Source organism: Vibrio sp. KUL78 (assembly GCF_059725505.1).
In genome coordinates this window covers 1613461-1668554 of sequence record NZ_AP045837.1, presented here as the reverse complement: position 1 = coordinate 1668554, position 55094 = coordinate 1613461, and the positions used below count along the sequence as shown (strand labels likewise).

Below are 55094 nucleotides of genomic sequence, written 5' to 3'. Positions count from 1 at the left end.
ATCTCGATTTACCAGTGGATACGAGCAAACACGCGAAATACTGAACATTAATTTTCGTGCTTTGACCCGATTGATGGATAAATCCAGCAACCGAATCTATAAGCTTCAAGAGGGACAAGTAGTGAAAGAATCACTCGAAAAACGACACCTCTTGAATCTAATTGTAAAAGAAAACAATCAGGGAGAAGAGCCAACATACTATCGATGGAAGATAGTCCTCAGCCGTTCCAAGATCGTCGATATTGAAAGAATACCAGTCTAGCGCTATCTAGCTTTTAGTGATAACACGAGCGAGAACTCAGCCATGGGTTCATCGCCGTGTAAACTTGGACACGTAGCAATAATGCGGACTGGTTGGTTGACTCGCTCACCAGAACGCAGCGTTTCATCCAACATATCATCAATTAATTGGCCATCCTTACAGATGAAATGGACGTCCGCTTCAGGGCGTTTGAGAAACTTCCCTTCAACCTCTTTGAAAGCAAGAGAAACACGCTTCCCACGTTGCTGTGCTTTACTCATGGCCATAAATCCACCCGCTACATCAGCACCCACCGCTAAAACGCCAAAGTACATGCTGTTAAGGTGGTTCTTAGTTCGGCGTTTCAATGGAATTCTGAGCTCTACTTCATTTTCATCCAGCTTGAGTAGTTTTGGACGGCAGAGCCAAATCAAAGGCACCTTAAAAAAACCAAATGTTCCTAGATAAAAATTCGCCTTTTGTAATGCGCTAAACATGTCAGATTCCTATAAAAACTCCTCTGACCAGTAAGCCAAAAACCATTCCACTTGTCAAAATAATGTTACTAAAACGTATCTTTATTTGATCAAAACCACAAACTATACGGTGAGGTCTCTATTATTAGAACGCTTTAAATAGAAATGAAAAGGCCTGCTCATTAAAAGTGAGCAGGCCTTAGTTACAGCGTCACATTAAATTCTATTTTAACTAACAGGAAAAACCGTCACGCCACTTTCCTCTTGAAGTAGCTCAGCAAGTAGAGGCAATTCTGCCAAGTTATCCAGTAGTACCGCAGCTGGCTTGTTTACATCTTTACATGCGTTTACGGCTTGCTTTACTAGCGCTAACACAGCTTCATTTTGTGGGTCATACAAATGCGCCAGTTCTTCGTGCATGAGATCTACGCCCAATGTTAGCTGAGTTAAGCTCTCAAGCTTGATCACAAGTCCATCAAAGTAATGAAGTAAGCGCTCTGAAAGCAGCACTGCTGAAGGTGTATCACATGCAAATATCACTTTGAGCCCATTCAGACCACGTGGTAGTCCGCGTTCGGCTAAACGATCAATGATTTTAGCAGCATCACTCAGTGCTCGAACACATGGGACTACAATCTCAACGTTGTAGCCTTCGCTACGCAGTGCCTTAATTACTTCACACTCCAAAGCAAAGCTCGCTTGATAAGCTTCAGAAGTAAGACGCGAGACACCTCTTAGTCCCAGTTGAGGATTAATTTCATCACTCTCAACCTTGCCACCAAGTAATGCACTCATTTCGTAACTGGTCGCGTCATTTAACTCAACAGAAATAACCTTGTGTTCTGGAGTAACTGCTGCTTTGATTTCATTGACTAAGGTAGAGACAAAGAATTCGTCGCTCGATTGTTCACCTAGCAGTGCTTGAATCGCGTCTTTTTCAACAGCGTCAAGCTCTTGCTCAGACGCTGGAAACCCTGGGTGAAAAAACACCTTTTCCATGATGAGTTCAGAAATACACACATAAAGTGACGACGACGATGCTTGTTCTGAAAAACTAGGCAACACATTTCCGACATTCAGGCCCGATACGGCTTTCGTTTGATCTGATTGTTGTTGATGACTCATTGCTGCTCCGTGCTCTAATAATTGCTTCTTCAGGCAAAATACCGACTCCCTACATGGAATACAAGAGCATCAGAGCATTTTCTGATTATTCCGCTTGCTTCAGTAGTTTACCATCGACAAATGATGCAATTTTAGTCAGTAATCTGGTGTTCAAATAAGTGAAATGGCAAATGATTGCGTTGCGGCTATATTAGTGGTTTATTCTACTGGCTATTTCCGTTATCTTAACCGCTTCGAAATTATTTGCAGGCTGCACCATCATGCCATTAAAGACCGATGAACTAAGAACACAGGCATTAGGTCCAATGCCGACTCCATCAGAACTGAGTGCTAATCACCCTATTACTGATGACGTAGCAGAGCGCATTGCTCATTCTCGCCGACAAATCGAAAGCATTCTTACGGGAGACGATGACCGTCTACTGTGTATCGTAGGACCATGCTCGGTACACGACACCGACGCAGCGCTGGACTACGCTAAACGTCTCGCAGACATTCAAGAGCAGTATAAAGATCAGCTGTTTATCGTAATGCGCACCTACTTTGAAAAGCCACGTACGGTCGTAGGTTGGAAAGGCCTAATTACCGACCCTAACCTAGACGGTTCGTACGCGTTGGAGGCTGGACTAAACAAAGCACGTGGTCTACTGCTTGATATCAACAAGCTTGGTCTTGCGACAGCAACTGAGTTTCTCGACATGATCACTGGTCAATATATTGCTGACCTGATCACTTGGGGCGCGATTGGTGCGCGTACTACTGAGTCTCAGATTCACCGTGAAATGGCTTCAGCGCTGTCATGCCCTGTCGGCTTTAAGAACGGTACCAACGGTAGCGTGAAAATTGCTATTGATGCAGTTCGCGCGTCGCAAGCTTCTCACTACTTTTACTCGCCGGATAAGCACGGCCGCATGACAGTTTATCGCACTAGCGGTAACCCTTATGGTCACGTAATCCTTCGAGGTGGTGATACTGGGCCAAACTTCGATGAAGCTTCTATTGATGCAGCATGCGAACAACTAGCATCATTCGACCTACCAACAAGATTGGTTGTCGATTTTAGCCACGCTAACTGTCAAAAACAGCATCGTAAGCAGATTGATGTAGCAAAAGAGATCGCTCGTCAAATTATCGCTGGTTCACACAAAGTGTCAGGCATCATGGCAGAGAGCTTTATCGAAGAAGGTAATCAGAGCATGGAGGATATCCATAACCTGACCTACGGTAAATCGATCACGGACCCTTGTTTGAGCTGGAACGATACGGTTCACATGCTCGACATTCTTGCTGACGCAGTTAAACAACGCAACGAAAAGGAAAGCTAACATGCCATCATTTGATATCGTTTCTGAAATCGATACGGTTGAACTTCGCAATGCCGTAGACAACGCTAACCGTGAAATCTCAACACGTTTCGATTTCCGTAATGTTGAGGCTACTTTCACACTCAACGATGAGACTGTGAAGCTATCGTGCGAAGGTGACTTCCAGCTTAAGCAAATGCGTGACATTCTGCGTGGCAACTTGACTAAACGCGGCGTTGATGTGAATGCGATGGAATCTCAAACTCCGGAGCAATCTGGCAAGCTTTGGAACCAAACGGTTTTGTTTAAACAAGGCATTGAAACACCCATTGCCAAGAAAATCGTTAAGCTCGTCAAAGACTCTAAGATCAAAGTTCAAGTTTCTATCCAGGGTGACAAAGTTCGCGTAACTGGCAAGAAGCGCGACGACCTACAAGCGACAATGCAACTGGTTAAGAATGGCGAACTTGGTCAGCCATTCCAGTTCAACAACTTCAGAGATTAATCTCTCAAGTTTGGAGCAAAATAAAAGGGCGATTCGCCCTTTTATTTTATCTTAGCTAACTCAATCACTTCGTCGCCTTCTTTCAAAAGCTTGTAGGAAGAAGATTTCGGCCCAACAAATACAACGATTCGTTGTCGATCTGCTTTGCGAGCCATGATATCGGATGAAACATCTGCTACATCATCATACGCTATTCGCTCTGCATCTCTTCGCACAAGATCAACAAACCCAAATGGACAGTTCTTGTCATAAAAAACAATCTCTGCTTCCTGCATAATCCGCATTGCTTTAATCGGCAGTAATTCTGGATCCGTTCCATACTCTATCCATGTACACGAATCTGTAAACTCTGAATCATCATTAATAAGTGTTTGATACACTCTTTCAAGCTCTTGATTATCTTTACAATTAATCACCATAGGCTGTTTAAAAAAGAGCTCCCAAAACTTTCTTCTTTCATCAACGGAAGAAAAGTGACGCTTAATGTCAGAGCGCTTACTTGCCGCAAAATCTGCAAGTTGGGCGGTATTCATCGGAAGCACTGATTCGAGCTTTTCACGAATTCCGCGAATAAGAACCGGTGAAGAACCACCACTTGAAATCGCTATCTGAACGCGACCTCTATTAATTATCGATGGGGTAATGAAGTCACAATATGGCGTATCGTCAACAACATTGACTAAAATACCCTTATTTTTTGCATCTTTATGCACCTGATGATTCAGATCCGGGTTGTCTGTTGTCGCCCAAACTTGGACAAAGTCCTTGGTCATTAACTCTTTTTCATAGAAACGTGGCACCCAAGTACATTTTCCGCTCTCGCTTAACTCGCCAAGATAAGGCTCTACTTTAGGTGACACCACTGTTACGCGAGCACCCGCTCGTACCAGTGTCTCTACTTTACGACAAGCAACTTCTCCGCCGCCAACAACTAAAACAGGTCTTTCTAGCAGGTCCATAAACAGTGGAAAGTAACGCATAATTTTCCTTATTTAAACGATATAACTATTCATTCATAATCACCATATTGGTGCAAAATTGTCACCGAGACATTGATCACAAAACTATTTATTACCAAATTTTTACATTTATTAAGAGAAATATACTGCCTAAATTTCCATCAACAACGATTTGTTTCGAGTTAACGAATATTTAACATACCACTCTCTAATTCCCTTTTTTAGTGCTTAGTTGCACTATTTACAAAGTCATCACACTTGGCCATTCTAACAATTGTTTAGCGTCGCGTGGCAACTCAAAAAACCATTTAAATTAATAATTTGAGAAATCACGGTTCATTATCTACGCTTTAAACGGCTGTGACAACTTGCACCAAATCGGTTCAAAAACAACAGCTCAGAATGCAACACAACAACAATTAGCACATTGTATTCAGGCAGGACCTGACTTACACGGATCTAACAGGAAGGATACACAATGGCAAAGAAACTCACTCTTATCGCTTCTTTAGTGGCGGCATCTGCTGCGATGATGAGCACATCAGCGTCTGCTGCTGACTCTACACTAGACAAGGTCACTAAAGCAGGTGTTTTATCATGTGGCGTTAGTACTGGTCTACCAGGTTTCTCTAACCCTAACTCAAAAGGTGAGTGGGAAGGTATTGACGTAGAATACTGTCAAGCTCTTGCTGCTGCGGTACTTGGCGATAAATCTAAAGTCAAATACGTTCCATTAACGGCGAAAGAACGTTTTACTGCGCTTCAATCTGGTGAGATTGACGTACTTTCTCGAAACACAACTTGGACTCTACACCGAGATTCAGCTCTTGGTCTTAACTTCGTAGGTGTTAACTACTACGACGGTCAAGGCTTCATGGTTAAGAAAGAGCTTGGTCTAACAAGCGCGAAAGAGCTTGATGGCGCGTCTGTCTGCGTTCAGTCAGGTACTACAACTGAGCTTAACCTTGCAGACTACTTCCGTAACAACGGCATGGAATACAAGCCAGTTGTATTCGATACAGCAGCACAAACCTCAAAAGGTTTCGATTCTGGTCGCTGTGACGTACTAACTACTGACCAATCTGGTCTATACGCACTGAGACTAAACCTAGCAGATCCTAAATCAGCTGAAGTACTACCAGAGATCATCTCTAAAGAGCCTCTAGGCCCTGTAGTTCGTCAAGGTGATGACCAGTGGTTTAATATCGCTAAATGGACTCTAGCTGCAATGGTGAATGCTGAAGAATACGGTATCACATCGAAAAATGCAGACGAAATGCTTAAGTCTACCGATCCAAACATCAAGCGTATCCTAGGTGTTGATGGTCCTAAAGGCAAAGGTCTAGGCATTGCTGATGACTGGGGTTACCAAGTGATCAAACAGGTAGGTAACTACGGCGAAAGCTTCGAGCGTACTGTAGGTGAAGGTTCGCCTCTACAAATCTCTCGTGGTGTTAACGCACTTTGGAATGCAGGTGGCTTCATGTACGCGCCACCAATTCGCTAATCGCGATTTCATGCTCCAACAAGGGCGGTTTTACCGCCCTTTTTCAAAGGATTTGAGGTTATAGCTGTATGAAACCTACTACGACTCAAGTCGCGTCGCAGGAAAAACCTGCGAAAAGCGCAAATCTACTATACAACCCCACCTTCCGCTCCGTTGTATTTCAGGCACTTGCCCTACTCGCTCTCGGACTATTCTTCTATACCATAGTCGACAACGCACTTAATAACCTAGCTGCGCGCGGTATCGCCACAGGTTTTGACTTCCTGAATCAAGAGGCAGGATTCGGCATCGGTCTCACATTGATCGAGTATGATGAAACCTTCTCTTATGGACGCACCTTTTATGTGGGGCTTTTAAACACTGCTCTAGTATCAGTACTAGGCATTGTGTTTGCTACCATTCTTGGTTTCGCTATTGGTATCGCAAGACTGTCATCAAACTGGTTGGTTAGCCGCTTTGCGGCGGTCTACATTGAGATATTCCGAAACGTTCCCCTTTTGCTGCAAATTTTCTTCTGGTACTTTGCCGTCCTTCAAGCGCTCCCATCCGCTCGTCAGAGTATAAGTTTGGGTGAAGCGATTTTCTTGAACGTTCGAGGCCTCTACTTTCCTGCTCCTGTATTTGGGGAAGGCAGTAGCGTCGTCATTGGCGCACTCATTGTTGGTGTCATTGCGACCATTGTTGTTAATATTTGGGCAAACAATCGTCAGAAGTTAACTGGTCAACAGACTCCGATGTTCCGCATCGCCGCAGGTCTTATTGTCGGTTTGCCTCTCGTTGCCTACTTCATCATGGGCATGCCTATCTCTGCAGAATACCCAGTACTGAAAGGGTTTAACTTCCGTGGCGGTATCAGCATTATTCCAGAGCTAGCAGCGCTTACACTTGCGCTGAGTATCTACACGGCGTCGTTCATTGCTGAAATCGTTCGCTCGGGTATTAACGCGGTGAACCATGGTCAGACAGAAGCAGCAATGTCATTAGGGCTGCCTAGGTCAAGAACGCTCAAATTGGTTGTCATTCCGCAGGCACTGCGAATCATCATCCCGCCATTGACAAGTCAATACTTAAACTTGACTAAGAACTCCTCTCTCGCAATGGCGATTGGTTATCCAGACTTGGTATCAGTGTTCGCCGGAACCACTCTAAACCAGGTGGGGCAAGCGATCGAGATCATTGCGATGACGATGGGTGTTTACCTGACACTGAGCCTGCTCACGTCAGCGTTGATGAACATATACAACAAGAAAGTAGCTTTGGTGGAGAGGTAATATGGAACAGCATCAATTTCAACCAGACCTTCCACCTCCAGCAAATACCGTTGGTGTTGTTGGCTGGCTGCGAAAAAACTTGTTTAACGGCCCTGTTAACTCTGTCGTTACTCTTGTACTGGGTTATTTCGCAATTTCATTAATCTGGTACGTGTTTGATTGGGCGATTTTAAAGGCCGACTGGGTTGGTACGACTCGCGAAGCATGTACACGCGAAGGCGCTTGTTGGGTCTTCATCAGTGTTCGCTGGGAACAGTTCATGTACGGGTTCTACCCACAAGCTGAACTATGGCGTCCTCGCCTGTTCTATGCAACGCTAGCGATTTTCGTGGCATTACTTGCATACGAGCGCACACCGAAACGTCTGTGGATCTGGCTATTCTTCGTGAATATCTATCCTTTCATTGCAGCCGCGCTACTTTACGGTGGTGTGTTTGGTCTTGAAGTCGTCGAGACTCACCGCTGGGGTGGACTACTGGTTACCCTGATTATCGCATTAGTGGGCATCATCGTATCACTCCCAATAGGCGTGGCACTGGCTCTAGGTCGCCGCTCTGAGATGCCAATCATCAGAAGCATCTGTACGGTTTACATCGAAGTATGGCGTGGTGTTCCACTGATTACCGTCCTATTTATGGCTTCTGTTATGCTTCCTCTCTTCTTCTCAGAGGGTGTGGAGACTGATAAGCTGATTCGTGCGCTTATTGGTGTTGTCATGTTTAGTGCAGCCTATATGGCAGAGGTAATTCGTGGTGGTTTACAAGCGATCCCCAAGGGTCAATATGAAGCCGCCGACGCACTTGGACTGAGTTACTGGAAAAAGATGGGACTAATCGTGCTTCCACAGGCGCTAAAAATCACTATCCCATCGATTGTGAACACCTTTATCGGTCTATTTAAAGATACCAGTCTGGTACTCATCATCGGTATGTTCGATGTACTGGGTATTGGTCAAGCTGCGAATACCGACCCCGAGTGGTTAGGTTTTGCTACGGAAAGTTATGTATTTGTCGCGTTAGTGTTCTGGGTGTTCTGTTTTGGCATGTCGAGATACTCGATCTGGCTAGAGAACAAACTGCATACCGGTCACAAACGATAAACGGAAATTCGAGGACGTATTATGACGCAACAAGAAGATTACATGATCCAACTTAAGGACATGAATAAATGGTACGGCGAGTTTCACGTACTAAAAAATATCAACCTAGACGTTAAGAAAGGCGAAAAAATCGTAATCTGTGGTCCATCTGGCTCAGGTAAATCAACAATGATTCGCTGTATTAACCGTCTTGAAGAACACCAAGCGGGACATATCTTTGTCTCTGGTACAGAGCTTACTGAAGATCTAAAGAATATCGAGGCTGTACGTCGTGAGGTCGGCATGTGCTTCCAGCACTTTAACCTCTTCCCTCACCTAACGGTTCTAGAGAACTGTACGCTTGCTCCTATCTGGGTAAAGAAAATGCCTAAAGAGGAAGCGGAAGCCATTGCTATGAAGTATCTAGAGCGTGTTAAGATTCCAGATCAAGCCGACAAATTCCCAGGTCAGCTATCTGGCGGTCAGCAACAACGTGTAGCGATTGCTCGTTCACTGTGTATGAACCCACAAGTCATGCTGTTTGACGAACCTACATCCGCGCTCGATCCAGAAATGGTTCGCGAAGTACTGGACGTAATGGTAGAGCTTGCAGAAGAAGGTATGACCATGCTGTGTGTAACGCACGAGATGGGCTTCGCTAAGGAAGTTGCAGACAGAGTTATCTTTATGGATGCTGGTGAAATTATTGAAGAAAACAATCCTGTCGATTTCTTCGAAAATCCGCAATCAGACCGTACTCAAAACTTCCTGAGTCAGATTTTGCATCACTAATGACATCAAATGTAACAAAGGCGACGATTATGTCGCCTTTTTCTTTGTAGGTATCTGATGTACACTGGAAATATTGTGTTACATCTTGATATACCCTTAACCAGTTATTTTTATTATGATTTTGTTCAATGACTTTTATAACGGGACTTGATCTTTTGAACATTCAACCCCATAAATAGTCATATAAATAAGTAAATCATCTATGAGGAAGATTATGAACGATCCTATGGTATCTCGCAGTTCTGCTCAAGCGAGTGTACTGCAAACAAACAAGGTATTGCGAAATACTTACGCGCTGCTATCTATGACGCTACTTTGGTCTGCGGTCGTTGCAGCATTCTCAATGGCAATGAATCTACCTCGTCCAGGTCTTATCCTGATGCTGGTTGGTTTCTACGGCCTATTGTTCCTTACAGAGAAAAACCGTAACAACAGCATGGGTCTAGTATTCACGTTCTTGTTCACTGGTTTCCTTGGTTACACAACAGGTCCAATCCTAAACGCCTACGTTGGCGCAGGTATGGGCGATGTTATCGTTACTGCTCTTGGTGGTACTGCCCTAGCCTTCTTAGGCGCATCGGCTTACGCTCTAACAACTAAGCGTGACCTATCATTCCTAGGTGGCGTACTAATGGCTGGTTTCGTTGTCCTGCTTATCGGTATGGTAGCGAACATCTTCCTGCAGATGCCAATGATTCACCTAGCGATGAGCGGCATGTTTGTTCTGTTCTCTACTGGTGTGATCCTGTTGACGACTCAACAAATCGTACGCGGTGGTGAAACAAACTACATCTCAGCAACAGTTAGCCTATATGTGTCTATCTACAACCTGTTCATCAGCCTACTTTCTATCCTAGGTATCATGAACAACGACTAATAGGTCGAGTTGTTATACGAATAGGTAAAGCCCGAGACATTGTCTCGGGCTTTTTGCATTTAAATCAGCAAGAGAGCCTTGAAAGTTAGGACGGACCTGAGCTAACCTTCTGACGATTATCCGCCATAAGAATGACTATGATGTTTGAATACAACGGAAAAACCATCGAAACCGATGCTGAAGGATACCTTCTCAATCACCAAGATTGGGAACAAGGAATGATCGAAGTACTCGCCGCCGAAGAAGGTATAGAGCTGACGGACGCTCATATTGAAGTCGTGATGTTTGTGAGAGACTTCTACGAAGAATTTAACACTTCCCCTGCCGTACGCATGCTTGTGAAAGCGATGGAAAAGGCGCACGGCCCAGAGAAAGGCAACAGCAAATATTTATTTAAGCTGTTTAAGAAAGGCCCTGCTAAGCAGGCAACTAAGCTCGCGGGTCTTCCAAAACCAGCTAAGTGCTTGTAGGCCTCTAAAGGATCTTGAAACCTGAATAAACGTTTGTTTGTTCGCAAGGCTCCCTGACTACCGACTCTACCGATGCAGTTCTGGGACCTTGCAAAAGCCAATCACACAGCGCTTCGACTCTCGCCTCATCACCACATGCGACGACCTCTACCGACCCATCATACAAATTTTTTGCATAACCGGTTAGACCCAGTTTTAGTCCTTCATGACATGTGTGGTAACGAAAACCCACGCCTTGTACGTGTCCAGTTACGATCACTTTCTGGCAATATTGGCTCATCATTCAACTCCTAACCAACAAAGTCTGCATAGCTGATTCTAGCTTAGTTCGTGTTGATTTCGCTCCAATGCTCATGCTCAATTTGCATTTGTTTGAAACTTCACACAAAATACCCCACCTTTTCTTTCCAAAACTTCGTAAGGCATACCATGGCAGCAGCTATTCACCTTGTTAAAGGCCGCGACAAATCACTTAGACGTAAACACCCTTGGGTTTTTTCAAGAGGTATCTCTCGTGTCGATGGGACACCTGAGCTTGGTGAAACCGTCGATGTATATGCTCACAACGGCGAATGGTTGGCGAAAGCGGCTTACTCACCTAACTCTCAAATTCGCGCTCGTGTTTGGAGCTTTAAAAAGCAAGACATTAGTGTTGAGTTTTTCATCCAACAAATCCAGCAAGCACAACTTCTTCGCGAAGACATTATCGAACGAGACGGCTTAACTGGCTATCGTTTAATCGCGGCTGAGTCAGATGGACTACCAGGGGTGACCATTGACCGCTACGGCAATTTCTTGGTGTGTCAGCTCTTAAGTGCTGGTGCAGAATACCAAAAAGAAACGCTGGTACAGGCTCTTATCCACTGCTTCCCTGAGTGCTCTATCTACGAGCGCTCAGATGTATCGGTACGAAAGAAAGAGGGCTTAGAGGAGCGCACAGGCGTACTTCACGGAGAATCTCCTGACAAGCCAGTCGTAATCGAAGAAAATGGCGTCAAAATCAGCGTCGATATTATCAATGGTCATAAAACTGGGTTTTATCTCGACCAACGCGATAGCCGCTTCCAAGCGCAGAAATATGTGAAAGATAAAGAAGTGCTTAACTGCTTTAGCTACACAGGTGGCTTTGGACTTTACGCGCTTAAAGGCGGCGCTAAGCGCGTTATCAACGCGGACGTCTCGCAACTTGCTCTGGATACCGCGAAACACAATGCCGAGCTCAACGGCTTCACAGAGAAGAAAAAAGCCGTATTCCTGAACGCTGACGTGTTCAAACTGTTACGTGAGTATCGCGATCAAGGGACGAAGTTTGACGTCGTCATTATGGATCCGCCAAAATTTGCTGAATCAAAAGCACAGCTAAATGGCGCTTGCCGTGGCTATAAAGACATCAACATGCTTGCGATGCAGATTCTAAAACCAGGCGGCACACTGCTGACCTACTCTTGTTCAGGATTAATGGACGGCAATCTGTTCCAGAAAATCATCGCAGACGCTGCGGTCGATGCGAACCGCTCGGTTAAGTTTGTTGAGCGTTTTGAACAAGCAGCAGACCACCCAACCGACACAGCTTACCCGGAAGGGTTCTATTTGAAGGGTTTTGCCTGTAAGGTCTTATAACTATTAGGTTTACCTCTCGAAGCTTCATTATCAAGCCAACTTGACTACTGTTAGGTTGGCTTTTTTACATCTGCTGTCTCAAAAATAAGATTCTATTTCACTCCATTCATTGATTTCATAGTTTTCTCTACTATTTTCAATAGTATGTACAAATTCGTTGCTAACCTATAAATGTAAATGTAGCGAGTCTTAAATCAGACACATAATCAAGACAAATCCAGATTGAAAAGAGACTTATGCTCGCTATATTTAAAGCTACAGTTATTAACTTTTTGACTTGGTTAGTCTTATTGAAACCAAGTCAGTGGAGGCTATTATGCCGTTTCACAAACCTGAGCGAAGGGAGCGCACGTGTCATGCACGCCGCTCGCTCATTACAGGACCAAGGAGAAAGACTTTGAATAAGCTCACCCTGACCACCACAGCTTGTTTTATGGCTCTTAGCCTTCCTGTTAACAGCCAAACCCTTGAACAAGCCGTTGCTTTCACACTCAAAACCAACCCAGACATTAAAGCGGCTTACAATGAGTACGTGAGTAAACGATACGATGCTGACGCAGCAGTCGGTGCATACCGTCCTAAAATCGATTTGGACGGCGGTATCGGTTACGAAAGAACCGACTACGACCGTGAAAACGTTATTAACAGCAGAAATGAGAGCCTAACAAGAAAGGAAATCGGGATAACGCTGACCCAGCTAATTTGGGACGGTAACGAAACACTGAACGATATCGACAGGACGGCTGCCGATGCCGAATCGGTCCGATATCAACTCCTTGCTGACGCTTCCGATATCGCTCTAGAAGTCGCTCAAATCTATCTTGACGCGACCAAGGCTTATGAAGTTCTCGCCCTATCTGAGGCCAATCTAGAAGTTCACAAGAAGATTTACTCCGATATCAAAAAGCGTGTTGATTCCGGAATCGGCTCTACGGCTGACTTGTCACAGGTTGAAGCACGTATTGCAAAAGCGCATGGTAATCTTCTCGCCGCTCAAAATAACCTTTTTGATACACACACTCAGTTTAAACGCCTCGTCGGACAGGCTCCTCTCGGACTTAAATATCCGCGAGCGGATGAAGTGGCTATCCCGCTGACTGTCGATGATGCTCTTCAAATGGCGGTAGAGACTCATCCAGTGATAAAAATATCGCAAGTAGACGTTGATTCTGCTCGATTCCAATATCAACAGACTAAAGGCGTAAACTACCCAACGTTCTACATTGATGCTGGCCACAATTGGCGAGATGACGCTAGTGGTAACATTGGTACAGACAATGAAACGCGTGCCATGCTTCGTATGCGCTATAACCTCTACAACGGTGGTTCCGACTCAGATCGAACAGAGTCAGCAGCCTATCAGCTCAATAAAGCGAAAGACTTCCGAGACCGTACCTATCGAATGGTTGAAGAGGGGTTGAAGCTGTCATGGACGGGTCTTGAGTACACAGTACAACAAAGAGAGTTCTTGTCAGACCATGTTGACTCAGCATCAGACACCGTCGTTGCCTACCAAAAGCAATACAAAATCGGTAAGCGTACCTTACTCGATGTACTCAACACCGAAAATGAGCTGTTTGAGGCCCGTAAAGGCTACTTGGATGCAAAATATGCGGAGCAGTTTGCGCGCTACAGGGTGATGAACGCGACTGGCGGTCTATTAGATGCGCTTCGTGTTGATACGCCTGAAGAATGGAACGAGAGAGTGGAGTATTAATCATGAAACTACAGAGTAAACTGATAATCTGTGGCCTGATGGTTGCGCCACTGGTCGCGGTTGCAACGACACCGGAAGAAGACAAGTATGACTATCGCCCTACTCCGGTCGCAGATCAAAAAGCTGACCTGCTCGATGACGATGGAGATGGTGTTATTAATGCGCGAGATCTGTGTATTACCACGCCTCAGGGTGCGGAGCTGGATAACGACGGCTGCGAGCAATATATCGATGTGTCGAACTCATTAGCATTGCGTATCCTGTTCGACAATAACTCAACCTTCATTAAGCCTGTGTTCCAAAACCAGATTTCTGAAATGGCAGCGTTTCTTAACGAGTACCCAGAGACAAGCATCGAGATACAAGGTTTTGCGAGTATTGTAGGCAACGAAGACAAAAACATGGTGCTTTCTCAAAACCGAGCAGAAGTCGTTAGGCAAGCTATTATAAGCAATGGCGTAGACCCTAACCGTCTTACCATCATTGGATTTGGCGAAACCAAGCCTGAGGAACTCGGTAATACTGAGTTTGCTCACGCTATGAACCGGAAAGTGGTCGCATCCGTTGTCGGATACAAAGGCGAAGTGGATATGGAGTGGACTATTTTCACTAAAATTGGAAAATAGATTATTTAAGCATCATCCACATCTAAAGCGCTCTAAATGGGCGCTTTTTTGTCGCGATTTCATTTAGATATTAGCTATCTCATGCTAGTCTTGTAAGCAGTTCTTACTGCGAGTATAAAACAATGAGTAAATTAACGTCTGATATCGAACAGAACCTAAAGCTGTTTATTGAAGAAACAAGCAAAACCCAACTTGTTTGGGGTCTTCGCAACGACGAAGGTTGGTTGGCGGTTGACTCGACTGAGTTCGAAAACAGCGAAGTAATGCCTTTTTGGTCATCTGAAGAAGATGCTAAAACGCATAATGTAGAAGAATGGGCTGACTTCGAAGTGCTGCACATTCCACTCGATATCTTTGTTGAAGACTGGTTGCTAACACTGGATGAAGATGGCGTACTGATCGGAACTAACTGGAACGATAAATTAGAAGGTAAAGAAATGGAGCCTTCTGACGTTGCTAAGCTTTATCTAAAAGCAGATTAATAAAGAAAGAGGCGCTTAAAGCGCCTCTTTTTAGTTGGACTTGTCTTCTAAGGACTTCATTACCGTTTCTTTATTGTCTAGGTACTGATTCAGTCCATTGGCTCTTAGCTCACATGATGGGCAGTCGCCGCAACCATCACCAATCACACCGTTATAACAAGTCAGCGTCTCGTTTCTAACTAGCTCAAGTGCATCGTACTTGTCTGCTAACGCCCACGTTTCCGCTTTGTCTAACCACATTAGTGGTGTCACAATATCGAGCTCTCTATCCATGCCTTGCACCAAAGCGCTGTTCATCGCTTTTATGAAGTCATTACGGCAGTCTGGGTAACCAGAAAAATCGGTTTCACAAACACCAGTAATCACTGCTTGTGCACCAATCTGGTACGCATAGATACCAGCAAGCGTCAGAAAGAGAATATTACGGCCAGGCACAAAAGAGTTCGGCAAGCCGTTCTCTTGCAGCTCATGAGAAACAGGAATATCGTCTCGAGTCAGTGAGCTGATAGCGAGTTCGTTAAGAAGACCCACATCCATCACTTTATGAGCTTTCACGCCGAGCTTTTTCGCTACCGCTTCCGCCACTTTAATCTCCAGCTTGTGTCGCTGCCCATAGTCAAACGTGATCGCATGGACTTCATCGTACTGCTCCAGAGCCTGCACCAAACAAGTTGTGGAATCTTGACCACCACTGAAAACAACAACTGCTTTTTTCATTACCTTCTCCATTCACGGAATTCTGCGCTATCCAGTTAAGCAATATTCAAATATTTGTGAGTCTGAACCGACAAGCGCCAGTTACGAGCAATACAAGTCGACATACATAGCTCAGTCGCTCGTGGTTTTTGACTGATCGGTTGAAGTGCGATAACCACGTCATCTTTAAGTGCAACGCCATCTAGCAGTTCGTCTAGCTGTTCGATGTTTTTATCTGTCGCTACGGGATGCTTAATCTCGTTCGCACGCTCTAGCGCCGATTCTAATACTTCGCGTTTACCTTTCATTGCAATTTTAGGTGACACTGTCACCCATGTTGCATCGGTAACTTTGACTTCAGACGTGCCACTGGTCTCAATTTGACATCGAGCACCTATTACCTCGAACGCTTCACAAAGCGGCGTCAGATCATACTCGCAAGGTTCCCCGCCCGTGATAACAATATGCTTAGCATTAAAACCCTGCGCGTTATACATATCAACAATGTCTTGAGCACTTACATCACTCCACGTTGGGCTATCGCCTTGCTTCGTGATGATTTCTCCAAACGCTCGCTCATCCTCTGCTTTTGCTTCCCAAGTTTGCTTGGTATCACACCATGCACAACCAACGTTGCAAATTTGAAGCCGGACGAACACCGCGGGAACGCCTGTAAATACGCCTTCACCTTGGATGGTTTCGAACATTTCGTTGATCTTGAATTGTTTACCGCTCATTGAATATTGCCAATTATATAAGATGAGCAGACCTTAAAGGATGCGCATTAGAAATTCAATACAAACCCACCGACAAAATTGCTGGTAGTTCACGACACTTTTCCCTATTCTGGAATCGTTTTGTTTTATTTCTTTTTTTAGGTAAGTCACGTGTACAAACTCATAGCTATCGATATGGATGGCACCCTACTCACATCCGAAAAAACCATCTCTCAAAGAACCAAAGAAGCGATTGCCGCGGCCAAAGCGAAAGGCGTCACTGTGGTTCTAGCATCGGGCCGTCCACTTAACGGCATGAAGGATGCGCTTGCTGAGCTAGAACTAACGCAGCAAGATGATTTCGTCATTCACTTTAATGGTACTTATGTGGAGAAAGTAGCTAGCGGTGAACGTTTACACGAGCAAACACTAACGGGTAAAGATGCCAAAGATGTTGCGCGTCTAGCTCAAAAGCTCGGTCTCGACTGCCACGCCTTCAGTACTGAAATTGGGTTGATTACACCAAGAGCCAACGCATATACCGACCATGAAGCTGAAATCAATAAGCTCGATATCAATATTTATGATTTTGAAAAGCTAGAAGATGATCATCAGATTATTAAAGCTATGATCGTAGGCGAACCTTCCAAGTTAACCGAGCAGATCGCCAACATCGATGCTGATTATCATAACCGCTACACCGTTGTGCAAAGCGCACCTTTCTTTTTAGAGTTCCTTAACCCTCTAAGTAACAAAGGCGAAGGGGTCAAGGTCATTGCAGACCATTTAGGAATCCCATACGAGCAAACCATGTGCTTTGGCGATGCAGAAAATGACCATCATATGATCAAATTTGCAGGTAAAGGGGTCGCCATGGCGAATGCGATGGAAGAGACCAAAGCCATTGCCGATTACATTACCGACGGCAACAACGAAGATGGCGTTGCGAAAGCTATTGAAAAGTTTGTGCTATAGTTTCAGCTAACTCTCTGTTTTAAGGACGAAACATGACTACTCGCCTACTACTTAATGGAAAGAAAGCGTCACAAGAAGATATTCGTGAGGCGGTCTATCAACTTAGAGAACAGGGGCACGAGCTGGAAGTTCGTGTCACTTGGGAAGGCGGAGACTTTGATAGACTAGTAAAAGAAGCCGGAGAGCAAGGGGTCACTCGCCTGATTGCTGGTGGTGGAGACGGAACGGTGAACGAAGTCGTTGATGCCTTAATCAGGTATCAACTGCAACATATTGAGTTAGCCGTTCTACCTTTGGGAACGGCTAACGACTTCGCCACGGCCTCCGAGATCCCCACAGCGTCACCCTACGACGCCCTTCTTCTCGCATTGACCGGCGACGCTACACCTATCGATGCAGCATCAGCGAATGAACGACATTTTATCAATATTGCAACCGCCGGTTTTGGCGCGCAAGTGACGGCTAATACGCCCGTAGCCCTCAAGAACTTTCTGGGCGGCGGCGCCCATACACTTGCGGGTGTTGTTCAGGCAATCAATTTTCAACCATTTAGCGGCACTGTACTGTTTGATGGTGAGGTGGTCGAAAGCAACGTCGTCGTAGGGGCGGTATGCAATGGCAGAATGGCAGGTGGTGGTCAGCCGCTATCTCCTAACGCTCTGCTGAATGACGGCTTATTAAATATCGTGTCTCTAGAAGAGTTCTCGCCTACCGATATTCCTGCGGTTGTAGACGAGTTGCTTCAGGATTCTGATTTCAGTGGTAAGTATGTCAAACGTAACCAAGTCAAAACGCTTGAGTGGGTCTCGGACAGTATCATGCCCGTAAACTTAGATGGTGAGCCGCTGATGGCAAAACATATAAAGTTCAGCGTCTTGCCCAACGAAATCAAACTTGTGCTACCTTCATGTTCGCCCGTGCTCGTCAACGGCTCAAACGGTGGTCAGGGTTAAACGCAAGTTTAACTACCTCTAGCTGCTCTAAGTTGAAAGCTGCGTGTTGTAAGTTGAGTAAACAATTAAACTCTCTAGGCACTATTGTCGAAGGGATTTTTAAGCACAAGCTCATCTCGCTCTCAAGCCACTCATCACCAATCTGAGCAGTGGAAGATGGCGCAGGGTCTTCTTGCCAATCGTCTGGTAGATAGCTCTGGTCGAGCTCTATGATCAGGGCTTCTTCAATATCTATTCGATAAAGATCGTAGTCGTTAAGTAATTCGGTATCGTTTAAGTGAACCAGAACTTCGAGAATCGCGAGCGATTCTGACGTAGCGAGATAAACACAACGGTTACCCGCTGAATTCCAGCGCCCGCCGTATCGCCTCGCTCCTTCACCATCGAATACTTGCTCGATATTAGTAGCAAATTTCTTTTTGACGATACGATATAAGAACATTAGTTGAATACACCGTGTTCGAGGCGACCGATTACGCTCAACACCTCTTCGGTCTCAGCACTGGTTTTCAACATATCGCTTGGCGCAACGTACCCGAGAGCTTTAACTGGATTGTGCATCCATTGAAACGCTTTCAACTTATCATCTTCAAATAGTCGCAAAGACGCGTTATACACTTCGGCGTAGCGATAAAGTCTATCACTCTCTTCAGAAGAGAACTTACCGTCCTTCGCTCGTCGACTCAGAGTCGCACTTTTAATGTTGGTGATACGTGCTAGCTCTTTTTTCTCAATGCCTGTAACGTTGGCGAGTTTTTGATAGGTCGCATAATCAAAGCCAGCCTCGATCGCCTCATGCAGTTTGCGACCTCTTGGCGGCACACCAATTTGCGACCAAAATCCGGCAGTCGATCGAGAAGGAACAAATTTTGTTGAGGCAGTCATAAGACCTCCACTTGATAGCCTATAAACATATCAAATGATATACCAGTTTGATCGTTTTCTCAAACCAGACTCCAGAAACAACAAAGGCGACCACTGCGGTCGCCTTTAGCAAATTCAAGCGTCTTATTTGATGTTCAAGAATGCTGCACCACGAACACCACCTGAATCGCCGTGCTTCGCTTTAACAATCTTAGGACACTTAGCCACAGACATTAGGTATTTAGGCACGCGCTTTGGCATCTCTTCGTAGATAAGCTCAAAGTTTGACAGACCACCACCTAGCGTAACGACATGTGGGTCGTTCGCGGTGAAGATATTTGCAAAGCAGATTGCCAATAGCTCCATGAACATATCAACAAATTCAATCGCATCCGCATCGCCTGCTTCGCGAGCTTTAATGATGTCGATCGCTTTTTTACTCTCGCCGTAATAGTTAGCGTAAAGCAACTCGAAACCGCGACCTGAAAGGTAGTTATCTAGACAGCCTTTTTTGCCACAGCCACAATCAAGCAACGGTGCTTTCTCACCAAGGTGGAACCATGCATCGATAGGTAGACGCATGTGGCCCAACTCACCCGCAACGTTGTTGCGACCAGAGAACACTTTACCTTCGTAAATTAGACCGCCACCAAAGCCAGTGCCTAGAATTAGACCCATAACTGATGGGGCATCTTGTAGCTCATCATCCCACGCTTCAGAAAGCGCGAAGCAGTTTGCATCGTTCTCTAGCTTAACTTCGCGACCGATCTTTGCTTCTAGATCACGACGAAGCGGCTTGCCCTTTGCACAACCAATGTTAACGGTCAGTACCGTACCATCGTCTGCATCTTCCATACCCGGAAGACCAAGACCAACCTTACCCTCTGTACCCAACTCTGCATCGTACTTTGCTACAAGACCAGCAAGTGTGTCTAGTAGTACTTGGTAATCATCAACAGGTGTTGGAACGCGCTCAGTTGCCACACGTTCTAGTTTTTCGTTGAAAGCACCAAACTCAATTTTTGTGCCGCCGACGTCAAAGCCGTAATACATGAAACTCTCCTTGAAACCTCAAACCGAGGCAAAAAAATAGATAATTGATGGCATTATCCATATCCCTACCCCCCTCAAACTGTGATGGAGCCCCAATTTATACCTTTGCTTGCACTGCTTGGCTAACAAGTCGTCACCTAACTGAACACAATTAGAGTCAGGTCTCGTTTTTTATTAGACCTATGAAATTATTCAGTGCCGGGCGAGACATATCGGAAGAAAAACGTGTCTTGCTCAACATATAACTTTCACGGAAAACCGCAAACCACTCAGACAAAATCATCGCGTTTCTTGAAGCGCCAAATTGCTCAAAAACCAAACTCGCGACTTCGGCAGTCGCTAGGTGGTCTTCTTTCTCTGATTTTCGCATCATGTAGTTAGATACAGCTTCTGGTTTGATCGAACAAACTGGGAACCCATCTAAGTATGGAGACTTGCGAAACATTCGTCTCGCCTCGCGCCAACTGCCATCAAGCAAAATGAATAGCGGCTTTTTACCTTCCAATGAAACTAATTTCGTCTCAGACAACACGCGCTTTTTGTCGTCTACATACTCTTCTGGAAAGATAATGATAGGTTGTAGGGTCTCATCTTTGAGCAGTGCCAACATCTCAGGATTAGGCTCAGTACGATGCCAAGGAAACGCATAGCCCTGTTCTACCGTATCAAGTATCAAGCGACCTGTGTTACTCGGCTTTAGGATTTCAGCATCAGATACAAGAAGCATCACCGCAACATCTGAGCTCGGCTCTGGCTGGTGCTCACAGATACAATATTGCTGTGCAATTTGGCATGTTTTACAGCGCACCACTTTTGCTCCGCGAGCATTAAATGGTTTGGTTGCAGCGGCAAGGCGCTCGTCGTACATTGTATGGAAGGCGTGGCGTCTCATGTTGGTGTTACTCTGATAAAAGGTGGCGGGATTCTACTTCGCCCGTCACAGATAGTAAAAGGAAACTCATCATTAATGGAAAACAGTGACTCAATTCGATTAGCGATTTTTCTCTCTGTACTAATAATCTGTGCAGTATGGGAATGGTGTGCGCCTCGAAAAATCCGCACTCGTAGTCGCTGGCTACGCTGGACGAATAATCTGGGCTTGGTTGGTTTTAACTCACTGACACTGGCCTTGGTGATGCCTTTACTCGCCATCGAGTCTGCAGTAATCGCCGCCGAGAACAATATGGGTTTATTCCATTGGCTTGAGCTTCCTCTATGGCTCGCTTTACCTTTGTCGGTCGTACTCCTTGATGCTGCTATCTACTTTCAGCACCTCGTTTTTCATCGTATTCCTTTGTTATGGCGTTTACATCGTATGCACCATGCGGACCGTGACATCGATGTCACCACCGGAGCTCGATTCCACCCTATCGAAATTGTGCTCTCAATGTGGATTAAAGTGGCAGTTGTTATGCTATTGGGCACACCGGCCTTAGGCGTCTTGGTATTTGAGGTCGTATTAAATGCTAGCGCCATGTTTAACTACAGCAATGCCAAGCTCCCACTTAGCGTTGATAGATGGCTAAGAAGGGTTGTGGTCACCCCTGATTTTCATCGTGTTCACCACTCAGTCATTCCAAAGGAAACCCACTCTAACTTTGGCTTCTTCTTATCAGTTTGGGATCGTTGGTTTGGTACCTACCGCGCGCAACCTGAACTCGGTCACGATAGAGTGGAGATTGGCATACCTGAGTTCTCAGCGCCAAACGAACAAAGGCTGGATAAACTACTTACCCAGCCTTTTAGAAACGATTCAAGCCTTGATTAGATTCGGTTCAGCTCGTACTTGTGCAACATTGCTTGCTGGTGCCCAGCAATCTCAGCGACCTGTTCGGCGCTCTCGACCATAGATTCAAGCTGCATGTTTGAATGCTGACCCTGGTCTGTTACATGAACAATGGCGCGCCCTACTTCAGCGGTTGCCCTTTCTTGCTCTTCTGTTGCCACAGAGACCTGCTCAGCGCGTTCGCGAATGTGGTTTACCGATAATGCAATATCGGCAAACGACGCTTTTACCCGTTCACTTGACTCTAACGCGTGGTTCATTTCACCTCGTGATTCAATCACAGATTGTCGAGAATCTTGAGCGGCATGCATTAAATCAGACATCATTTGACGGATGTTCGTAGTTTGCTCCGAGGTATCGCTTGCAAGCTTGCGAACTTCATCGGCAACAACCGCAAAACCACGCCCCATCTCGCCAGCTCTTGCTGCCTCTATGGCTGCGTTAAGCGCAAGCAAGTTGGTGTTATCGGCAATGCCACTGATCATATCGACCATCTCTTGGATCTGTTTTACTTTTACCGTCCAACTCGTTCATCGACGCTTCGTTGTTGCCTAGCGTTGTCTCAAGAGAATGTAAGCGCTCTTGGTTGTCTTCCACGGCTTTAAGACCCAGCGTAGCGAACTCTTCAGCTTGTTGAGAATCGGCAAATGACGCCGTTGTCACCGTGGCGATCTCTTTAATCGACGCTTCTAATTGAGTCACGGTTGCCACCATGCTGTCTAGCGACTCATTTTGGGCAAGTAGGCTACTGCGAGTCTCTTCAGCTGCGCCATGGCTAATTTCTGCTGTTTGATACAAGGTCTCGCAGTTCCTTGTCACCACTTCAATAGAGTCATGAGTCGAAGCGATGACTTGGTTGAGCTTGCGTGCAATATCGCGCACCTCCGATGGACCGGACATGATCACATCTCCCGTCAAGTCATGCTCTACTAGTCGCTTCAACTGGCGTGTAATGTTCTTGAGAGCGCGATTTACCCAACGTCGTAACCCAAAGAATACCGAAAGTACAACAATAACCAAAACCGTTGTTGTGATGACAAGAGTAACAATGTTGGTTTGAATCGTGTCATTAACCACTGACTGACTCTCATCAATCAACTTTGCTGCCGTATCAGATATGTCGGAGAGAAGTTGAGTCGTTTCATTCGCCAACACTGCTGCATTCGCTAACTCCTCTCTCTGAGTCGTCACAAGCTCTAAACGTTCAATGATCTGGCGTACCACACCTGTTGGCTTGAAGCCTTCTTTCACCATCTCATAAGGTGCTGTGAAGCTTGGGAACTCGCTAATCTCTGGGTGCCACTCTTCAAACTGATCGTAGGCTAAGTTGATACTCGCATAGCGATTTCGCATTTGACGGTATTCAGCATTCGCTTTTTTGAGGTCGGTTTGCATCATTAGCATAAGGAAGGCACTTTCCATGGAACTTGCCGCTGTGACAACTCGGGTCGCAGCATCCGCTGAGGATGGATTATTCTGAGTAAACAGCAAACTAATGCGGTTCATTTCTTGCCCCAGTGTGCTAATTGCATAACGAAAGCCTGACACCTCTTTATCAATGTTGGCGTCCATCGCTAAGATGTCCGACTGATAAGCAAGAATCGCCTGAGTGGCCTCTTGGAGTTCGAGAATTTTTTGCGCTAGTAAATCGCGTTGTTCTGGCGTTACCGCGTTGCCCATTTCAGCAGCGATAGCGAACAGATTTTGGACTTTGCTATCACTTTGCTCGACAAGTTCGGTAATGCGCAATCTGGTTTCTTCTAGCTCTTGTGTTGAATCAAGCTGTGTGCCGTAATTGAGAAGTTTGACCTGCTCTAATACATCTTGCGTCAACGCGGCATTATTTAACGAAAGCGGTAATGCGTTCTCTGACAAATTATCAAATTGCTGCTTTACTTGATTTAGACCGTTAGCACTTAACAAACTAACGCCAACAAATATGAGGATAATAGTTAAGAAAATGGCACTTAAAGCGTGCACGAGTGAGATGGAGCGTGTTCCCTTGTTTGGGGATGTCATAATCAGTCCGTTGTCTTGATCAATTAAACTGTAACCAAATCGGTCACTCATTCGTACAAGTTAATGATTTGGTATAGAATTATCGGAAATACTAGAGAGCGTTAATGACGTTTTTATTACATTTAAATGTAAGCAGTGTGACAAATGAAAGTTGTTAAATTATTGATTTCATACAGTATGGTAGCTTTATTGGCAGCGTGTTCTAGCCAACCGCAGCGCGCGCAACACACTCAGCAAAGCTACAACACTCAAGAAAATGCCGCGTTTTTAGCAGAATATAAAAAGTGGCAAGGTGTGCCCTACCGACTCGGTGGAACTAACTATTCTGGCGTAGACTGTTCAGCTTTTGTACAGGCGGTATATAAAGACGCTTATGCTTTGTCATTGCCAAGAACCACAGCGCAACAAGTAAAAGTTGGCGAGAAAGTCTCTTACAATAATGCACAAAGCGGTGATTTAGTCTTTTTCAAAACGGGAAGAAAGACTCGGCATGTCGGTATTTATTTGGGGGGAAATACCTTCATGCATGCATCAACATCGAAAGGTGTGGTGCTTTCTAGATTAGATAACCCATACTGGGCGTCTACTTTTTGGCATTTTAGAAATGTGCAATAACCTTTCTCCTATCACCATTATCGACAAGAGAAAGGTCAATATCATTTAATCGTACTTTGCGACAGCGGTATCAAATAAATTTTTAACCAACGCAATGTATTCATCGAGAAAAGCGATTTGCTCGTTCGTCGCTTTTTTATTCCAGACTCCCGCCAATACCTCTTCCAGGTCTTGAATAACCAAGTCGACTTCTTTTAGCAACTTGAAGCGAACACTTGAGTGAAGCTCTGGGTTCTGCTCAAAGACCGCCATGATGTTAGATGCCACCATATCGGTTGATACATCCTCAATCGTTTCTTCGCCGGTATCCCCGACTTCTGAGGTGAACACACTTAAATTGAGTGCAAGGTGTTCGATGAGTGCTTGATAGCCGTCAGTATCTACAACCACGACTGCTCTCCTAGCAATTACTTAAATATGACAAGGTGTTAACCATAGCAAACCTAGGTCACGTTTGTAAGAACACAAGTGGAAATTCGGGTGGCATGTCAATGAATCTGTGCGCTGACAGTATGTTATGTAAGCAATATTGTTCTACACTAGCGATAGTGTTGGCAGGCGGGGGGTAATCTATGTGGCAAGCAATTTCAGATCAGCTTTCGGAAACGCTCATGTTCGAGTTCAATATTACCGAGCGAATAAAAATGAGCGGCGGAGACATTAATCAGTGCTACATGATTAGTGATGGCGACCAACGCTACTTTGTTAAACTCAACGACAAAGACTTCATAGCGAAATTCGAAATCGAAGCCGACAACCTCACAGCGTTGCGTGAGACCAATACTGTGCACGTACCTGAGTTGGTATTAATCGGCAAGACCAAAGAATCTGCGTTTATTATCCTTAACTATATCCCTGTCAAACCTCTTGATACCGGTCCGGCTAGCTACCAGTTTGGAGAAGAGCTTGCCAAACTCCACAAATGGGGCGAGCAGAAAGAATTTGGATTTGACCAAGACAATTACATCGGTGCAACGCTCCAACCTAATCAATGGCATAAGAAATGGTCACGCTTTTTCTCAGAGCAGCGTATTGGTTGGCAACTACAACTGCTTAAAGAAAAGAAAATCACTTTTACCGACATTGATGACTTCGTTGAACTGGTGAACGAGCAGCTCTCGGGACACAACCCCAAGCCTTCTTTATTACACGGTGATTTATGGTACGGAAATGCCGCCAATACGGCATTTGGTCCAATTTGCTATGATCCTGCCAGCTACTGGGGAGACAGAGAGTGCGACCTAGCCATGACTGAATTGTTTGGTGGGTTTAGACAAGAGTTCTACGATGGCTATGAGAGTATTCTCGCGATTGAGCCAATGTACGAATACAGAAAGCACATTTACAACCTTTACCATGTTCTCAACCACTGTAACCTGTTTGGTGGTGAATACTTAGACCAAGCAGAAAAGCTTATCACCACCATCCAATCATCCTAACTGCTTGTCACAACAATCAATCGGCTTTGCTCAGCTTGGAGAATGTCTTCGAGTTTGGTAAAGCCGTTTTCATTGCTACCCTCACTACTATTCTCATCGAACAAACCTTTTGGGTTAAACCAATTGGCTCTGAGCCCCGCCCGCAATGCTGGCTTAATATCCCTTTGAGTTTGGTCACCCGTCATCACCAATCGCTCTGGTGAGACGTTTAGCGTACTCGCGATAGTTGGGAAAAATTCGGCGTCATCTTTCGTCACACCCAAATTGCTATAGCAAAAATATCCAGATAAATACTGAGCTAGCCCAACTCGCTCAAACGCTTTATGAATATCTCTTTCAGCCGAATCCTTGGCATTAGTGGCAACGTAAACCGGACAAAGAGCGGATAGACCTTTTAGTAAATCAGCCGCACCCTCAACCGCCCTAACTTCAGTCCAATCGCACATTTTTCCTTGTTGCGAAGGGTCGTCAAACATCAAGGTATCTCCCCAGTCGAAAAGATAAATGTGGTTTTGCAGACGCCATTGCACTTCTAGTGCCTTCCATTCCTCGCGTAGAACACCATACTTAACCGAATCATAGTACTCTCCTCGGTAGTATCTAACTTTACGCAGGCGCGCCTCTTGCTGCATCCCCAGTTTTTCTGCGCAACGCATCATACGAGGGTTTCCAGACCAGGTTGTTAACCCAACACGTGCAATGTCTAGCGTATTGAATAGATGGCTTACCCAGGACACTAAAGCTTTCTTGCCGATACTTCTGCCCCACAAAGTAGAGTCATAGACTAATACACCGACTTCAAGCCACCGAGTTGCCTTATCTTCCCAATAATAACTGACGGTACCAATCGCTCGTCCCAAATACTCGATGACCAATGCATCTTGACCTTGTTTCAGTCGCGAAAAGTAGTTGTCCGCAAACTGCGCTTGGGTCGGCCTTTCATAACCAAAGTAAGGTCCGTTGAGTTGAGTCCAGTTTTCATCACCCGTCATAAGATCGTAGATTGCCGGTAGGTCTGCATCGATTGCTTGGCGAAGAATGACATCTTGAAAGCTTAACTTAATCATACCTTTCTTACCTCGCACTCATCGAGTGTCTGCCAAGAATCTGCACCATCAAAGTATCGAACATGCAAATTGGCCAAGTTGTCCGCAAGTCTGAAATTAATCGCTGTTCGCGAACTATCGGCTTTGCTACTAGAGGTATAATGAGTAACGCATCCACAAATAGAGCAATGTTGGAAATCGATGTAACCATCTCCCCATCGATACGCTTTGGTCTCAATTTTTTTGATTGTCACTAACACATCTTTTGGCGAAAAGTACCCCCAAAGCGCTGCATAACGTCGACAGATAGAACAATTGCAGCTAGTGACGGACTCTGGCATAGATTCAAAAGAGAGTTGAACATTTCCGCAGTGACAACTTAGTGTGTGCTTTTCATGATGAATAGCTTTGTGCATGATGATTCCCCTATTTTCCGCCTGACACATCAATAAAAGTGCCAGTGACAAAAGACGCATCATCGGAAAGAAGCCATACGATAGCTTGAGCGACTTCCTCTGCCTCGCCACCTCGTCCAAGTGGGATCTGAGCAGCAAGTCGATTAACTCGCCCTGGTTCTCCACCATCGGCATGCATCTCTGTGTGAATCAATCCTGGCCTTACTCCGTTTACACGGATATTGCGCGAAGCAAGCTCCAACGATAACCCTTTGGTTATCGTATCCAAAGCACCTTTACTAGCCGCATAATCGACATACTCAAATGGCGAACCGCTTACCGAAGCACGTGAAGATACGTTAACAATACTTCCTCTATCCGAACTCATGTATTTCACTGCCTCGCGACAGCAAATTAGCGCACCTGTCACGTTGGTCATCAAAATCTTGTTGATTCTCTCACTTGTCAGTGCCTCTAACGTGCACTGCTTGCTCAATATGCCGGCATTGTTGACCAGTCCGTCTATCTCGCCGTGCTTTTTATAAACCTGACTAAACATGGCGACAACTTCATCTTCATTTGCGATATCGGCTTGATAACTCCAAGCTTGACCACCTTCTGCTCTAATAGACTCAACCAACTCTTCTGCACGGGTTTTATTCGCTAGGTAGTTCACGATTACGCGGTGTCCCTGCTCTGCCAATAGCTTTGCCGTCTCACTGCCAATCCCTCGGCTACCGCCTGTAACAACAATTAAACGCCCCATAAGTACTCCTAAAATCCAATCATTGAAATGGCAATTGCCAACATAATGCAGCCGACAAGGGCTTCAAGGATCTTCCATGAAATCGGTTTATGAAAAATGGGTGTAAGTAGCCGAGCACCGTAGCCTAAAGAGAAGAAAAACACGAATGATGCCGTCACAGCGCCCAAACCAAAAGAAAGTTGCTCTGGCGCATATTGAGTCGATATCGATCCTAAAAGAACGACCGTATCGAGGTAAACATGAGGGTTAAGCCAAGTTAGCGCTAAGCAGATAAGCACGGTTTTCGTTAGGCTAGAGTTCGCATCTCCTTCTGGATCAAGTTGATGTGAGCTGGAAATCGCCGACCGAAAACTCTGGAAGCTATAGACAAAAAGAAAAGCAGCACCCGCGTAACGGGCGACCTGTTCAACTTGAGGGTATTTTTCAATCACCACACCGAAGCCACTGACCCCAGCGGTAATCAAAGCGGCGTCAGATATCGCACAAACGGCACACACAACAAAGATGTAATGGCGTTTAAGCCCCTGCTTAAGTACAAATGCGTTTTGAGCCCCAATGGCAAGAATCAAAGAAAGACCGAGCGAAAAACCAGTAAAAAAGACGGCGATATCCAAACTAACTCCAGTTTACATCCATATAACAAGCTAGTTTGTAACGTGTAATTAGTTGAATTTCAATCTAAACATCATTTTCATGCCGTACCGTAACGAAGACATCATCACTGTCTAGAGTCACTTCGAACAAAATAGGGCGGCAGCAAACATAGCAATCTTCTATGTATTCCTGACCGTCGACCGTGCAATCGATAGAGGTCTCGAAAGCCTCACCACAGTATGGGCAATTAACCCGCCACGCTCTGATTGCTTCCATGTTCAATCCTTTTTTGCTTTTTCAGCAAGTTTAGAATTTTAACGAGACATTAACAAATCATATCCTAATCTCTGTATGCACACTAACGCATAAGGAGAGAAACGTGAACGTTCTTATCGACACCGACGTCGACTTCGATGATTACATGGCAATGCTCTATTTGCTTAAGCACCCAGACATCAAGGTTGATGGAATTTCAGTTACTGGCACAGGTGATGCGCACCTTAGTCATGGATTACGCAATGTAAGCAACATGCTCACACTAACTGGTAACCCAAAAGATCTCACGATACCCGTAGTTAAGGGGTTCAATTCCCCTATGAGATATAGCAACACTTTTCCGGGGAGTGAAAGACAAGCTGCAGATGACCACTATGACGCGGCATTTCCTTTTACAAATCCACATCAGGTCCACATGGATGCTATTCCTTTTTTAGCAGAGTATTTACTAAGCACCAAAGAGCCGGTTACTTTGCTTTGCATAGGAGGAGGCACTACTTGGGGAAATTTTCTGGATTACGCAGAAAAAAACAGACCATTAGCCAGTGCAATTCAAAACAAAGTTGAACGTGTGGTCATGATGGGAGGTAACCTCACTAAAGAGTTTGTAGAGCCTGGAGCTGAAGGTAACATTCAGCCAACCTTAGAAGCACCACCCTGTTATACCAATAAGGTCGCCGAATGGAACATCTTCATTGACCCATTAGGGGCTCAAAAAATTATACAGAGCAAACTTAACCTAACTCTCGTTGCGCTAAATGCCACACAACAAGTCCCAATCACAAGTCACTTTGTCGAGGCGCTAGCGCAAATTGAAAACAACAGCGCTCGTTTTCTCACTCAAGTACTCGCCAGTGACTCTATCGCGCCAGGAATTGGCGACTATTTGGATTTTTGGGATCCGCTAGCGGCGTCTGTAATTACTAATCCTGAACTCATCACAACTACTTCTTTTCCGATTCGAGTTGAGCAAACGCTCAATGAAGAAAATGACACCTCTGGTCAGATCTTAATTGACGAGACAAACGGAACCTTCGTTGAAGTCGCTCTTTCTGCAGATGCCGAGGCTACCTACATTAACTACCTAAATATTATAAGTGGTGACAACGTCACCATATGAGATAAATACGTCAGAAGACTAGGAAAACAATATGGATAATCTACATTACATGCCACGTACATTGCTCAGCACATGCCTGTTGTTAACACCACTTGCAGCACTAGCTGACTCTCCTGCGTGGAATAACGCAGTAAATACACCACCCAGTGATTGGCAGGGCCCTACCTTCGAACTCAGTGATGAATACCCTACCGAAATGCCACCAGCATGCACCACTGCGACTTGCCCTTGGCTAGCAATTAAACTTCCAGATCAAGTCAAAAGTGTTGATTTTAATGATACAGGGGTACCCAATTGGTCAACTGAACCAGTTTACAACGAATACATCACCAGCATCCTTAACTACATCAAACAGGGTCAGACTATGGACCTAAATAATGCTGAAGGCCTAAAAATTAACGTTGATGGCCAAACTCGTTGGTACCATATTCCATGGATGGCTTACGCTCAAAAAACTGGACGTGAATTTGTTCATGGTTTGACGAACGAGCGGACCGCACACCTTAGCGATTTCTATGGGGTTGGCGCACCAAGCTCAGATACAGGTCGAGGCTTTGAAACTTGGGCCGTTGGCATGTACAACGATATAGGTGCCTATACCGTTGGCCAGAGTTTCAATAGCGATGGAAAGCCCGTGCTAGAAACAATCAATGGCATTACGTCCACTAAGGGCATGCCATTTAACGAGGGAACGGTCGTCGTTAAGTTCCTGTTCTCAACCGTTACACCTTCAGATGTGGACTACTTACAAAACTCACCCAAATGGCAAGCGAATAGGCACGTAGAGACCAAATCTGGCTTTGAGCAATGCTCACGAAAAGTTCAAGATGTCCACTTGGTCCAAGTAGATGTTGCCGTCGTAGATAGCCGCTCTCCTAGTCGTTGGGTTTATGGCACTTTTGCTTACATCAATAACAATGGTAAAAGCGTTTGGGATAATCTCCAACCTGTTGGTTTGCAGTGGGGAATGGATCCTTGGACCTTCCCAGCCGTGCCAAAGGACGAGTCAATAACGGCGCGTCAAAGCGTACTCAACACCAGTATCAGACACTATGAGCACTTTGGCTGCGAGGGTCGATTGGCTGGGCCTGTCGACAACAAGCTAAGTTCATGCCTTTCTTGTCATGCCGGCGCATATGCCAACCCTGACGATTCAAACCCTCAGATGGGTGTGACTATTCCCCCTATTTTTGGATTTGACGGTTTGTGTGAACAATACAGTCAAGAGAACGTGAACTACTTTCAGACAACACAATTCCCTCAAGCATACAGTGGTGGAAATTACCCAGAACTACTGAATTTAGATACTTCTCTTCAAATGCAAATAGCCGTACAAGAGCAAGCCAAGTACGCTGCGAATTCACCACGTGAATGCGAGGAGTAAGCAATGAGAACTAAACAACAATTACTCGCCGTATTGGCGGTATTTTCGTGTTACGCCTTCGCTGAAAGCCAGGAAGAACTATACAGAGACCTAGAGCCCAAGCTCTCTGGACACTTACTTAGTGAAGTTCCTTCGCAGCCCTTTGCCGCTTCTGGCGTAGTGAAAAGACCTTTTTTTGACTATTTCAACTGGCAAAATTTTATAGCCCTAATGTGGCCCTCCAATGCGAATAGCCACGGCGAACCATGGCAGCCAGAAAGTCATGAGGCGTTTGGAGACTATTCCGGGGGCAAATTGCCAGTATGGCTCGGTTGGAAATCCGCGTTTGATCTCTTTCCTCAAAATGGCTCGAAGCCCGTTGCATGGAGCGCAAGTAATGGCACGGCTATCTGTAAGAATGGTGACTATAAGGGACAACCTGTCCTAGTTAGCGGGTCCAAGTTTAGCACCGTCGCTGATGAACTCGATCAAGCGTTTAGTGGGCCTTTGGTTGACCAAACAGGATTGTTTACTAGATATGAAGTAAGGGTCAATAAAGTCGAATATGACTTTATACGTGAAAGAGGTTATTACAATCGTTCAAACTGGCCAGCTGGTGAGGACATCATCTTGCCGTCGGGTAACGGAAAAGACAAAGAAGGTGTGATTGAGGTTAAAGCCGCATGGCGAGATCTCAGTAAAGTAGCGGAAGAGTATCACTCTCGCTTTTTTACATTAGACAACGCCATTGTATCGATACCTGGAACCTGTGATGATAGCCCCAATGCCATGATGCGCTGCGACTGCAGTACTACCAAAGTCGGCTTAGTTGGCTTCCATATCGCGCAAAAGACTCCCGATTTCCCGCAGTGGGTGTGGGGTACTTTTGAGCAGGTAGATAACCTCGGTGAAGACCCGTCAACACCGAAAAGCATGACGCCTTCCTACTACGATCCTGAGCTTTACAAACGTGAACCTACGGTACTGAGAGCGAACCCCGCCCAGCATCCAGGATCTAGCCGAGTCCCAGCACCTGGCGATTTCTCTGATTCTACACCGATCAATGTCGTTCGGCTGAGTCAAATCCCTGACACGCCAGTACGAGACAATGCTAAAAATCTCGGTTATTCCACCATTGATATGAACACTCGATACCGAAACCTTTTGAAAGGAACGGTTTGGGAACACTATCAACTTATCGGCTCGCAATGGCCGCAACTGCCTTCTGCGTCACCCAAAACACCAACAGATGGTGATTTTGGGTGTGAGGACGGAACATCGGTGCAAGCAGGCGGCATGCCCTTCCCCCGAGTGTCAATTGGCAAACGTTACGATGGAAACTTATCACCAATACGATAGCTGTATGAACTGCCACCAAGGAGCGCAAAGAGCAGGCGCTGACTTTAGTTGGATTTTAGCAACACGTGCCTACTCGGACACCAAATCAAAAGGAAATGACAATGACAAGTAGAACAAAGAAAACAAGCTCGGCTCTGACCAAGAGTACAGATTTCAGTCATACCGAGAAGCTAACCGCTCAGCTAAAAATTGAAGGGCAAGGTGTGGTGGCTGTGAGCGCTGAACGTGATGGCGACCTGACGTTCTTAGAGTTTTGCTTTGGGATCAACAAACGAGCAATGAAGCTATCGGTGACCAATATTTCCACTACACTACAAGGTCTAGACTCGTCTGGCGAGTGGGTAATTCTCACTAGTTCTGAGAGTGTCATCGATCGCGATCCACAGTGCCAATATTGGATAAGTGTCGATGGGAATAATGCCGTTGTTCGCTATGGAAAAGGAGAGATAAGAGGAGATACCGTTCTCTTGGAGTACGGAATTGAACACGATGAACTGTACCTAAAAGGTAGTGACATCGACCATGAATCTCAAAGCTGGTTGAAGCGGGTCAAGACAATCGACATTCTGGCTTCAGACAATCGCCTCGAACAACGAATCCTCCAGGACCCTGTTACCATCGATCCCCCGCTCTTTGTGACAAAAATAGAAGAGATCAGCATGGATGAGATAGCGTTTCATCATAAAACCGTTGCTGCCAATCTTACTCCTGCATGTCAACAGCTATACGCTAATATTTCCGGTAAAAGCTTTGTTCTTAATACGGAGGCATTTCCTGAGTTTGAACAAGCTATCAATGAGAGCATTAATGACGTCAATGGCTGGTGCTATCAGACACTACAATCCAAGGCTGGTGAATTTGGTCAAGATGCACCGAAAGAGACCTATCTGCGCATTACGATGGGCGTCAACCAAGGTGAATCTCCGGGCATCCCTTATGTGATGGAGATATGGCCTTGTGGTCACTACTCGCCTATTCACAACCATGGTGATGCCAACGCAATTATTCGCGTACTTTCGGGTGAAATCACCGTGCACCTTTTTGCCATGCTGTCCAAGTATCACGATGACCCCAAACCGTTCGCTTCTCAATCTTTTATTACCGATGAGGTAACGTGGCTATCGCCCGGGTTAAATCAAATTCATCAATTAAGAAATGAAGCCACTGACGGTCGAGCCTGCATCACTATTCAGTGCTATCAATATAGTCACAACAATACTCAGCATTATGAGTATTTTGACTATCTCAACCCTACAGAACGCACTATCGAGCAGTTTACACCTAATAGCGATATGGGTTTTCTAGAGTTTAAAGCGAAGATGTGGCAAGAATGGCGAGAGCGACATGGTAAGTAGATAAAGATAAAGCCAGTGGTGTTTAACATCACTGGCTCCTAACAAACTAGAGTGCTCTAGTCATAAATGTGCTATTTGGGTCGAGTACATAATCCGCGAATGGTTCACATTCCACGAATCCATGACTCAGATACAGTGACCGTGCGGCAAGAAAATAGTCTTCGGTGCCTGTTTCTAAGCTCAAACGCGTAAAGCCACTCTGTTTGGCTTGTTCAACTAGATGAATGAGTAATGACTTAGCAACTCCCTTCCCCCTAGCTTGGTGCGAAGTGCGCATTGATTTGATCTCTGCATGCCCGACGTCTAGAGCTTTAAGGGCGATACAGCCGAGTAAACACTCTCCATTCCAAGCAGTCCAGAACTCTACATTCGAATGCCTTAATGCGTCGATATCGAGCGCGTGAACGCTCTCTGCTGGTGATGTGGCGTACATGTCATCTAAATGTTCTTGTAGCAATGCCTTTATTTGAGGACCTTTTAAGTCATCCTTAACAATGTTCAACTGTCTCTCCCTCTGTACAAATCTGTTGTGTCTATATACTTCCGTTCACCGATAATTTTTTATGGCTAACGCGTAACCCGCTATGGTGACTACTGCACTTTACCACGTAAGGCTTTGGTTTGACTCTTACGCTTCTTGTTATCCACCCGTCGTTTCTGTGATGCTCTAGTCGGCTTGGTAGCTCTGCGAGCTTTTTGAACGACGGTCGCAGAAAGTATGATCTGCTTGAGCCTCTCTAGGGCGTCTTCACGATTTTGCTCCTGAGTCCGGAACTGTTGAGCTTTTATGATGATGACGCCTTCTTTGGTGACTCTTGAATCAGTTAAAGCTAGGAGTCGCTCTTTGTAGAAATCGGGTAACGTGGAGCGCTTGATATCAAAACGCAAGTGAATAGCTGAGCTCGTCTTATTGACTTTCTGACCACCAGCCCCCATCGAGCGAATAGCGGTCAGTTCTATCTCCCAATCGGCGAGTGTTACTGTATTTGAGATCTTTAACATAGCTATCTAGAGCGAATAATCAAAGACGACAATGTCTTCTAGAATTGGACGAAACACTGCCTTTAATGCGTCATGCTCTGGATGCGGAAGGTAATTTTGGCGCCCGGCTTCGTCACGGAAGGTCATCAACACAGTATGTGTATAGTGTTTATTCTTACCTTCAGGGCTATCGTTTACGCCCCACTCTACAGCGTCTACTCCTCCCACTTTCGAAGGCATCGCCTCAAACAGTGCCTTTAGCTCACTGATGTTTTGTTCCGTTGCGGTTGGTTTAAACTGAATGAGGATTATATGGCGTATCATGCTCATCACCTTATGCGTGCTGTTGGCGCGTTAACTTATTGAATTTAAGTGATGGTACAGAATATATCGTCAACACTCTAGCAACTTAATATCTAGTTCCAATGAAATGAACAGGGAAAGGTACTCCTTTCCCTGTTCTTTGAAATATTAAGAATTATCAGATGCGGCGTCTTTTACCATATGCAAATGCACATCTTGTTGTGGGAATGGGATCGAGATGCCCTCGCGATCAAATCTAAGTTTGACCTCTTTAGTGATGTCCCAATACACATCCCAATAATCATCTGTTTTAACCCAAGGTCTGACGATAAAATCGACCGACGAAGTATTCAAGGTATGTACTTTAATATTGGGTTCTGGGGATTTCAGAACGGCTGGATGAGCATGAACGATATCAGTTAAGACCTGCTCTGCTTTAAGTAAGTCATCGCCGTAGCCAATACCAAATATCATGTCTACGCGTCGAGTACGTTCGTGTGTGACATTCTTGATGACGTCACCCCAAATCTTGCTATTTGGAACGATGATAATCTGGTTGTCGAAGGTGCGAATAGTCGTGTTTACTAGACTCATATGGCTCACCTTGCCATCTACGCCACCCGCAAATACAAAATCCCCCACATCGAAAGGACGGTAGATGAGGAGCATCATACCAGCAGCAAAGTTAGACAACGTATCTTGGAGCGCGAAACCAATAATGACACCCGCAATACCGAAACCGGTTAGGATTGGCGCAAGATTCAAACCGACCTGCGATAGCCCCACCATGATACCGATAACCCAAACAATGTTACCTGACATCGAAACAAAGAAGTTTTGCATCAGATGGGACAGTTTGAGGTTTTTATTGATTACCGCCTTCGAGACAACTTTTCGTACAAGCCTTACTATCGCACGGGTTACGAACAAGATGAGTAGAAAAATAAGTACCTGGAACAGCTGCTGTGGAGCATTATCTGCGAGCCAATCAACAGCTTGACTCCACCAATGGCTTATTAGTGAAAGCATTACTTTGGCATCGAGAATATCCTGTGTAATGTTGCCAGTAATGGAGAACACCTGACGCTTATACTCAGAGGTATCTAGTCCAACTTCATCACCCAACACAATGAGGTTTCTTAAGCTTTTTGTCTCGATGCTTAGGCGCTGTTTAAGAATCAGCTGGCTCGTTTGCAGCCCTGCTTTATCACCTTCTGGGGCCGACGCTATTTGCGTGCTTATTGCACTTGCTTGCTGTCCAAAATACTCAATAGACGCTGACGTTAAACGAAGGTTTTTACCAATAAGGACTTCAAACTCCGCTTCTGCTTCCTTGTCTTGTACATCCAGCTTTTCGAGCCATACTAGGTTTTGCCAGCTAGCGTCATAGGCTGAGTTCAAGTATTCCTGAAGCTCACTATAAGTGTTGAGAATAGACAACTTGCTCTCGTCTTTAGCCGCGTTAAACTGCTCTGTCACCTCTTCAATCTTCTTCTCGAGGTAAACTTTTGCTCCCGTCGTATATTTCTGTTGGACTCGAACTTGTTCGATCAGCATGTCTTTCGGCAATGAATCAGCGTCAATGGCATTACCAATTACTTCCCGAAGTTCATTGTTCTTGTTGAATAAACGAAACTGAATCGCGTCTTTTTGATCACCACTCGTCACTTTCAAAGATTCGGATAAATCACGAATTTCGCCATTCACACGTGCCAACGCAGCTTCCGCTTTAGAGGTTGCAGGCGATGCTGTTTGAGCAGGTTCACTTTCTGCATATAACAACCCGCTAAAACAAGTCAATGAAAGTGATAAAAGTAGCGCAGCCCATATACGTCGGGGGGCAAAAGAAGAAGGAACACTCATTCAAAACTCCTTGAAGGTGCTAGGCTTTTTTATTAGTTACCTAATAATAGAACACTATTGCTCACTGCCTACCATCTCTAAATTGAGATTGTCTATATGATCACCGTCTACAACCAATAGCAAGTCTTTAAAAATCTAACCATCGTCTATGCTTAAGAAGATTCTCACTTCAAAGGAGTTACACATGGGCATTATCTCATGGATTATTCTAGGACTGATTGCAGGCGCCTTAGCAAAATGGTTAATGCCGGGGAATGATGGTGGTGGCTGGATTGCAACTATGCTTCTCGGAATTGCCGGCGCTTTTGTTGGTGGTTTTATTGGTGGATTTTTGGGATTTGGCGGGGCAAGCGGAATAAATATCGGCAGTATTATTACTGCGACGCTCGGTGCCTTTATCTTACTATTTGTCTACAACCGATTCTTAAAAAATTAAATATTGACAGAGCGCAGTACGGTTCTAAATCTTTCCTGCGCTCTTTATCTGCGGCTTCAAGAGGCTAGATATCTAAATTGGCAGACGAGTTAAACGAATACATCTTCACTTCCTGACGCACCTCCCACCCCATGGACTTATAAAACATCTGAGCTTGTTCATTCTCAGTGTTCACGAATAGATGGGTTTTACTGATACCAATATGGGCGAAGGCGTCGGTTACTTTTTCAACCAAGGTTTTTCCGATGCGTTTGCCACGATAATCTGCCCCAACCGCAAGATGCTGAAGGTATCCACGCCGACCATCAGTACCCGCAAGCACTGCACCAACAATCTTGCCATGGACAATGGCGACAAAACTCATGTTCGGGTTTTTATCGAGATACGAGGTGACGTTTTCTCGACTGTCAGCCTCACGAATCAACATATGTTCAGTCTCTTGCCACAACGCCATCACAGCATCATAGTCGGCGACTTGCATTTCACGATACGACACGTTCACTTGAGTAACTCCTTTTTACCTCAACGACTTCAACGGTGTAATTTACATACCACTTATCTTTACCTAGGAGCTGAGCCTTTTTATGTAAAGGGTCATCTCGCCATCGCGCGATATCTTGCTCACTAACCCAGTAAGATATGGCTAACTCTTGATTACCTTCACAGCTGCTGACAAAGTCTATACATCCGTATTTTGACATGGCGAGATCACGCAGTTGATTGGCGTAGAGAGAATACTCCTTATCTAGAGTTCGAATAGTAGCTTTAAAGATGACGGCAAACAAATCTGGCCCCTTGCTCTGTTTGTCGGTATTGGACGGGATTCAATATTGAGCTGTATCAGGTGCAGTCGTACCTAGATTCCATGTCTGATACCACTTTCATGAGAAGATCCTCTAGTGCTGAACGATCAATTTTTTCCAAATTCGTGATGTAAAGGCATGATTTAGCGGTTTTTACTTTTGCCCAACGCGGCTAACTCTTTCTGAAATTTTTCAAAGCCTTGCATTACGTAAATAGTCGTGTTGCTCTTTCTAGGAGAGAAACCCGTCATCAACCAAGAATACGTTCCACGCGTGTTAGTGTATCGGTATTCTCCAAATCCGATAATACTCTCTCCCCACATAACTGGCTTGCGACCCGTAATTTGAGTGAACATTGTGAGTAATGTCTCAGCATCCTCACGGCGCTGCTTATGTTCTACGCTTTCGATAAATTCGACAGGGCTTGCGTCTGATGGTCGTGTTTTTAGAGATGACATGGCTTTTCCCTATTTTGGTTATCTCGTTATAGCTTAAACCCTTTTGCCTCTATAACTGAAAGCTTCTTACCAAGATGGCTACTTTCCATAGCAAGCTCAATCAATCGAATAACTTGAAGCGCTTCTTCTGGTTTTATGGGAGGTTCAAGGCCATCCTGAATCGACTTGGCGAGTTGTTTAAAGTAGTCCTGATAAGCCCCAAGTTCAGTCTTTACTGTCTCTGCTCCTTCATCTTGATACAGCATACCGTAGCTCTCCTGTGTCTCTTCTGACCAATTTAGTGTATTGGGAAGCACGCCAGAGATTAGCCGCGCTTCTTGAGGATCAAAGCCACACTTCTCATAGTTTCCTAGTGTTCCCTTGACGGTGAAACGCCGATTAGGTCCAGCATCAAACATATCACCATGCAAAATCGCCAAATGCTCTGGATAATGGAGAATCACATGAAAATAATCGACATTAGTCGAGCTTTCACGTCGCATTTTGCACTCAGCGCTGACATAGTCCGGGACACCAAACAGCTCCACAGCTTGGTCAATAAGATGGGAACCGAGATCGAATAAGATCCCACCACCATCCGTTGTTTGTTCACGCCAGCGTTGACGGACTTGTGGCCGGAAACGGTCATAGTGGGATTCAAAATGTTTGATGTCCCCAAGCATCTCTTCTTCAATCAACTTTTTGACCGTAAGAAAGTCACCATCCCAACGTCGGTTGTGATAGATGCTCAAAACTCGATTGTGCTTTTTCGCCATTTTAATTAACGCTTCTCCGTCTTCAATACGGGTCACAAACGGTTTCTCTATCACCACATGTTTACCACTTTCTAGCGCTAGCTTCGCCAATTCAAAATGAACATGGTTTGGGGCGGTAATGATGACTAACTCTGCATCCGTATCCTCGATCATTGAGGTTGCGCTGGTGTAGTGTTTAACATCTGGCAACCTAGTATTGACCTCACCCGCTTTACTGGTGCTGATAGCGGTCAGTTCAAACTCAGGTAAGGTGGTGATAAATGGGATCTGGAAAGTTTTGGCGGAAAATCCATATCCGATGATGGCTGTTTTAATTCTCTTCTGTGTCATTGAACACTCTCTTTATTGATTAGTGACTACGGCATCATCAGCATTTCACTTAAGCGAAACCCTTCACTTTTCGCTTAACGTAACTTAAAAAATGCAAATTAACTTACGAAACCGCACAAACACGAATAATATTGCACATTAACTTACGTAATTTCAAGTTTAATCACGAACAAAGTGCTACATCGGACTTTTAACAACGAGTTAGCAAGTCAAGATAAGTGGTTTTACGCACATATAAGTATTTATTGATATTCACTTACGCTACAATGACAAGCAGATGCAGCAAAGGATCAAACAATGACTCAAGAAGAACGATTGATAGCGATCGAAGAGCAGATAAAAAACCACGGAAAAGTCACCATCGAAGAGATATGCCAAGCCTATGAAATCTCTTACGATTCAGCTCGGCGAGATTTGGTTAAACTATCAGAGCGACCGGGAATATTGAGAATTAGAGGTGGTGCAATCTTAGATGAGAAAACCGTTAGTCTCTCATTTCATCAAAGGTCTGGTACGGATCCAATCAAGCTGCAGCTTGCCAAGTTTGCCGCTTCCCTAGTAGAAGAGAACGATATTATTTTCCTCGACGCCGGTACGACGTGCACGGCGCTCGCTCAAAACCTCTCAGTCAAATCAACGGTCATTACCAACTCAATTGAGAGCTTGAGTGCCTTAAGTCATAAGCCCAACGTTCGAAAAAGTGTGCTTGGTGGCGCATTCGACGACTTCTCACACGCCATCCTGGGCGATATGACTATTGAGCAGATAAAAAAATATCAGGCAAGCAAGGCGTTTATAGGCATTGGTGCGATATCAGAATCTGGCATCACTACCGATTTAGAGACCGATGCCAACCTGAAACTGGCGATGGCAAAGCAGTCTAAGCAAGTAATTTGTGTGGTGGATAGTACTAAGTTCAACACGCAACTGATGTACCAGTCTTGCACATGGGCGGATATTGATATCGTTGTCACGAATCAGCGACCACCAGAGAACATCATAAAACAGATTGAGCTTCATGGTGTGGAAGTAGTTATCCTTCCTGAGGTATAACAACCAAAACCACAGTACATCTCCTGTACTGTGGTTTTAGCGCAGAAGTGTGCGCTATCGCTCACCTAACACTTCAAACTCATCATAAGTCAAACGAGATAACCCATCTTCTTGTATCTCCCACAACTCTTTGTGTACCACACCGAACGCTTTATTCATGGTCCAATCGGCACTCAAAATGTAGCCAGTGTCATTCTCTTTTACCCACTTCACATTTGTGTAGTCAACGTCGGCAAATCCCTGGTCCATAATGCCTTGCCAAAACGCTTCAATGGCCTCACGCCCCTCAAAAGTACCAAATGGTTTGGTGACCATTACCGCATCCTCGGTATATCGTGCTGCACAGCCTGCTGCATCTTGGCTATTGAACGCCGATTGCCAACCTGAAATACCTGCTTTTGACTGTTCTAAAACGGATTCACTCATCATTTTTTCCTACTGTTCCCGTTGTTGATAAACCAATATTAGGCGTACAATTACCAATGAAAAACAAAGCAATCAGAAAATTCTGTTCTATAAAACAGAACAATAATGAATGAGTGGTTAATCAAGGTACTTATGAACAAGCTACGTCTAATGTCAGTGTTTGTGCAGGTAGTAGAAAGTGGTTCTATTTCCAAAGCAGCAGATAAACTGGATGTCTCCAAATCAGTGGTCAGTACTGCCCTCAAGCAGCTTGAGCAAGAGCTCGATACCACACTACTTAAACGCACAACCAGAAAACAGACCCTCACCTCCCCAGGCGAACGCTTCTATGCAAAGTGCGCACAGATGAGCGCGATCGCCGAAAGTGCTTGGATTGAGGCCTCCGCCTCTCTTCAAGAGCCCAAAGGTAGGCTGACCGTTACCGCGCCCCACGCACTAATGAAATCGATTGTCTTGCCAAGCCTCACTGCCAAATTCAAAGATCATCCACAAGTAAGCTTAAACCTGATCGCTGACGACAAACATGTTGATCTTATTCAAGACGACATCGATCTTGCCATTCGTATAGGAAGCTCAAAAAATTCCAATTTGAAACAACGTAAACTTGGAGAGTTTGTCGATCTGCTTTGTAGTGCTGACACTAACAACATCGATGTTCGAGCATCACCATACATCGCGCAGCATTGGCAGTCTGAGCCAATTACACATGAGTTAGAATTCAATGGTCGAAGTGAGACTATCAACTTCCCTATCTCACATAGAGCCAATACGGTTTTTGATGTAGTTAGTTTGATAGAAACAGGGTTAGGTATTGGATTGGTTCCCGACTTTATTCTTAATGAACACAAGAGCGTAACCGCTATCTCAGACGCGCGACCAACGAAAGTGAATTCGATTTATGTACTGCATCCGTATCAAGCGCATGTGCCGCTGGTTGTAACGCTAGCTATCGAAGCTATCGAGCACGCGATAATTACATCCCTAGGCTCAAAGTGATAGGACACCCCTGGAGTGCCCTATTCGTTTATCTTAAAACTTCGCCATATACGACTTATCAAGCGGCATTCTGAAATCCTTACCCATCATGTCGTAAACATTGAATTGGACCGTATTCCAGTTTTCATCGAAGTTGTACTCGAATACCGTGTCACCTGTTTCAAGACTCTGCGTGATGGTGTATTCCGTAGCGTAGCCTGACATACCGTGACCAAAGTCTTTGTATGGCGCATCTACTGGCACTCGGAATGGAACGGTTGACAACTTCATCATGCCATTGGTAACACTTGTCGGTTGCTCTAGGTGACTCATAAAGTAGTTTGCGTGTAGGAAACGACTGTGAGAGTTACCGTTGCCGATTGAACCATAATCGGTATCACGCGTTGCGTCTTTAAAGCGGGGTTCCACTTCTTTAAGTTGCTCCAACTGAATCTTCATCGATGGATCGTTAGTCATGACCATAGCATCGTCACCTCGATAGGAATTGATGCCGTCTTCATCCATCTCGATGACAAGACGGTCACCACTCTTATCGGTTACCGACCAGTGCAGTTTCATTTCAACTGGCATACCTTCCATATCAATGGATGCAAACTCAATGTTTGGCAACGCTTTCACTATTTCATCAACTGATGCGTAGCTGGCCAGTAAGTACTCTGCTACCGTAAACTGAGTCACCTCAGAGCCTTTTGTTGCTTTCTTCATTGTCATGTCAGGGTAGAACAGTGCGTTTACCTGCAAACCTTCGCTATTGACGCCATCCGCGACTAGTTCGCCGTAAGCAAGCACGGCAACCATGTCATACTTAACCGTATATTTGTCACCCAAGCCGTTGCCTTGGATGGCTCGGATGTCACCTTTGTTGATATTTCCCAAGACAGGTTTGGTCGATTCCATCCAATCCATTGTTCTTGAGGTAAAGGTGCCAAGCTCAGTATTCCAAGCTACTGATGTACATGCGTCAGCGATGCCCGAAGCCATAGTGCCAGCAAGAAGTGCGATAGTTATTGCTTTTAATTTCATGGTAACTCCAAATCACGTTAAGGAACGATATGGAGTGTAAAATGGTAATGAGAAATCAATAACTCTGCAGGAGAGGACTGAGCCCTCACCTAAGCTTTAATCGAAAACACTTTTGAGTAAAACTCAATAAGTAACAATGACATAAATAGCATCACTATCATATTGAGCGGTCCCTGTATTTTGAATGAAGGGACTAACTCAACCGCACTAGCAGGTATGTTCACAAGGATGTTCCCCGCGAGCGATTTAAGTGGGCTCATTTTAAGGATGTCGCACAATCGCCAAAGCAACACAGCGTTGCAAAAATAGAGCGCCAAAATCTGCCACGCTTCCGTAAGCGCAGGCATGATAAAGGTGTACTGCAACAACAAAAACGCTGCAACGATAGTATAAAACAGCATGATGTATTTCACTGCCTTACCTGGAATCGCCAATATGTTCGCAGCTAGGACACTGGCCAACGTTGGAAAAAGCGCACCATTTGGCACAGGCATGTAAATCCACAACGCAAAAGCCGTGACTGTGACACAAGCAGCAATGTTGGCAAAAAATATACGTTTCTCCTTGGGTAGAGACATTTTCGGCAACGCAGACGAACTTCTTTTATTGATGTGATGCAGTGGAACATCGCCTTTGCTTTCAAGAAAGTCTCGGACTTTTTCGTTAAGTTCATCAAGAATTTGCAGATCGAGCTCAGATACATTCGTCATCTCTCCAGAACTCGCTTGATCAACAATCTTACTTGCGTTGTCGACAGCTGTACTAAGCTCCACCAGCCTCTCTCGATGACGCGATAAAAAGTCACTATCTTCTACCGGAAGAGAAAGCAGTTCCTTCAATCCATTAGAGGTCTTCTTCACACTTGCATTTAGCTTGCTGATTGCTTCAAAGTCGGGTTTATCGGCCTTAAGCAAGGTTGAAAGCATTTGCAGGTCAGTCAATCCAGTTTGAGCTCGTTCGATGTAAGCTTCATCCGTTGACGTTGGCCAAACCAATCGATACACCAACGAAAATACCACCACACCGAGTACCGTATCCTGCATTCTCAATATCGCAGTATTGATAACTGAGGTACTGTCCGCCGATACGGAGCTAGAAATGATTAGGCAAACAGTAATCGCAATATTGAACATATAGCCCAACGAGCGGTGCGACTGGTAATACGCACATACCCACAAAAAGGCGGTGAGTGACGCGATAAACATCACTCGGTCTTGTGCAAACAGCCCAATTATCAGAAACGCAACAGCAGTACCTATCACCGTGCCATAGAGACGATTGCGGCTTTTTTGTGCCCAATAGCCATATATCTCTAAGGTTGCGAGAACAGTTACCGTAAGCATCGACCACGATGTTTTTGACCACCCTAACGACATAGAACAAAACATCGCGAGAATTAACGCGAGCCCGTACTTAATGGCCGCTTTCATAGACGGATTTAACATAGCTCACCTCAATCAGACAAGATCTGCACAGAAGCTGTGGTTCCGACACGCAGCTGAAGGTCATCTGGAACACGATCAAGCTTTACTTTCACTGGTAAACGCTGTGCTAACCTTATCCATTGAAAGTTAGGGTTCACGTTTGGTAGAAGTGCATTCCCCGTGCTTCCATCCACTTTTGAGATGCCGTAGCCAATGCTTTCTATCTTGCCTTCTAAGACCTGTTTGCTATCGGACAGCAAGGTCACACGTGCATTTTGCTCTAGCTTCACGTCGCTCAAATCTGTTTCTTTGAAGAATCCTTCAATCCAGAAACTGTTCTCATCGATCAGTGCGACGACAGGCGCGTTAGCAACCACTTGAGAACCTACTCGATAATTAAGGTTGGTAATGTATCCATCGACCGGGGCTTTGACCTCGGTGTATTCAAGTAACAGCGCTGCCTCTTGGGTGTTCGCTTTCGCGGCGGCTACATTTGCCTCTGCAGTCTCTACCGCACTTTCATAGTTGTTCAATGCCAATGTCGACACCGAACCTTGCACCTTATGCTCTAAGGCTTCCGCTCGATGCTGCTCATTTTGTGCTTTTCGAAGCAGTGCTTTTGCCTGTTGCTCAGCCGCTTTCGCACTCGCTAACCCTGCCTTGTATTGGCTGTCATCAACTTTAAACAAGACATCGCCCGCTTTGACCTCTTGGTTATCGGTCACGTGTAATGCGACAACCTGCCCAGTCACGCGTGGTGTTACCTGAACAATGTGTGCACGCACCTGTCCATCACGTGTCCATGGGTTTTGAACGTTATGTGTGTAGTACGCGTAAGCGCCAGCTCCTGCAGCTATAGCAAGAATCGCGGTAGTAACGGTTTTGTGAAACATAAGTCACCTCATACAAAAGGAATGAGCAGACCAATGATCAGACTCATTAAAATAAATAAACTGATATCTGCGATGGCTGGGTAAGCTAAGTGTTTATAAACGTTAAACTTAGCGAACATCGCAGTGACAAAATGCGTAGCAATGTAGGAGAGCGAAATCACCAATAGAAAGGGTGGAATGTAAATTTCGCCAATGGTTATTTCATGTGGCATATCGAATCCTCTTCAAGTGAGAGTGCATTACACCTCACTAAAGAAAACACGAACACTCTGCAGCAGAGGATTAAAGCCTCACCTATTGATAGGAACTGGATATAGGACGTCTGAACTGCATAGATAGACAGTGAATGAAGGAAAGATATTAAGTGAAGAAGCTATGAAGGTGTCGGTCAAATTTATCGCTTACGGTGACAACTTGAGAGACTCGGTTATTGCCGGAACTAGAATCTATCTAGGAGCAACCACAGTTGCTCCTATGGCTTAGAGCGTTTTTTGCCAGTATCCAACATCTAGCCAGCGGTCAAACTTGAAGCCAATTTGCTTAAAGTGCCCTACTTGCTCCATGCCCATTTTATGGTGGAACCTGGTGCTCTGATCGTTAGGTAGTGTAATGACGCTCATGACGTTCTTGATACCATCGTCACGTAATCGGCTAAATAGTTGCTCGTAGAGTCTACTGCCTACCCCTTTTATCGGACACTCAGGTGAAAGATAAACAGAGGACTCCGCCGTAAACCGATAAGCACTTCTCGCGTTCCATTGCTTGGCATAACAGTAACCTATCACTTGTCCTTGATGCTCATACACGAGCCATGGCATCTGCGAGTCAATCAGCGTCTGAATACGCTCCGCCATTTGCTGCGCTGACACAATTTCTTCTTCAAACGTGCACGTTGAATTGACTATGTAGTGGTTGTAAATCGTTGCGATAGCATCTGCATCCGATGCGGTGACATTACGAATCAAAGGGCACTCCTTGTGACATTAGCCGCGGTGAAAGATGTGGTCATCATAGGTTTGACCACCAATTTGATAGGCGTCTTTATCAACCTTGGTCAGCACAAAGCCACATTTCTCTAACACACGCTCTGAGCCTCTATTTCCTTTTGTCACAATCGCGGAAAACTTGCTGAGATCGAGATCGCGCTCCGCCCATTTGATTAAAGCTTCTAGCGATTCGGTACCAATCCCACGCTCATGAAATTCGGGCAGAAGCAAATACCCCACTTCTGCACAGTCATCAGTTACTTTAAAGCCGGTCACTCCAACGGTTTCACTAGTTTGCTTTAGTGAGATAACCAAACAGAGCCACTGTTCTGAGCCTTTGACCCATGTCGGTAGACGCTCTTCAAATCTCGCTTGTATCTCTTCTTCGCTAGGTTTATCGAAACAAAGCTCAATAACCTTGGGCTCTGTCTGTAAGCGCTTGAACAAGTCGAAATCAGCTTGGGTGATTTGCGCCATAGAAAGACGTTCAGTTTGGATAGCGATACTTTTCATTTAGCTTGGATACACCTTCTTAAAACGCTCTAGCACTAATTCACTTTCGGGCGAAAACACAACACCAATTTCGTTAGCGTACCATTCGAAAAACTTAATATGTGCCGCTTTCCACCCAGCGTATGTGCGATCGCCTTCGCCCTCTGCATAGGCGAACTCTTCGCTCACTTGATTGAACGGACATACTTCGACAGATACTAATTGAATCACACATACCGGATTCTGCTGCCAATCTAAGACAAGCGAATAGCTGCCTACTTGAGGTAATGGCTCGTCTTCGACATCCCAACCTGCTTTTAGTCCACATGATGCGGTTTTGATCCCTCCGTTGATCAGTCTGGCGCACTCGTTGGCGTTGTATTCATCGGCGCAGTAGTGCTCAGCAATGACGTTGTCGGTATCGACACTTTCAGGGTTCGGCAGAGTATCGAGAAACTGTTGGAAAAACTCTCGTTGAATCGGTGTCATGCTATAACTCCTTGACCATGACTATCACCTCACTGCCTTTATTATTAGTTTGATGAAGCTTTTTCCATCCGAGTTCTGCGTATAAACCGCCGGACAAATTTTCCGTTTGCAGATAGAGCTTCTCAACCCCAAGGGCTTTGGCTTTTTCGATCACGCTATTGACTACGATTTTCGCAACACCTTGGCCCCGATAATCGGAGTCCACATACACACCGCCAAGCCAATCCTCATAGTCAACGTAATTGGGTATTTCATATTTACGAATATGCGCAGTCGCAATCGGTCGCTCGTCATCACAAATAACTAAATGCGCTGGAATGGAGCCGTCTTGTAAAAAGGTCTCGAGCTTCTGGGTATAGCTTTCCAACGTGTTATTCGGTTCACGCTTGCCCCAAGCATTAAAATACCAATCGATCACTGTCGGCTTGTGCTGAGGCACATCAGTCAACAATACGCTACGCCATTCTTTGTTATTGGGGCGGTCAAAACTAGACATAGGATTCGATTCCCTTTTTCTGCATTAGGAACTCCGGCTTTTGAATCGATTGGAATCCAAATTGTTGGTAAAGAGAATGCGCATCGACCGTGCCAAGCATGGTTCTTCTCAAGCCCTGCAGATCAGGATGCTGTTCAATGGTGCTTAGTATTAATTTAGCGATACCTTGCCCTTGCTTATCATCGACAACAAAGACATCACTCAGATAAGCAAACGTCGCACGATCTGTAATAACACGCGCAAACCCCACTTGGCTGCCATCGTTGTCATAGGCGCCGAAACACAAAGAGTGTTCAATAGACTTTTCGACCACAGACAAAGGGACACCTTTCGCCCAATAACTGTCAGAGAGATAGCGGTGTATGAGTGTGATATCGAGATGGTTTTTATCAGTAGATACCGAATACGGCATGGTGGCTTATCTCCTTCATCCTTGAACTTGTTATAGAGATAAACAATTTACGCTTTAATATCAATGGTGTATTTGAATAGAAGCAAGCTATTTGCGGGAATTTCGGCGCATAGTAACAATCACGAAGCCAGCGAGCATCATAGCAAAGGCAACGGGCATCCCCCACAAGAGGATATTCTTACCAGACATGGAGGGTTGATACAGTACATGTTCACCGTAACGGTCAACCATATACGCTTTAACTTGTTGATTGCTTTGTCCTGATTTCACCAACTCAAATACTCGCAATCGAATATCCTTTGCCACAGGAGAATTGGACTCGATAAGGTTTTGATTTTGGCACATCGGGCAACGAAGTGTTTTCGCCAACTCTATTGCTTGCTTTTGCTGTTTGGGTGTATCGAACTCAAACAGTTCGACAGAGTGCGCTTGTGTGGCAAATACATGACTGGCGCTTAGTAAGACTGCAACAAACAATACGACAGTAGCAATAGCTATCCGGAGTTTATCCAACATTTACAGCCTCCCTTGAAGTAGAACGTCTTGAAACTAAGGCTGTCTTAGGCTTTCTAAGCAATGCGATACATGCCGATATACACACCAATAGCGCACCAAACCAAATCCAACGAACAAAGGCCTTGAATTGGATGCGAACGGCGTAATCCGTCGTATCCACTTTATCACCCAAAGAGATATAAATGTCACCATGCCAAAGTGGCGTCATTGAAGGCTCCGTCATGGTCATGACACGTACTGAGTAATGACGCTTCTCAGGAGTGGCGATCACAGTACGTTGGTCGTTTTCCTTATCAGCGAGCTCAATAACAGCTTGCTCAGCGGTAAAGTTTCGGCCTATGTACAAATTGGTGTCAACATAGCTAACTAGGTAATCTCCAAAGTCGGCTTGACTGCCGGGACCGAGCCTTTTTGTGATTTCGTATGAATACTCGGCATTCATAACGCATCCAAACGCGGCTATCGCAATACCAATATGGGCAACCAGTGCCGACAGCGATGTTTTACCTACCTTAACGATCGCTGAAATGATATGTGAGATTAGCACCCAAAGGCTCGCCCAGACAGTAAAGAGCGCCCAGTTCGACCACTCAGCCCCCACAGGCTCGTAATGCATGGTGCTGTAGGTAACGATAGCAAAAGCCAATAGCAGTGAAACAAGCAGCAGGATTACAGGCTTCCCGATGCTTGGCTTCTCGTTTGTCCTAGACCAACCGAGAAATGGCACAGCCCCCATAACGAATAAACTCGCTATCGCGATGGGCCCAAAGAGCAAATTAAAGTACGGAGCGCCAACGGAAATGTTCCCAAGCCCTGCTAACTCATAAACCATGGGATAAAAGGTGCCAAATACGACGACTGCGGTCGCCAATACAAACAAATTTGCTGAGATCAGCACTAAGAATGGTTTGGTCACCACACTAGTAATACTTGACGACTTGATAGCATCAGCCCTGTAAATAAGAGCAACAAAAGCGAGGACAAAGACCAATGTTAAGATCGCTAGTAGGCTAAAGCCTTTTGTAGGATCAACCGCAAACGCATGAACGGATGTAAGCACGCCAGAGCGAACAATAAAGGTCCCAAGAATACTCAAACAGAACGTGATAAATGCCAGAGAATAGGTCCAGAAAATGAGCTGCTTACTGCGAGCGACCATCATGGTATGCAATAACGCAGTTGACGTGAGCCAAGGAAGCAAAGAAGCATTTTCAACAGGATCCCAAAACCACCAGCCTCCCCAACCTAGCTCATAGTATGCCCACCAAGAACCTACAGCGATTCCAGCCGTCAAAAATAGCCATGCAATTAGGGTGTAGGTTCGCGCTCTAGGAATCCAATCAAGGTCAACGTGGTTTGTAAGCAGCGCCCCCAACGCCATCGCGAGAACCGACGCAAAGCCCACATAACCGATATAGAGCAAAGGCGGATGTATGATAAGTCCGACGTCTTGAAGCATCGGATTTAAGTCACGTCCTTGTAGCGGTATGACCGCATTCAACTCGAACGGGTTGGATGCCGCCAGTGTAAACCAAGCAAAGATGGCTACGATGAACTGCATGACCCAACTTGCGTGATTCTTCGCACTGTTGCGCTGCTTTGACCAAGCTATGACGACACCCCAAAGTGACAATGTCACTACCCAAAACAGCATTGAGCCTTGGTGTCCACCCCATGTAGCGGCCAGTTTGTAGCCCAGATGGAGTTGGTGATTGGAGTTATCCGAAACATAGCGAATGGAGAAATCGTCAATTGCGAATGCGTAGGCCAATACGAGGATCGCACACAACGCGAACAAGAAAGATATTGTGCTGAAGAATCGGCTTAGGGTGATTTCACTCGCGGCGAAGCGCTGAGGCTTAGCGTAAGACACCAGTCCATGCAAAACTGCGCATGAGCTCGTTACTGCAACTGTGATTAATGTGAACAATCCTATATAGCCGATCATGTAATGATTTAGTTCCTATTAAAAGATGACGTCACTCCTGCGAAGGCAGGGGTCTACTTAAAGCGCGCACCAAGCCTCCAGTAGATTCCTGCCTGCGCAGGAATGACGGTGGTTGAGAGTTTTTTACTCTCCACTTATTCCTATTCAAAGCAGTCGTCACCCCTGCGTAGGCAGGGGTCTACTCAAAGCGCGCACCAAGCCTCCAGTAGATTCCTGCCTGCGCAGGAATGACGGTGGTTGAGAGTTTTGTGCTCTCCACTCATTCCCGTTAGAGAAATCGTCACCCCTGCGTAGGCAGGGGTCTACTCAAAGTACGCACCAAGCCTCTAGAAGATTCCTGCCTGCGCAGGCGCACGGCCAGTGGAATGACGCGTGTTGGGAGTCCGCATTAAACATCTCCCCCTAAACCACCGTCATCTGCCCCGCATACAACACAAACGTACGCAGCATCAGCACCCCAATCAAGCTCAAGGTCGTCACCACGAGAATAAAGCCGTGATTCAACTTCACTTCACCTGGGCTGAAGTAGTTTAGCCCTAACGGCAGCAGCATCCCGATACCAATCACGCCATACCAGAACCAGCTAGACCAGAAGCCGCCTCCAATCGCATTCCATGCTGCTACTTCGTTTTGACCACCACTAAAAATAAGACCAGTAAAGAAAGTGACAATCACAAACAACTCAAACAGCACAACTGGACGCTCAAAGCTGTGCACCCACTTAACGCTCGGGCTATGTGAATCTTCTTTAAAGACCAAAATACCGAAAAGCAAACTTGCCGCTGCGCCCGAGGACAAGCTCGAGAACAAGAACAAGATTGGCAGTACTGGGTTATTTAGCATCGGGTACGTTTTAAGCGCAGACAATAAGAAGCCCGTATACGCCGCCAAAACAATGGCTAAGAAACCTAAAAACAGCTCTAATCCGTTTTCAATTTTCTCCAGCTTGAGCAAGATAGTCTCGACAAAATCGAACTTACTACCCAACACATCCATGATTGGTTTTCTGAAGATCATACCAATCCAAACAAACAACACCGCCATGTAGACTTGGAATAAGATGACACCCATCGACATCACGGAGGATGGGTTGTAGTAAATCATGATTTTCCAGAACTCAAGCGGCTTAGTCAGGTGGAATACCAGGATAAGCAAACCAACAATAATGCCGAACGGCGCGAGCCAAGCCATCGCCTTCATGATGCCATTTTGCGCTGGGTCGCCTTCGATAACCTTACGCTTGAGGTAAATGGCAATTAGAGCGGAGCCTGCTGACATCCCTGCCAAGAAGAGATAGATCGCAATAATCCAGTCCCAAACAAGGGAGTCGAAATGAAAGGCTGTTTCCCACGTACTCATACTACACCTCCCCCTTGTGGAATGCGGCTTTGAACAGCTTAGGTTTAGTACCCAAATGTTCCTTATCGCGATAAATCACTTTGATACTCAGCATTTTGTTAATGTCGCTATTGGGATCGTTCAAATCACCGAACACCAGAGCTTTGGTTGGACAGCTCTCTACACATGCTGGCAGTTTGCCTTGCGCCAAATTGGTATCGCGGCAGAAATTACATTTGTCCGCTGAGTGATTCTCAGGATGGAAAAAGCGCACTTGATATGGACAAGCTGCCAAACAATAACCACAACCGACACACTTTTCTTTGTGCACGTCGATAATGCCTGTCTTCTCATCTTTGTAGGCAGCGCCTGTTGGGCACACATAAACGCACGGAGGGTTTTCACAATGCTGGCAGGACTCACGAGTGAATCGATATTCGACATCAGGATACTCACCAATTGGCTCTGAGCGGTGGATTTCCAGTCTGGACACACCTTCAGGCACCTTGTTCACCTCACGACATGCATCGGTACAGGCCGTACAGCCAATACAGGCATTTTCGTCATGAAGCATGCCGTAACGCACTGCTTTTTCAGTGTCGTCGCTTGCGACTGAATTACGTGCCGTTAGCACTGAGGTCGTTGCCACACCTGTGGTAAATATTACAGCTCCAGTACCGGCAAGGAAGTTTCGTCTTGAACAACTCATATTACTTGCCCTCCTCTTCACGTTTTTCATTGAAGTCTTTATGGCAATCGACACACATCTTGATTTTGGCTTTGTGGTCGTAAGAGAGCACTTTCGCTTTTTCTGCGTGGACCGAGTGACAATTGGTACACGTTAGATTCTTCGCGTGCACATCATGAGTCCAGCTGTCCTCACGCAAGTATTGCGGCTGGTGACAGTCAGTACATCGGCTGTTTGCTTTAAGAATAGCTTCGGGATCTAGCCACGTTTTATCTGTGCCCGGCTGTGACTGAGCGGCATGATATTTAACAACGGTTGAGGCGCCATCACGATGATCAGGTCCGATATTACTGTGACAGTCCGTACAGCTTGGTGCCGCACCTCTGATCTCAACCACATTCTCGCCGTGCGAGCCTGCCAGAGTCTGTTTGGAGTCTTTGTGACACTGAATACATTTGTAATCCTTATCACGTATCAACTCCACCTTATGCCTTGTAGAGTCCCCTTCTTTAATGAGGGCTGCATCGTCGGCTAAGGCATTGAGTGAGTAACCACAGAGAATGAATGCTAGGAGGGTCTGAAGCATCATCACCATGGTCAATTTTACATTGCCCATTGTATCCTTTCCTTAAACCCAATATTGCGAACCTATACATTCACCTATCAGGTTAATAACCAATGACTTTTCCTTTCAATAAACAAACCAATAACCGCCAGTCTGTTATTTACACAGAAATGAAATCAATTCTTATTTAGGATGAGCCACAACGCTTCACGAATAAATAGTAGTACGACACTGCTTAATCCCCTAGCACCCAGCGTTCAATTAGTGAGCAATGTCACCAATATTTGTGTGTGAATTTTTACATAAACCATTGTTTTTAATGAGAATGAATTTCACCTAAAAATGCCAACACCTACCCCTTTAGGGTTAGTTAAAAATAGATGTGAACTCAATCACTTAGTTAAATTGATCTAAAACAGTAAATGGTTCGAGATGTAATCAAATATTACTAACTATGAGGTAATATAAACACGTCTATATAAGTTAGACATCTCCAAGTCTTGTTTAGGAAATTCGCCCCACAACGCATTTCAAAAATTAGAATATGGAGATACCATCGTGAACAAGCACTGGATTATTAGTTCCGTTGCTGCATTAGCTATATTAGGCGCCGCGAGTGTGCCCGCTTTTGCTGCCTCTGAAAAAGAGTTAATGGACCCGAGAAATCAGGCCTACGAACAAGACCACCCTGACCAATACCAATCCTGGAAGCAAACCAGTGAGAGTGTCGAGATCGAAGATGCGCTCGCTCATGACCCGAACATGGTGATCCTGTGGGCAGGTTACGGTTTCGCTAAAGACTACAACAAAGCGCGCGGGCACTTCTATGCCCTTGATGATGTGCGCCAAACCTTAAGAACTGGCGGTCCAACTGATCCGAAATCTGGCCCAATGCCTATGGCATGTTGGAGCTGTAAAAGCCCTGACGTCGCTCGCGTCATCGATGAGCGTGGCGAGGACGGCTATTTTGAAGGCAAATG

At 45.3% G+C, this 55094-nt stretch carries 65 protein-coding genes and 2 pseudogenes (2 of these 67 only partly in view); 26 read left to right on the top strand and 41 right to left on the bottom strand.

The features are described from left to right. Positions 1-262 carry the end of a hypothetical protein gene (locus AC6I8Y_RS07955; RefSeq protein ID WP_394152407.1) on the top strand. Its footprint begins 1088 nt before the window's first position, so 262 of the gene's 1350 nt are visible here — the last part of the coding sequence; its start codon lies off the left edge, out of view; it ends in the stop codon at positions 260-262. Positions 263-264: 2 nt separating this feature from the next. Here the strand turns inward: AC6I8Y_RS07955 and AC6I8Y_RS07950 are convergent, their stop codons facing one another. Then, entirely contained in the window at positions 265-738 is a 474-nt protein-coding gene (locus tag AC6I8Y_RS07950) for a PaaI family thioesterase (protein ID WP_042475684.1), read from the bottom strand. Positions 739-945: 207 nt separating this feature from the next. Further along, a complete protein-coding gene (locus tag AC6I8Y_RS07945) occupies positions 946-1842 on the bottom strand; it encodes a putative PEP-binding protein (RefSeq protein WP_498021365.1) in 897 nt (298 codons plus the stop codon). Positions 1843-2102: 260 nt separating this feature from the next. On the opposite strand from AC6I8Y_RS07945, the gene AC6I8Y_RS07940 reads away from it, so the two are divergent. Together AC6I8Y_RS07940 and AC6I8Y_RS07935 are read left to right on the top strand one after the other, a co-directional pair. After that, on the top strand, positions 2103-3167 hold the full coding sequence (locus AC6I8Y_RS07940) for a 3-deoxy-7-phosphoheptulonate synthase (RefSeq protein WP_234493756.1): 1065 nt from the start codon (positions 2103-2105) through the stop codon (positions 3165-3167). Position 3168: 1 nt separating this feature from the next. Beyond that, complete coding sequence (locus AC6I8Y_RS07935; protein WP_042475681.1) at positions 3169-3651, top strand: YajQ family cyclic di-GMP-binding protein; 483 nt, start codon at positions 3169-3171, stop codon at positions 3649-3651. Positions 3652-3692: 41 nt separating this feature from the next. On the opposite strand, the gene AC6I8Y_RS07930 is transcribed toward AC6I8Y_RS07935, so the two are convergent. After that, entirely contained in the window at positions 3693-4631 is a 939-nt protein-coding gene (locus AC6I8Y_RS07930) for a precorrin-2 dehydrogenase/sirohydrochlorin ferrochelatase family protein (RefSeq protein WP_498021364.1), read from the bottom strand. 457 nt (positions 4632-5088) lie between these two features. On the opposite strand from AC6I8Y_RS07930, the gene AC6I8Y_RS07925 reads away from it, so the two are divergent. The 6 genes from AC6I8Y_RS07925 to AC6I8Y_RS07900 all read left to right on the top strand — a co-directional run bounded on the left by AC6I8Y_RS07925 (position 5089) and on the right by AC6I8Y_RS07900 (position 10605). After that, entirely contained in the window at positions 5089-6117 is a 1029-nt protein-coding gene (locus AC6I8Y_RS07925; RefSeq protein WP_042475678.1) for an amino acid ABC transporter substrate-binding protein, read from the top strand. 68 nt (positions 6118-6185) lie between these two features. Then, complete coding sequence (locus AC6I8Y_RS07920) at positions 6186-7388, top strand: amino acid ABC transporter permease (RefSeq protein WP_498021363.1); 1203 nt, start codon at positions 6186-6188, stop codon at positions 7386-7388. Position 7389: 1 nt separating this feature from the next. Then, positions 7390-8487, top strand: coding sequence for an amino acid ABC transporter permease (locus AC6I8Y_RS07915; RefSeq protein ID WP_128648632.1), 1098 nt, complete (start codon positions 7390-7392; stop codon positions 8485-8487). Between the two features lie 21 nt (positions 8488-8508). After that, the gene (locus tag AC6I8Y_RS07910; protein ID WP_498021362.1) at positions 8509-9258 is read left to right on the top strand and encodes an amino acid ABC transporter ATP-binding protein; all 750 of its coding nucleotides are present in this window, start codon (positions 8509-8511) and stop codon (positions 9256-9258) included. Positions 9259-9472: 214 nt separating this feature from the next. Continuing rightward, on the top strand, positions 9473-10135 hold the full coding sequence (locus tag AC6I8Y_RS07905; RefSeq protein ID WP_112461762.1) for a Bax inhibitor-1/YccA family protein: 663 nt from the start codon (positions 9473-9475) through the stop codon (positions 10133-10135). A 140-nt stretch (positions 10136-10275) separates the two neighbouring features. After that, positions 10276-10605, top strand: a complete 330-nt coding sequence (locus AC6I8Y_RS07900; RefSeq protein ID WP_252014673.1) for a TusE/DsrC/DsvC family sulfur relay protein — start codon at positions 10276-10278, stop codon at positions 10603-10605. Positions 10606-10609: 4 nt separating this feature from the next. On the opposite strand, the gene yccX is transcribed toward AC6I8Y_RS07900, so the two are convergent. Beyond that, a complete protein-coding gene (yccX, locus tag AC6I8Y_RS07895; protein ID WP_042475671.1) occupies positions 10610-10885 on the bottom strand; it encodes an acylphosphatase in 276 nt (91 codons plus the stop codon). A gap of 149 nt (positions 10886-11034) precedes the next feature. On the opposite strand from yccX, the gene AC6I8Y_RS07890 reads away from it, so the two are divergent. The 4 genes from AC6I8Y_RS07890 to AC6I8Y_RS07875 all read left to right on the top strand — a co-directional run bounded on the left by AC6I8Y_RS07890 (position 11035) and on the right by AC6I8Y_RS07875 (position 15050). Then, positions 11035-12225 carry a class I SAM-dependent methyltransferase gene (locus AC6I8Y_RS07890; RefSeq protein WP_252014424.1) on the top strand — a complete coding sequence of 397 codons (1191 nt, stop codon included), beginning with the start codon at positions 11035-11037 and terminating at the stop codon, positions 12223-12225. Positions 12226-12658: 433 nt separating this feature from the next. Beyond that, a complete protein-coding gene (locus tag AC6I8Y_RS07885; protein WP_252014672.1) occupies positions 12659-13942 on the top strand; it encodes a TolC family outer membrane protein in 1284 nt (427 codons plus the stop codon). Between the two features lie 2 nt (positions 13943-13944). Continuing rightward, complete coding sequence (locus tag AC6I8Y_RS07880) at positions 13945-14568, top strand: OmpA family protein (protein WP_252014422.1); 624 nt, start codon at positions 13945-13947, stop codon at positions 14566-14568. 122 nt (positions 14569-14690) lie between these two features. After that, complete coding sequence (locus AC6I8Y_RS07875; RefSeq protein WP_042475668.1) at positions 14691-15050, top strand: DUF2750 domain-containing protein; 360 nt, start codon at positions 14691-14693, stop codon at positions 15048-15050. 30 nt (positions 15051-15080) lie between these two features. Here AC6I8Y_RS07875 and queC read toward each other — a convergent pair whose 3' ends face one another. Together queC and queE are read right to left on the bottom strand one after the other, a co-directional pair. Beyond that, positions 15081-15767 carry a 7-cyano-7-deazaguanine synthase QueC gene (queC, locus tag AC6I8Y_RS07870; protein WP_394152320.1) on the bottom strand — a complete coding sequence of 229 codons (687 nt, stop codon included), beginning with the start codon at positions 15765-15767 and terminating at the stop codon, positions 15081-15083. 35 nt (positions 15768-15802) lie between these two features. After that, positions 15803-16483, bottom strand: coding sequence for a 7-carboxy-7-deazaguanine synthase QueE (gene queE, locus AC6I8Y_RS07865; protein WP_498021361.1), 681 nt, complete (start codon positions 16481-16483; stop codon positions 15803-15805). Between the two features lie 150 nt (positions 16484-16633). Between queE and AC6I8Y_RS07860 the strand changes: the two genes are divergently transcribed. Both AC6I8Y_RS07860 and yegS read left to right on the top strand, forming a co-directional pair. Beyond that, entirely contained in the window at positions 16634-17437 is an 804-nt protein-coding gene (locus tag AC6I8Y_RS07860) for a Cof-type HAD-IIB family hydrolase (protein ID WP_394152318.1), read from the top strand. A 32-nt stretch (positions 17438-17469) separates the two neighbouring features. Then, positions 17470-18390, top strand: coding sequence for a lipid kinase YegS (yegS, locus tag AC6I8Y_RS07855; RefSeq protein WP_498021360.1), 921 nt, complete (start codon positions 17470-17472; stop codon positions 18388-18390). Here yegS and AC6I8Y_RS07850 read toward each other — a convergent pair. The 4 genes from AC6I8Y_RS07850 to AC6I8Y_RS07835 all read right to left on the bottom strand — a co-directional run bounded on the left by AC6I8Y_RS07850 (position 18362) and on the right by AC6I8Y_RS07835 (position 21199). Continuing rightward, on the bottom strand, positions 18362-18832 hold the full coding sequence (locus AC6I8Y_RS07850) for an RES family NAD+ phosphorylase (RefSeq protein WP_498021358.1): 471 nt from the start codon (positions 18830-18832) through the stop codon (positions 18362-18364). The two genes, yegS and AC6I8Y_RS07850, sit on opposite strands and share 29 nt — an antisense overlap. Next, the gene (locus tag AC6I8Y_RS07845) at positions 18832-19275 is read right to left on the bottom strand and encodes an Xre family toxin-antitoxin system antitoxin (RefSeq protein ID WP_394152312.1); all 444 of its coding nucleotides are present in this window, start codon (positions 19273-19275) and stop codon (positions 18832-18834) included. Before AC6I8Y_RS07845 ends, AC6I8Y_RS07850 begins: the two co-directional genes overlap by 1 nt. Before the next feature lie 123 nt (positions 19276-19398). Further along, positions 19399-20307 carry an N-acetylglucosamine kinase gene (gene nagK / locus AC6I8Y_RS07840; protein WP_498021356.1) on the bottom strand — a complete coding sequence of 303 codons (909 nt, stop codon included), beginning with the start codon at positions 20305-20307 and terminating at the stop codon, positions 19399-19401. Positions 20308-20464: 157 nt separating this feature from the next. After that, the gene (locus tag AC6I8Y_RS07835) at positions 20465-21199 is read right to left on the bottom strand and encodes a tRNA-uridine aminocarboxypropyltransferase (protein ID WP_498021355.1); all 735 of its coding nucleotides are present in this window, start codon (positions 21197-21199) and stop codon (positions 20465-20467) included. Between the two features lie 75 nt (positions 21200-21274). Here AC6I8Y_RS07835 and AC6I8Y_RS07830 point away from each other — a divergent pair, with 75 nt between their 5' ends. Continuing rightward, positions 21275-22075: a sterol desaturase family protein gene (locus AC6I8Y_RS07830; protein ID WP_498021353.1), complete on the top strand. Its 801-nt coding sequence runs from the start codon at positions 21275-21277 to the stop codon at positions 22073-22075. Here the strand turns inward: AC6I8Y_RS07830 and AC6I8Y_RS07825 are convergent. Next, a pseudogene (locus tag AC6I8Y_RS07825) lies at positions 22072-24112 on the bottom strand (methyl-accepting chemotaxis protein). The gene AC6I8Y_RS07830 and the pseudogene AC6I8Y_RS07825 sit on opposite strands and share 4 nt — an antisense overlap. A gap of 144 nt (positions 24113-24256) precedes the next feature. Here AC6I8Y_RS07825 and AC6I8Y_RS07820 point away from each other — a divergent pair. Further along, complete coding sequence (locus AC6I8Y_RS07820; protein ID WP_394152305.1) at positions 24257-24727, top strand: C40 family peptidase; 471 nt, start codon at positions 24257-24259, stop codon at positions 24725-24727. A 45-nt stretch (positions 24728-24772) separates the two neighbouring features. On the opposite strand, the gene AC6I8Y_RS07815 is transcribed toward AC6I8Y_RS07820, so the two are convergent. Next, a complete protein-coding gene (locus AC6I8Y_RS07815) occupies positions 24773-25117 on the bottom strand; it encodes a DUF3802 family protein (protein ID WP_042475645.1) in 345 nt (114 codons plus the stop codon). Positions 25118-25299: 182 nt separating this feature from the next. Here AC6I8Y_RS07815 and AC6I8Y_RS07810 point away from each other — a divergent pair, with 182 nt between their 5' ends. After that, positions 25300-26166 (top strand): fructosamine kinase family protein, encoded by an 867-nt coding sequence (locus AC6I8Y_RS07810; RefSeq protein ID WP_394152303.1) that lies wholly within the window; start codon positions 25300-25302, stop codon positions 26164-26166. On the opposite strand, the gene AC6I8Y_RS07805 is transcribed toward AC6I8Y_RS07810, so the two are convergent. From AC6I8Y_RS07805 to AC6I8Y_RS07780, 6 genes and pseudogenes are all read right to left on the bottom strand, one after another. Next, on the bottom strand, positions 26163-26612 hold the full coding sequence (locus AC6I8Y_RS07805; protein WP_498021464.1) for an HAD family hydrolase: 450 nt from the start codon (positions 26610-26612) through the stop codon (positions 26163-26165). The genes AC6I8Y_RS07810 and AC6I8Y_RS07805 overlap by 4 nt on opposite strands. Positions 26613-26696: 84 nt before the next feature. Further along, positions 26697-27233: pseudogene (locus AC6I8Y_RS07800) on the bottom strand (GNAT family N-acetyltransferase); the annotation flags it as partial. Further along, a complete protein-coding gene (locus AC6I8Y_RS07795) occupies positions 27230-27628 on the bottom strand; it encodes a GFA family protein (RefSeq protein WP_394152301.1) in 399 nt (132 codons plus the stop codon). The pseudogene AC6I8Y_RS07800 and the gene AC6I8Y_RS07795, both read right to left, overlap by 4 nt. A gap of 10 nt (positions 27629-27638) precedes the next feature. Beyond that, the gene (locus AC6I8Y_RS07790) at positions 27639-28373 is read right to left on the bottom strand and encodes a glucose 1-dehydrogenase (RefSeq protein WP_498021352.1); all 735 of its coding nucleotides are present in this window, start codon (positions 28371-28373) and stop codon (positions 27639-27641) included. 8 nt (positions 28374-28381) lie between these two features. Then, complete coding sequence (locus AC6I8Y_RS07785) at positions 28382-28981, bottom strand: LysE/ArgO family amino acid transporter (protein WP_498021463.1); 600 nt, start codon at positions 28979-28981, stop codon at positions 28382-28384. 70 nt (positions 28982-29051) lie between these two features. Continuing rightward, the gene (locus AC6I8Y_RS07780) at positions 29052-29243 is read right to left on the bottom strand and encodes a CPXCG motif-containing cysteine-rich protein (RefSeq protein ID WP_394152297.1); all 192 of its coding nucleotides are present in this window, start codon (positions 29241-29243) and stop codon (positions 29052-29054) included. Positions 29244-29346: 103 nt separating this feature from the next. Here AC6I8Y_RS07780 and AC6I8Y_RS07775 point away from each other — a divergent pair, with 103 nt between their 5' ends. The 4 genes from AC6I8Y_RS07775 to AC6I8Y_RS07760 all read left to right on the top strand — a co-directional run bounded on the left by AC6I8Y_RS07775 (position 29347) and on the right by AC6I8Y_RS07760 (position 34440). Next, entirely contained in the window at positions 29347-30363 is a 1017-nt protein-coding gene (locus tag AC6I8Y_RS07775) for a nucleoside hydrolase (RefSeq protein ID WP_498021350.1), read from the top strand. A 31-nt stretch (positions 30364-30394) separates the two neighbouring features. Then, the gene (locus tag AC6I8Y_RS07770) at positions 30395-31747 is read left to right on the top strand and encodes a hypothetical protein (protein ID WP_394152293.1); all 1353 of its coding nucleotides are present in this window, start codon (positions 30395-30397) and stop codon (positions 31745-31747) included. A 3-nt stretch (positions 31748-31750) separates the two neighbouring features. Further along, positions 31751-33085 carry a hypothetical protein gene (locus AC6I8Y_RS07765; RefSeq protein WP_498021348.1) on the top strand — a complete coding sequence of 445 codons (1335 nt, stop codon included), beginning with the start codon at positions 31751-31753 and terminating at the stop codon, positions 33083-33085. 101 nt (positions 33086-33186) lie between these two features. After that, positions 33187-34440, top strand: a complete 1254-nt coding sequence (locus tag AC6I8Y_RS07760) for a cysteine dioxygenase (protein ID WP_394152289.1) — start codon at positions 33187-33189, stop codon at positions 34438-34440. A gap of 46 nt (positions 34441-34486) precedes the next feature. Here the strand turns inward: AC6I8Y_RS07760 and AC6I8Y_RS07755 are convergent, their stop codons facing one another. The 4 genes from AC6I8Y_RS07755 to AC6I8Y_RS07740 form a co-directional block, all read right to left on the bottom strand. Then, positions 34487-34942, bottom strand: a complete 456-nt coding sequence (locus AC6I8Y_RS07755; protein ID WP_394152287.1) for a GNAT family N-acetyltransferase — start codon at positions 34940-34942, stop codon at positions 34487-34489. Positions 34943-35031: 89 nt separating this feature from the next. Next, positions 35032-35442 carry an alternative ribosome rescue aminoacyl-tRNA hydrolase ArfB gene (gene arfB / locus AC6I8Y_RS07750; RefSeq protein WP_498021345.1) on the bottom strand — a complete coding sequence of 137 codons (411 nt, stop codon included), beginning with the start codon at positions 35440-35442 and terminating at the stop codon, positions 35032-35034. Between the two features lie 6 nt (positions 35443-35448). Then, entirely contained in the window at positions 35449-35745 is a 297-nt protein-coding gene (locus tag AC6I8Y_RS07745; RefSeq protein WP_498021343.1) for a Dabb family protein, read from the bottom strand. A gap of 147 nt (positions 35746-35892) precedes the next feature. Continuing rightward, positions 35893-37587, bottom strand: a complete 1695-nt coding sequence (locus AC6I8Y_RS07740; RefSeq protein ID WP_498021341.1) for a mechanosensitive ion channel family protein — start codon at positions 37585-37587, stop codon at positions 35893-35895. 184 nt (positions 37588-37771) lie between these two features. On the opposite strand from AC6I8Y_RS07740, the gene AC6I8Y_RS07735 reads away from it, so the two are divergent. Next, the gene (locus AC6I8Y_RS07735) at positions 37772-38023 is read left to right on the top strand and encodes a GlsB/YeaQ/YmgE family stress response membrane protein (RefSeq protein WP_252014399.1); all 252 of its coding nucleotides are present in this window, start codon (positions 37772-37774) and stop codon (positions 38021-38023) included. A 64-nt stretch (positions 38024-38087) separates the two neighbouring features. Here AC6I8Y_RS07735 and AC6I8Y_RS07730 read toward each other — a convergent pair whose 3' ends face one another. The 4 genes from AC6I8Y_RS07730 to AC6I8Y_RS07715 all read right to left on the bottom strand — a co-directional run bounded on the left by AC6I8Y_RS07730 (position 38088) and on the right by AC6I8Y_RS07715 (position 40369). Next, positions 38088-38504 (bottom strand): GNAT family N-acetyltransferase, encoded by a 417-nt coding sequence (locus AC6I8Y_RS07730; protein WP_394152397.1) that lies wholly within the window; start codon positions 38502-38504, stop codon positions 38088-38090. A 1-nt stretch (position 38505) separates the two neighbouring features. After that, positions 38506-38808 (bottom strand): antibiotic biosynthesis monooxygenase family protein, encoded by a 303-nt coding sequence (locus AC6I8Y_RS07725; RefSeq protein ID WP_498021339.1) that lies wholly within the window; start codon positions 38806-38808, stop codon positions 38506-38508. Between the two features lie 161 nt (positions 38809-38969). Further along, complete coding sequence (locus tag AC6I8Y_RS07720; protein WP_498021337.1) at positions 38970-39284, bottom strand: DUF1801 domain-containing protein; 315 nt, start codon at positions 39282-39284, stop codon at positions 38970-38972. Between the two features lie 26 nt (positions 39285-39310). Then, positions 39311-40369, bottom strand: coding sequence for an oxidoreductase (locus AC6I8Y_RS07715; protein WP_498021335.1), 1059 nt, complete (start codon positions 40367-40369; stop codon positions 39311-39313). A 297-nt stretch (positions 40370-40666) separates the two neighbouring features. Between AC6I8Y_RS07715 and AC6I8Y_RS07710 the strand changes: the two genes are divergently transcribed. Then, a complete protein-coding gene (locus AC6I8Y_RS07710) occupies positions 40667-41422 on the top strand; it encodes a DeoR/GlpR family DNA-binding transcription regulator (RefSeq protein WP_498021333.1) in 756 nt (251 codons plus the stop codon). Between the two features lie 54 nt (positions 41423-41476). Here the strand turns inward: AC6I8Y_RS07710 and AC6I8Y_RS07705 are convergent, their stop codons facing one another. Further along, positions 41477-41848: a YybH family protein gene (locus tag AC6I8Y_RS07705; RefSeq protein WP_498021331.1), complete on the bottom strand. Its 372-nt coding sequence runs from the start codon at positions 41846-41848 to the stop codon at positions 41477-41479. 132 nt (positions 41849-41980) lie between these two features. On the opposite strand from AC6I8Y_RS07705, the gene AC6I8Y_RS07700 reads away from it, so the two are divergent. Next, on the top strand, positions 41981-42844 hold the full coding sequence (locus AC6I8Y_RS07700; RefSeq protein ID WP_498021461.1) for a LysR family transcriptional regulator: 864 nt from the start codon (positions 41981-41983) through the stop codon (positions 42842-42844). Between the two features lie 33 nt (positions 42845-42877). On the opposite strand, the gene AC6I8Y_RS07695 is transcribed toward AC6I8Y_RS07700, so the two are convergent. From AC6I8Y_RS07695 to nrfB, 14 genes are all read right to left on the bottom strand, one after another. Then, a complete protein-coding gene (locus AC6I8Y_RS07695) occupies positions 42878-43867 on the bottom strand; it encodes a linear amide C-N hydrolase (RefSeq protein ID WP_498021329.1) in 990 nt (329 codons plus the stop codon). A gap of 89 nt (positions 43868-43956) precedes the next feature. Then, positions 43957-45312, bottom strand: a complete 1356-nt coding sequence (locus tag AC6I8Y_RS07690; RefSeq protein ID WP_498021327.1) for an FUSC family protein — start codon at positions 45310-45312, stop codon at positions 43957-43959. An 8-nt stretch (positions 45313-45320) separates the two neighbouring features. Further along, a complete protein-coding gene (locus tag AC6I8Y_RS07685) occupies positions 45321-46184 on the bottom strand; it encodes an HlyD family secretion protein (protein ID WP_498021325.1) in 864 nt (287 codons plus the stop codon). A gap of 8 nt (positions 46185-46192) precedes the next feature. Further along, positions 46193-46396: a DUF1656 domain-containing protein gene (locus AC6I8Y_RS07680; protein ID WP_042475600.1), complete on the bottom strand. Its 204-nt coding sequence runs from the start codon at positions 46394-46396 to the stop codon at positions 46193-46195. A 267-nt stretch (positions 46397-46663) separates the two neighbouring features. Further along, positions 46664-47149: a GNAT family N-acetyltransferase gene (locus tag AC6I8Y_RS07675; protein ID WP_498021323.1), complete on the bottom strand. Its 486-nt coding sequence runs from the start codon at positions 47147-47149 to the stop codon at positions 46664-46666. 18 nt (positions 47150-47167) lie between these two features. Beyond that, the gene (locus tag AC6I8Y_RS07670; protein ID WP_498021321.1) at positions 47168-47683 is read right to left on the bottom strand and encodes a GNAT family N-acetyltransferase; all 516 of its coding nucleotides are present in this window, start codon (positions 47681-47683) and stop codon (positions 47168-47170) included. After that, positions 47684-48151: an ASCH domain-containing protein gene (locus tag AC6I8Y_RS07665; protein ID WP_498021320.1), complete on the bottom strand. Its 468-nt coding sequence runs from the start codon at positions 48149-48151 to the stop codon at positions 47684-47686. Between the two features lies 1 nt (position 48152). Further along, a complete protein-coding gene (locus tag AC6I8Y_RS07660) occupies positions 48153-48647 on the bottom strand; it encodes a GNAT family N-acetyltransferase (protein ID WP_498021319.1) in 495 nt (164 codons plus the stop codon). Beyond that, positions 48640-49059 (bottom strand): GNAT family N-acetyltransferase, encoded by a 420-nt coding sequence (locus tag AC6I8Y_RS07655; protein ID WP_498021318.1) that lies wholly within the window; start codon positions 49057-49059, stop codon positions 48640-48642. Before AC6I8Y_RS07655 ends, AC6I8Y_RS07660 begins: the two co-directional genes overlap by 8 nt. Positions 49060-49146: 87 nt before the next feature. Beyond that, positions 49147-49575 (bottom strand): cytochrome c-type biogenesis protein, encoded by a 429-nt coding sequence (locus AC6I8Y_RS07650; RefSeq protein WP_498021317.1) that lies wholly within the window; start codon positions 49573-49575, stop codon positions 49147-49149. Continuing rightward, entirely contained in the window at positions 49565-51523 is a 1959-nt protein-coding gene (locus AC6I8Y_RS07645) for a heme lyase CcmF/NrfE family subunit (protein WP_498021316.1), read from the bottom strand. Before AC6I8Y_RS07645 ends, AC6I8Y_RS07650 begins: the two co-directional genes overlap by 11 nt. Positions 51524-51925: 402 nt before the next feature. Continuing rightward, on the bottom strand, positions 51926-52882 hold the full coding sequence (nrfD, locus tag AC6I8Y_RS07640; RefSeq protein WP_234493803.1) for a cytochrome c nitrite reductase subunit NrfD: 957 nt from the start codon (positions 52880-52882) through the stop codon (positions 51926-51928). Between the two features lies 1 nt (position 52883). Continuing rightward, a complete protein-coding gene (gene nrfC, locus AC6I8Y_RS07635) occupies positions 52884-53570 on the bottom strand; it encodes a cytochrome c nitrite reductase Fe-S protein (RefSeq protein ID WP_234493804.1) in 687 nt (228 codons plus the stop codon). A gap of 1 nt (position 53571) precedes the next feature. Next, positions 53572-54165, bottom strand: a complete 594-nt coding sequence (nrfB, locus tag AC6I8Y_RS07630; RefSeq protein ID WP_234493805.1) for a cytochrome c nitrite reductase pentaheme subunit — start codon at positions 54163-54165, stop codon at positions 53572-53574. 504 nt (positions 54166-54669) lie between these two features. Here nrfB and nrfA point away from each other — a divergent pair. After that, positions 54670-55094: the 5' end (the start) of an ammonia-forming nitrite reductase cytochrome c552 subunit gene (nrfA, locus tag AC6I8Y_RS07625; protein WP_394152391.1), read on the top strand. The gene runs 994 nt beyond the window's last position; the window shows 425 of its 1419 coding nt (coding positions 1-425); it begins with the start codon at positions 54670-54672; the stop codon falls past the right edge of the window.

Bases quoted from the DNA above. Each gene is read 5' to 3' on its own strand.
- AC6I8Y_RS07845 (WP_394152312.1), bottom strand. From the start codon at position 19,275: ATGACTGCCTCAACAAAATTTGTTCCTTCTCGATCGACTGCCGGATTT.
- AC6I8Y_RS07890 (WP_252014424.1), top strand. From the start codon at position 11,035: ATGGCAGCAGCTATTCACCTTGTTAAAGGCCGCGACAAATCACTTAGA.
- AC6I8Y_RS07660 (WP_498021319.1), bottom strand. From the start codon at position 48,647: ATGTCTAGTTTTGACCGCCCCAATAACAAAGAATGGCGTAGCGTATTG.
- yccX (WP_042475671.1), bottom strand. From the start codon at position 10,885: ATGAGCCAATATTGCCAGAAAGTGATCGTAACTGGACACGTACAAGGC.
- AC6I8Y_RS07765 (WP_498021348.1), top strand. From the start codon at position 31,751: ATGAGAACTAAACAACAATTACTCGCCGTATTGGCGGTATTTTCGTGT.
- AC6I8Y_RS07690 (WP_498021327.1), bottom strand. From the start codon at position 45,312: ATGTTAAATCCGTCTATGAAAGCGGCCATTAAGTACGGGCTCGCGTTA.
- nrfB (WP_234493805.1), bottom strand. From the start codon at position 54,165: ATGGGCAATGTAAAATTGACCATGGTGATGATGCTTCAGACCCTCCTA.
- AC6I8Y_RS07925 (WP_042475678.1), top strand. From the start codon at position 5,089: ATGGCAAAGAAACTCACTCTTATCGCTTCTTTAGTGGCGGCATCTGCT.
- AC6I8Y_RS07770 (WP_394152293.1), top strand. From the start codon at position 30,395: ATGGATAATCTACATTACATGCCACGTACATTGCTCAGCACATGCCTG.
- AC6I8Y_RS07940 (WP_234493756.1), top strand. From the start codon at position 2,103: ATGCCATTAAAGACCGATGAACTAAGAACACAGGCATTAGGTCCAATG.
- AC6I8Y_RS07885 (WP_252014672.1), top strand. From the start codon at position 12,659: ATGGCTCTTAGCCTTCCTGTTAACAGCCAAACCCTTGAACAAGCCGTT.
- AC6I8Y_RS07760 (WP_394152289.1), top strand. From the start codon at position 33,187: ATGACAAGTAGAACAAAGAAAACAAGCTCGGCTCTGACCAAGAGTACA.
- AC6I8Y_RS07805 (WP_498021464.1), bottom strand. From the start codon at position 26,612: ATGTGCGATTGGACTGAAGTTAGGGCGGTTGAGGGTGCGGCTGATTTA.
- nrfD (WP_234493803.1), bottom strand. From the start codon at position 52,882: ATGAGTACGTGGGAAACAGCCTTTCATTTCGACTCCCTTGTTTGGGAC.
- AC6I8Y_RS07795 (WP_394152301.1), bottom strand. From the start codon at position 27,628: ATGCACAAAGCTATTCATCATGAAAAGCACACACTAAGTTGTCACTGC.
- AC6I8Y_RS07935 (WP_042475681.1), top strand. From the start codon at position 3,169: ATGCCATCATTTGATATCGTTTCTGAAATCGATACGGTTGAACTTCGC.
- queC (WP_394152320.1), bottom strand. From the start codon at position 15,767: ATGAAAAAAGCAGTTGTTGTTTTCAGTGGTGGTCAAGATTCCACAACT.
- AC6I8Y_RS07695 (WP_498021329.1), bottom strand. From the start codon at position 43,867: ATGAAATTAAAAGCAATAACTATCGCACTTCTTGCTGGCACTATGGCT.
- yegS (WP_498021360.1), top strand. From the start codon at position 17,470: ATGACTACTCGCCTACTACTTAATGGAAAGAAAGCGTCACAAGAAGAT.
- AC6I8Y_RS07880 (WP_252014422.1), top strand. From the start codon at position 13,945: ATGAAACTACAGAGTAAACTGATAATCTGTGGCCTGATGGTTGCGCCA.
- AC6I8Y_RS07780 (WP_394152297.1), bottom strand. From the start codon at position 29,243: ATGGAAGCAATCAGAGCGTGGCGGGTTAATTGCCCATACTGTGGTGAG.
- AC6I8Y_RS07680 (WP_042475600.1), bottom strand. From the start codon at position 46,396: ATGCCACATGAAATAACCATTGGCGAAATTTACATTCCACCCTTTCTA.
- AC6I8Y_RS07905 (WP_112461762.1), top strand. From the start codon at position 9,473: ATGAACGATCCTATGGTATCTCGCAGTTCTGCTCAAGCGAGTGTACTG.
- AC6I8Y_RS07645 (WP_498021316.1), bottom strand. From the start codon at position 51,523: ATGATCGGCTATATAGGATTGTTCACATTAATCACAGTTGCAGTAACG.
- AC6I8Y_RS07665 (WP_498021320.1), bottom strand. From the start codon at position 48,151: ATGACACCGATTCAACGAGAGTTTTTCCAACAGTTTCTCGATACTCTG.
- AC6I8Y_RS07875 (WP_042475668.1), top strand. From the start codon at position 14,691: ATGAGTAAATTAACGTCTGATATCGAACAGAACCTAAAGCTGTTTATT.
- AC6I8Y_RS07685 (WP_498021325.1), bottom strand. From the start codon at position 46,184: ATGTTTCACAAAACCGTTACTACCGCGATTCTTGCTATAGCTGCAGGA.
- AC6I8Y_RS07930 (WP_498021364.1), bottom strand. From the start codon at position 4,631: ATGCGTTACTTTCCACTGTTTATGGACCTGCTAGAAAGACCTGTTTTA.
- AC6I8Y_RS07850 (WP_498021358.1), bottom strand. From the start codon at position 18,832: ATGTTCTTATATCGTATCGTCAAAAAGAAATTTGCTACTAATATCGAG.
- AC6I8Y_RS07715 (WP_498021335.1), bottom strand. From the start codon at position 40,369: ATGACACAGAAGAGAATTAAAACAGCCATCATCGGATATGGATTTTCC.
- AC6I8Y_RS07705 (WP_498021331.1), bottom strand. From the start codon at position 41,848: ATGAGTGAATCCGTTTTAGAACAGTCAAAAGCAGGTATTTCAGGTTGG.
- AC6I8Y_RS07710 (WP_498021333.1), top strand. From the start codon at position 40,667: ATGACTCAAGAAGAACGATTGATAGCGATCGAAGAGCAGATAAAAAAC.
- AC6I8Y_RS07915 (WP_128648632.1), top strand. From the start codon at position 7,390: ATGGAACAGCATCAATTTCAACCAGACCTTCCACCTCCAGCAAATACC.
- AC6I8Y_RS07655 (WP_498021318.1), bottom strand. From the start codon at position 49,059: ATGCCGTATTCGGTATCTACTGATAAAAACCATCTCGATATCACACTC.
- AC6I8Y_RS07810 (WP_394152303.1), top strand. From the start codon at position 25,300: ATGTGGCAAGCAATTTCAGATCAGCTTTCGGAAACGCTCATGTTCGAG.
- AC6I8Y_RS07700 (WP_498021461.1), top strand. From the start codon at position 41,981: ATGAACAAGCTACGTCTAATGTCAGTGTTTGTGCAGGTAGTAGAAAGT.
- AC6I8Y_RS07790 (WP_498021352.1), bottom strand. From the start codon at position 28,373: ATGGGGCGTTTAATTGTTGTTACAGGCGGTAGCCGAGGGATTGGCAGT.
- AC6I8Y_RS07735 (WP_252014399.1), top strand. From the start codon at position 37,772: ATGGGCATTATCTCATGGATTATTCTAGGACTGATTGCAGGCGCCTTA.
- arfB (WP_498021345.1), bottom strand. From the start codon at position 35,442: ATGTTAAAGATCTCAAATACAGTAACACTCGCCGATTGGGAGATAGAA.
- AC6I8Y_RS07830 (WP_498021353.1), top strand. From the start codon at position 21,275: ATGGAAAACAGTGACTCAATTCGATTAGCGATTTTTCTCTCTGTACTA.
- AC6I8Y_RS07920 (WP_498021363.1), top strand. From the start codon at position 6,186: ATGAAACCTACTACGACTCAAGTCGCGTCGCAGGAAAAACCTGCGAAA.
- AC6I8Y_RS07835 (WP_498021355.1), bottom strand. From the start codon at position 21,199: ATGAGACGCCACGCCTTCCATACAATGTACGACGAGCGCCTTGCCGCT.
- AC6I8Y_RS07740 (WP_498021341.1), bottom strand. From the start codon at position 37,587: ATGAGTGTTCCTTCTTCTTTTGCCCCCCGACGTATATGGGCTGCGCTA.
- AC6I8Y_RS07820 (WP_394152305.1), top strand. From the start codon at position 24,257: ATGAAAGTTGTTAAATTATTGATTTCATACAGTATGGTAGCTTTATTG.
- AC6I8Y_RS07745 (WP_498021343.1), bottom strand. From the start codon at position 35,745: ATGATACGCCATATAATCCTCATTCAGTTTAAACCAACCGCAACGGAA.
- nrfC (WP_234493804.1), bottom strand. From the start codon at position 53,570: ATGAGTTGTTCAAGACGAAACTTCCTTGCCGGTACTGGAGCTGTAATA.
- AC6I8Y_RS07670 (WP_498021321.1), bottom strand. From the start codon at position 47,683: ATGAAAAGTATCGCTATCCAAACTGAACGTCTTTCTATGGCGCAAATC.
- nagK (WP_498021356.1), bottom strand. From the start codon at position 20,307: ATGTATTACGGCTTTGACGTCGGCGGCACAAAAATTGAGTTTGGTGCT.
- queE (WP_498021361.1), bottom strand. From the start codon at position 16,483: ATGAGCGGTAAACAATTCAAGATCAACGAAATGTTCGAAACCATCCAA.
- AC6I8Y_RS07900 (WP_252014673.1), top strand. From the start codon at position 10,276: ATGTTTGAATACAACGGAAAAACCATCGAAACCGATGCTGAAGGATAC.
- AC6I8Y_RS07950 (WP_042475684.1), bottom strand. From the start codon at position 738: ATGTTTAGCGCATTACAAAAGGCGAATTTTTATCTAGGAACATTTGGT.
- AC6I8Y_RS07910 (WP_498021362.1), top strand. From the start codon at position 8,509: ATGACGCAACAAGAAGATTACATGATCCAACTTAAGGACATGAATAAA.
- AC6I8Y_RS07730 (WP_394152397.1), bottom strand. From the start codon at position 38,504: ATGCAAGTCGCCGACTATGATGCTGTGATGGCGTTGTGGCAAGAGACT.
- AC6I8Y_RS07720 (WP_498021337.1), bottom strand. From the start codon at position 39,284: ATGTCATCTCTAAAAACACGACCATCAGACGCAAGCCCTGTCGAATTT.
- AC6I8Y_RS07945 (WP_498021365.1), bottom strand. From the start codon at position 1,842: ATGAGTCATCAACAACAATCAGATCAAACGAAAGCCGTATCGGGCCTG.
- AC6I8Y_RS07650 (WP_498021317.1), bottom strand. From the start codon at position 49,575: ATGTTGGATAAACTCCGGATAGCTATTGCTACTGTCGTATTGTTTGTT.